Source organism: Bacillus sp. WC2507, from assembly GCF_052656125.1.
Window position 1 is genome coordinate 1,479,780 of record NZ_JBQXPN010000001.1, and the last position, 56,670, is coordinate 1,536,449.

A 56,670-nucleotide genomic window follows, 5' to 3' on the forward strand; every position below is an offset into this window, starting at 1 on the left:
AGGATGGTGTGTATATACTGTATATATAAAGTATGTACAGTATATACACACACTGGAGGAAAACATGAATATTATTATTTCGAATTCTTCCCAAGACCCTATTTATGTGCAAATAAGAAAACAATTAAGCCAGCTTATTTTAAATGGTGGTTTAAAGGGTGGAGATCAATTACCGTCTATTCGTAGCTTAGCGAAGGAATTACAAATTAGTGTAATTACAACGAAGCGTGCGTACGAGGAGCTTGAAAAAGAAGGATATATAGAAACTGTTGCTGGGAAGGGGACTTATGTTTCACGTAAAAATAATGAACTACTAAAAGAACAAAGGCTGCGTCTATTGGAAAGTAAAGCAGAAGAGGTTGTAAATGAAAGTAAAGCGTTGCAGCTTTCACTTGAAGATTTACAGCAGATGATTGCGTGTTTATATGAGGGGGAATAAGAGATGTTAGAGCTAAAAAACGTTTGTAAGAGTTATCAAGATTTTGCAGTGAAAAATATAAGTTTTACGTTACCACGCGGATATATTATGGGATTTGTCGGACCGAATGGAGCAGGGAAAAGTACGACGATCAAAATGATTATGAATTTAATTAGAAAAGATAGTGGTGATATAAAAATTTTTGGCAAGGACAATAAAAAAGCCGAGAAGGAAATAAAACAAAATATTGGTTTTGTATATGATGAAAATCATTACTACGAAGATTTAACGTGTGAACAAATGAAACGTATTATTGCACCGCTATATAAAAAGTGGGACGAAGAGCAGTATCAATCGTATATGCATAGATTGCAAGTTCCGAAGTATAAAAAAATTAAAGAATTATCAAAAGGGATGAAAATGAAATTTGCGATTGCTATCGCACTTTCGCACCACGCGGAGTTCATCATTATGGACGAACCGACAGCAGGATTAGATCCGGTTGTTCGAAGTGAATTACTTGATATGCTGCAAGAGATTGTAATGGAGGATGAAGTATCTGTATTATTCTCAACTCATATTACAACAGACTTAGAGCTCATTGCAGATTATATTACGTTCATCAACGATGGAGAAATTATATTTACTGGTGAGAAAGATGAACTAATGGAGAACTACGTAATCGTAAAGGGAAGTAATGATTTATTAGACCGAGAAGGAAAAGAGCTATTTGTTGGATTACGAAAAAATAAATTTGGTTTTGAAGGTTTAGCGAAGGATAAACAAGCAATTGTCGATTGGTTTGGAAATGAGGTTGTAATAGAAAAGCCTACATTAGATGATATTATCGTTTACACTGCGAAAGGGAGAGGTGCCTATGCTTCAGCTCATATATAAAGATTTGTTCTTTTTTCGGGGGATATGGGTAGTGTATCTTATTATACCTTTTGTATTCTTTTTATTTGAAAACGGTGATGAAATGCTGTTTCCTATGAGTTGTTTATTTATAACTCTTTCCTCAGTTACGATACTAGTCGTAATAGATGAACGAAATACAAGCGACATTATTATGAATAGTTTACCGTTAAGTAGAAAGAAAATCATAATTGCTAGATATATTTCCAGTGCAATATTTATTGTAGGTGGCATGTTCTCTACGATGTTGGTTGCTTTTCTTATAAGAGGTATCGCTGTTATTGGTGATATAGGTGCATATCATCCTAATTTATACATTGAAATTCCATGGTATGGAGTAGTAAATGGGCTTATTTACGCCGTGTTTTTAGTTGTCACCTTTTACCCTAGTTATTATGGTACAAAATCGAAGATAGTAAGAAGTATAATATCAGCAGCCTCAATAGGAGTGGGTGGGATACTTTGGATATTTATTAGTGATGGACTGAATAAAACAGCACCTTCGTTCATTGAGTGGATTATGAATCCTATGCATGTTGGTATGTTTATAGTTGGAATTATTACATTAGTTAGTATTTACATTGCTTCTATGTTTCTTACAATTAAAATTTATGAAACACGTGATTTATAGAGAGGAGAATTCAGATGCAACAGTTGATTTTGAAGGAGTTTTTCTTACAGAAGAAGATATTTCCTTTCTATTTTTTAATACCTATGTTATCTATTTTTAAGGATTCCGTTCAACCAATGGGGATTGCAATAGGATTATTTATAACATGTAGTACAATTATTTATATTTCTTTTTATCATGAGGAGAAAAGTAAAGCAGAAAAAGTATTAGTGAGTTTGCCTATAACGAGACAAGAGATAGTTATAGCTAAATATATTTCAAGCACAGTATTTATTATGGTTGGTTTGAGTGCAACTTTTATAGTCATAATATTAAAAAATATTTTGTTGGACGGGGATATAGTTATGCCTGGATATGCAGTGTTTTCAGGAATAGTAGCAACTTTGATTTATTGTGTAGTAACGATACCTACTAATTACATTGGAGGATATAAAGCTATTACTGTCTTGAATGTGATTATGATTTTTCCTTTAATGGGTATGATTGGCTTTATGTGTAATATTTTTGGTGATAAAACAATTATGTTAAAAGTACTTCACTCTCAAGAGGCTACACAAGCAATGGGTGTTCTTGGTATTGGAGTATTAGTGAGTATATTCATATCAATGTTCCTCTCAATGAAAATGTTTCAGGAGGCAGAGTTATAGAAGGGACATTTTCATATTAGGAGGTGTAATACATGATCAAGCAATTAGTTTTAAAAGATATGATGATGCAAAGAAAGTTAGGGTTTGTTTATCTTATATGTTTCTTGTTTCTGCTCATTGTTGATTTTCGTAGTGATAGTTTTTTGATGACGTTTAGCATGTTTGTACCTGCTCTTGGCATGATACTGTCAATGAGTTATGAGGGGAAAAATAAAAGTGAACTGATAGTAAATAGTTTACCGTTTGACCGTAAAGATATTGTCATAGGAAAATACATATTTGTAAGTATTTTAGTTGCTCTAGGTGGATGTTTTTCACTAGTGGTTGGTTTAATACAGCTACAAGATGGGCATATGACTGGATTTATGCTGTGGGGAGAAATTCTCGGAGGTATAACAGGTGGGTTTGTTTGTAGCATAATTGTACTTCCGATTGAATTCTCAGTAGGATATAGCAGTGCAAAACAAATTGCTCCGTTCGCCGGACTTGCGTTGGGGTATTTAAGTGGACTGATTGTAAGTAACGTCTGGTTAGATGTAGAAAATGTTTGGAGCACGAGTCTAGTTGTAAATGTTTGTTTTATAGCAGGACTTATTCTTTTGTATATTATGTCCATGTTGCTTTCAGTTAGCTTGTATAATGAACGTGATTTATGAGGGGAGGAGTAATCGTGAGGCAACTCATAATAAAAGATTTTATTATGCAATGGAAGCATTTAATATGGTGCTTAATATACCCTCTTTTTTTGTATATGACATTAACAGATATTAAAAGCTTTTACGTAATTATGTCAGCTATAATTCCAGTTATAGCAATTTTAAAAACATTTAATGACGATAAAAAATATAATAGTGAAGTAATATTAAATAGTTTACCGCTAGCGAGAAAGCAAATTGTGTTAGCTAAATACATAATGGCACTTATTATTTTTATTATAAGTATGATAGTGTCTAGTCCTGTAGTAATCAATCGATTTGAAGATGGAACTTTTGAATTTATAACGACAACAGTAATTACGATTTCTGGCTTTGTTTTTATATATTTTAGCATTGTTTTACCGATATTGTTTTGGTTTGGCTATAAAAAAGCTTCTTTTATTACGTTTTTCATACTAATAGCACCGACAGCAATTGGTACTATGTTCTTTGAAATCAGCATGGAACAAATTCAACTATACAACAGCGTGTTATTCGTTAGTTCAATATGCATATTCATAGCATCTGTCTTCGTTTCAGTGAAATTGTATGAGAAGAGAGAATTTTAAAAGGTGCCCTATAAAAGGCACCTTCTTCAATAACGACAATAGGAAAGTAAGAGTTTATAAACAGAGAGGCTGTTTGGTACAACATCTTTTGGAGTATGTAATATAAAGCTGAAAACGATAACGAGAATGAGAAAGAGGAAAAATAAAAATAGGATCTGCTTATGTATAGAATTTTGCATATTATCCACTCCTTTTTTAGGTAGTATGTCCAAAAGAAAGGAGTGTATGAAAAATGTTAGGGGGGAGAATGATGAATAAAAGAAAATGGTTCTATAGAATAGGGGTACTTTTCGTTTCAATCGGTCTCATATTATCAAATTTTTATTCAGATATACCATCACCGTTTCCTAATTTACATAAAGGGGTCTGTATAAGTGTTGTCATAGTTGGTCTTCTTTGTCTTATCGCATCAAACTTCTATAGAAAGTCTGAATGAATATAAAAAAGGACAGTTACTCTTTTTCAGAAGTACTGTCCTTTTTAAATAACTTATTCCATAGCTTGGCGATACTCCATATAATGACGATTGCAATGGAGGCAATAATGGACCAAACGATTGATATCATTTCAAGTGTCATGTTAGGAAGGAATGTGAGAATGGATATTACTTTATGAAACAACCATTCTATTATATGAAAACTTATTTGTAATAGAATGACGATACCGAGTGTAATCCATGCTAACATTTGCTTTCCTTTTTCTTTCCACATGACAGTCACCTCGCGTTAGCTTAATAGTTTTAAGCCAACAGCGCCGCATAGAATGCAGCTTAAGAAGGCAAGGCGACGCCAATCCGCTGATTCGCGGAAAATTAGAATGCCTAGAAGTGCACTTCCGGCAGTTCCAATTCCAGTCCAAATCGCGTAAGCAGTTCCCATCGGTAATGTGTTCATCGCAAGAGATAAGAAGAAGAAGCTTACGCCGAAGTTAGCGATTAAAATAACTTTTGGTGCCCAGCCTTTCTTTTCAGTGGCTACTTTCATAAAGAGTACACCAATAATTTCACAAATACCAGCTAGAATTAAAAATACCCAAGCCATTTTATGCGGCCTCCTTTGCTTCTTTTTCTTCTGTTACTCGTTTTAAACCAATTACGCCAAAGAAGATTAAACCAATTAATAATACTTTTACAATAGAGAAAGGTTCTCCGAAGACGAAAATCTCTGTAAGAACGATTCCGCCGGCTCCAATTCCTGTGAAGACTGCGTATACAGTGCCGACAGGTAAATCTTTATAAGCTCTAAATAATAAGACGAAACTAATTGTAATTAATAGCGCAACACCAGCCCATTCAAGTGGTGCCTCCGCTTTTTTTAGTCCAATCACCCAAAAGATTTCAATAATACCAGCTATGATTACATAAATCCAAGCCATATGTCATTTCTCCTTCCTACCAGTCGTTAGGTAAAGGGCTTAAAAACGACGCATTGCAAAGGAGCAATCCGTCAGTTTGAAAGTCCGCGCCAAAATACTTTCCAAGAAGCGTCTAAACGTGTCTCAAAACGATTTAAACCTGCGTACAGTAGTTCAACCATAAGACCGTCAAGTAAGCATAGAAAAGCCTCTAAGGCATCTTTTACTTCAATGTTATGCAGCTCATCTTGTTCGCTTGCTCTTTTAAATACAGGGAATAAAAGTTTTCCGACGTTTTCAATGTGCACATTCGCTTTATTAATAATTTGTTCGCGAAATGCATCAGGCGGAAAATAAGAAGTTCGTAACCAAAACATTGATTCTTCACTTTCACCAAATCGTTTTGCATAGCCCTTTAGTAACTGTAAGAGCAATTCTTCGGTAGACGAATTTGAAAATTTTTCGATATCGCCTGTGAAGCTCTGCAAATCTTTTTGAAGAGCGGATTCTAAGCATATAAAATATAGCTCTTCTTTTCCTTTAAAGTGTGCGTAAATTGATGGTTTTTTAATCCCAACTTCTTGAGCAATATTTGCTAATGAAGTTCCTTCGTAGCCGTAGCGTGCGAAATGAGAAAGTGCTACAGCTTTAATGCGGTTTGCTGTCATTTTCATCCCCTACCTACCGTTCGTTAGGTTAATTATATGCGAGTAAAAATATAAAGTCAATAGGTGAAGAGCTGAAAAAGAGCGCTATAGATAACGCTCTTTTTAGACAGTATCTCGCTCGATTAAATGGAATGAAAGTTCTTTTGCGTTCCCAATAATTTGCTCACTTTGGATTTGTTTATGGAATAAAGAAAACGCATGTGAGCCCATTGCGAGACCGGGATGCTCAATTGTGGAAATTTCTAAAGCCTTTGAAATTTCATGATTATCAAATCCTAGGATAGCAAGGTCTTCGGGTACTCGAATGCCATGTTTTCGAGCCTCTGTTAATAAACCAGCTGCAACTTGATCGTTCGCTGTAAAAATAGCGGTTGGACGATTTTTCATGTTTAAAATACGATGGAGTATTTGTGCACCGTCCTGCATTGTATAGCATTGATGAAAAATCCATTCGGGATGTAATGTTTTGCCCTCGTTACGGAGTGTATCAGCAAACGCTTTTTCACGTTCCATGGAATTTGCACTTGTTTTTCTTGCTAAACAAATCCCGATTTTTTCATGACCTTTACTGAGTAAATAGGCAGTACCAAGACGGAAGCCTTCATAATGATCTACGTAGACAGACGAAATGAGGGGGTGGTTCATTTTTTCGCATGAAATAATAGGAGCAAATTTTGCGAAAGGTTCAATTTGTTGCCATGAACTCGTTCGGGAACAAATAATCATCCCGTCGAATTGTTTCATTTTCATCATTTCAAGAACGCGTATTTCTTCAATACTATCGTAATTCGTTTGACATAAATTAATGTGATATCCAGCTGCTAACGCCTCGTTTCCGATTCCTTCAATAATGGTACTGAAGTATGGAAGGTTAATGAAAGGGAGCATGACACCGATCGTATATGTTTTTCCCTTTATTAAATGAATAGCATTTATATTTTTTGCATAGTTCAATTCTTCAACAGCATCTAGAACACGCTTACGTTTTTCATCTTTTACGTAAGGGTGATTATTAAGGACGCGGGAAACAGTTGATATGGATACACCAGCGGTTTTTGCAATTTGTTTTATATTAGCCATATGTATCACCTCTTTCCCTTATTATAAAGGGAAAATAATAAGAATGAAAAAATCTTGACCTGAAAAGCTTTTCACAAACTATGTTATAAACATGACTTCTGTTATTCGCGTAACCTTTTTATTTGGGCGTGAGAATGATGGGGGTCTTTTTTGCGTCTATAAAAGAGGTTTTGTCAAAATGTGTGAGAATAACGTGGAAAGTTTTCAAAGGTGGAGTTTCATAACGAAGCGAATATGAAGAGCATATAAACGCTTCATTCGTAAAGAAAGCGGTATGAAGAAAGGGCGGAAACAAATTGAAAAAAGGAATCATTTGTTTCGTGTTTTCTAGTCTAGTGCTAAGTTCATGTTCGTTTCAGCAAACGATGCAGGAGGAAAAAAACTTTGTGGGAACAACAGGGGGAGCTATGGATCGTGTTACGGATCCAATTCCGCTGAAGGAGCTTCCAAAATATTTTCCAGTGAAATTTAAAGTTCCAGCGTTTTTACCGTACGACATTACGAGTGATGTGAAGGGGGAAGTCAGAACGATTGGAAAAAAGAACGCTGTCTTAATGATTAAATATAAACAGCGGGAGCCGGGTAGAAATGAGTATATTGAGTTAAATGTTGCGAACTTTCCTTATAGTTTTCCGGATCTTGTGGAAGAGAAGCAATTTCAAGAACAAATGAAATTGAATAATGGAGCATTCGCTTATTTTAAAAATAAGGATGATTCCAAGCGAGGGGATGAATTTGCTACGCTTATATGGAAAGAGAAAGCACTTGAATATCAGCTCTTGTATCGTAATGCACAAGAGAATGATAAAGATGTGATTAAGCAAAATTTATTATACATTGCAAATAATATGGAATGAAAAAACTAGCTGAATCATTCAGCTAGTTTTTGTATGTTATTATTTCTTTTTAATTTTTCCAGTCCACGTTTTGAATCCACCTTGTAATTGGTAGAAATCTTTGTAGCCTTGTTTCTTTAAGTATTGAGCTGCACGACCAGTACGGAATCCACTTTGGCAGTATAAGTAAACTGGTTGATCTTTGCGAAGTTCTTTATGACGAAGGCGAATTTGTGATAACGGAATGTTACGTGCGCCTAAAATATGCCCTGCAGTATATTCGTCTGCTTCGCGAATATCGATAAGCTGGGCTTTACGGTAGCCAGCGCGAAACTCTTCTTCTGAAAGTGTTTTAATTAATTTTCTCTGATAGAAATACATCCATACAGTGTAGCCGATGAACGCTACGATTACGGCTAATAAAATAATCCAAGTTGTTGACACGATTCTATCGCTCCCTTTTTTCTTATCCTACTTTCAATATTATAATGCCCGTATGTATTTATGCAACAGATTCATTTGCATATAAGAAGAAATTTCGTATTCTTTCACAAATTTTGTCGAATTTGGTAGACTAGAGAATGTGAAAAATAATTGGTTATATGAGGTGCAGGATGGGAAAAGAAAAATGGTGTTATATTAACTCTGGTCAATGTTCACCGGCATTTAATATGGCGTTAGATGAATGTTTATTAAATTGGCAAAGTGAAAAGAAAATGCCACCAACCATTCGTTTTTATGAATGGGAAGTACCAACATTAACAGTGGGATATTTCCAGCGTGTTGAAAAAGATATTAATATGGATGTAGTTAACGAAAAGAAATATGGATTCGTTCGTCGTCAAACAGGCGGCAGGGGTGTACTACATGATAAAGAATTAACGTACAGTGTTATTGTGTCTGAAGATCATCCAAATATGCCAAAAACAGTTACAGAAGCGTATCGTATTATTTCGCAAGGTTTACTAGACGGTTTTAAGGCATTAGGATTAGAAGCGTATTATGCAGTTCCAAAAACAGAAGCAGACCGTGAAAATTTAAAAAATCCACGTTCAGGCGTATGCTTTGATGCACCGTCTTGGTATGAAATTGTAGTAGAAGGAAGAAAAATCGCAGGTAGTGCGCAAACACGTCAAAAAGGTGTGATTTTACAGCACGGGTCGATTCCATTAGAAATAGATTTAGATGAATTATACGATCTGTTTTTATTCCCGAATGAACGTGTAAAAGAACGTATGAAGAGTATGTTCTCTTCTAAAGCGGTAGCAATTAATGAACTAACAGACCGTACGTTTACAATCCAGCAGTTAATTAAAGCGTTTGAGGTTGGGTTTGAAAAAGGATTAGATGTAGAGCTTGTTCCGTATGAATTAACAGAAGAACAGTTACATGAAGTGCAAACGTTAGCAAAAGAGAAGTATGAAAGTAAGGAATGGAATTATAAAAAATAAGAGGTGGCAATTGCCATCTCTTATTTTTTTTATAGTAAATTAAGTACTTTTTCTACTTTGATTCCTTTATCTTGTAAAGAACGAAGGCGATTTACAACGTCCATAATTTCTTTGTCAAATGTAACGCTAATACCTTGGCTTTGTAGTTCTCCTTTTAAGCTTTCAATAGAATCATCTATGTCGATGCCAAGCTCGTAATCTTGACAAACTTCAATTGTCTTTTTCACAAGTTTAACATAATTTTCTTGTAGTTTTGTATTTGTTTCAGTCAAAGCAGGTTGCTTCGGTTTTGCAGGAGCAACCGGTGCTGTCACTTGCTTTGTAACTGGAGTTGGTACTTCTTTTTTCACAGGTGTTGGAGTAGATAGTTCCACAGCTGCTTCTACACTTACTGGCTTCGGCGTCGGTACCGGAGTAGGCTTAGGTGTTATAGCAGGTGTTTCCACACGTGTAACAGGCTTTGGAACAGGTGTAACTGCTTTTGGCGCTTCTACAACTACTTCTTTTTTCGGCGCTGCTTCTACAGATGTTTCTTCTTGTTCAGCAGCTTCTTTATTTTCTTTACTCCACATAACGCGTTCTATTTCTAGAGAAACATTATTTTTGTTCATCGCTGTTAATGTAACTTTACCAACTTCAGCGTTTCCAGTGAAATCAACAATTTTATAAATAACACTCTTGTTCCAATCCACGTTTCCGCTCAAAAATAATTCTTCGTTACATTTCGGCGTTAAGCCCTCGATTTTAATTTCTGCGTTTACACCGTTTTCACTATATACCATAATTAGCGAAGCATTTACATCTTCGTCTGCTAACATTAGTTCACGTACCATTTTGCCGGTGCGTACTTGCGTTTTCTTCTTAACTGACATCTAATTTCTCCTCTCAAAAATTCAGTAATAATAAAAAAATCGTATAACGAAAAATAATTGCTCACGAAGATTTATGATACCGATAATAAAAGCATCACGTCAACAATTAACTTTAATTATTTTGCATTTTTCTTATTTTCTTTATGAAATTTTTCAATTTGTAAAATTAGACAGAAGAAAAACAGCCTTTTGAAAGGCTGTTAAAACGTGGAAAACTTTAATGCGTGTTAATTTTTCATCGTTTCCCATACTAACGAGAGGAGGGAAGCCTATGAAACCATTTATGCCAAAACTCGTTTACTTTGAACCGAAGGCACTCGAATATCCGCTTGGAAAAGAGCTGTATGAGAAGTTTACGAAGATGGGATTGGAAATTCGTGAAACGACATCCCATAATCAAATTAGAAATTTGCCAGGTGAAAATGATTTGCAAAAGTATCGTAATGCAAAAGCAACGCTTGTTGTTGGAGTGAGGAAGACATTAAAGTTTGATACGTCAAAACCGTCAGCTGAATATGCAATTCCGCTCGCAACGGGGTGCATGGGACATTGTCATTATTGCTATTTGCAAACGACACTTGGGAGTAAGCCTTACGTTCGCGTGTATGTGAATCTTGATGAAATATTTGAGAAGGCAAGGCAATATATGGATGAAAGAGCACCTGAAATAACAAGGTTTGAAGCGGCTTGTACATCAGATATCGTCGGAATTGATCATTTAACACATGCATTAAAGCGGGCGATTGAATTCATTGGAGAAAGTGAGCATGGGCGTTTACGTTTCGTTACGAAATATTCGCACGTTGATCATTTATTAGATGCAAAACATAATGGGAAAACTCGTTTCCGGTTTAGTATTAATTCTCGTTATGTGATTAAAAATTTTGAGCCGGGGACATCACCGTTTGAAGATCGAATTGGGGCTGCTCGCAAAGTAGCGGGGGCTAACTATCCGCTCGGATTTATAGTAGCACCAATTTATATGCATGAAGGATGGGAAGAAGGATACCGTGAGTTATTTGAAAGATTGTACAATGCATTGAAAGATATGACGATACCAAATTTATCATTTGAATTAATTCAACATCGCTTTACAAAGCCGGCAAAAAAAGTGATTCAAGAGCGTTATCCGAATACGAAGCTTGAAATGGATGAAGAGAAGCGAAAGTATAAATGGGGACGATATGGTATTGGGAAATACGTATATAAAAAAGATGACGCAGAAGTATTGGAAGAAACGATAAGAGGTTATATACATGAGTTTTTTCCTGATGCAGAAATTCAATATTTTACATAAGGGAGTCTGTATGGGAATACAGATTCTTTTTTGTTTTATATATTTAGGCTCGTTTCTACCTTGTCACGTTATTCTTTCTGGTGTATCATTTTATTGATTGCTTCGTACGGAATGAGCAAAATGAAATTGGATGGAGGAAACCGATGCCTACCCCTAGTATGGAAGATTATATTGAACAAATTTATTTGTTGATTGATGAAAAGGGTTATGCCCGTGTATCTGATATTGCTGAAGCACTTAGTGTACATCCATCCTCTGTAACAAAAATGGTACAAAAATTAGACAAAGACGAATATCTAATTTATGAAAAATATAGAGGGCTTGTATTAACATCAAAAGGTAAAAAAATCGGAGAACGTCTCGTATATCGTCATGAATTGTTAGAGCAGTTTATGCGTATTATTGGTGTGGATGAAAGTAAAATTTATAATGATGTAGAAGGAATTGAACATCATTTAAGTTGGGAATCAATTGACCGTATCGGTGATTTAGTGCAATACTTTGAACAAGATGAAGTTAGAGTGGAAACACTTCGCGGTGTTCAAAAAGCAAATGAAGAGAAAAGTAATTAAGGGGAACGTATGGCGTTTCCTTTTTTATTACAATCGAAAAGGATGGGAGAATTATGAAAGCAATTATTTTTGATTTTGATGGATTAATTGTGGACACAGAAACAATATGGTTTCACTCTTTCAGAGATGCTGTTCGTGAGTACGGCGGGGAGTTACCTTTAGAGGAATTTGCAAAATGTATTGGAACGACAGACGATGTACTGTATACATATTTAAATGGGCAATTAAAAGAGAAGTTTAACAAGCACGCATTACAAGAAAAAGTGAAAACTTTACATAAAGAGAAAATGAAAATACCAGAAGCGCGTGATGGGGTAAAAGAATATTTAGAGGAAGCGAAAGAAATGGGATTAAAAATCGCATTAGCTTCCAGTTCATCTAGAGAATGGGTTATTCATTTTTTAGAAGAGCTACAAATTCGAGATTATTTTGAAGTCATTAAAACGAGAGAAGATGTTGAGAAGGTAAAACCAGATCCAGCACTTTATCGAATTGCAATAGAGGATTTAGAAATTGAGCCATCTGAAGCTGTTGTGTTTGAAGATTCGTTAAATGGATTGAAAGCAGCGATTGCAGCAGGGTTAACGTGCGTTGTTGTGCCTAATGATGTGACACGAAATTTACCATTTGAAAATCATCACCTTCGAATTGAGAGTATGAAAGATAAAAGTCTGAAAGAAGTGCTTCAAAATATAAAAAAAGACCGTATTTCCTAAAAGGAAGCACGGTCTTTCTTTTTGTTTTTTTTACCTTCAATGACAGTTAAATGAGATTGTTTTCTTTTTCGCTTCAAAGTGGAAGGAGTGCCTTTTTTCCCTTTGTCATTAGAAGCGTTTGATTTAAAGAAAGAATTGCTTAGGGGTGCTACATTTTGTTTCCCATGTTTGCGGTTCGATTGTTTTGCAGCACGCTTATAAGAGCTTTGCGAATTTGCAGAACCACTAGAGTTTGTAAACATTTTGTAGAGTAAATAAAAGATACCAACGACAGCCAACATGATACCAATATTTCTTAACACTCCCATTGGATCTGTAATGACAGATGAAACAAGGCCGAATATTGCTAATCCGATAATAAGCACAAATATAGCGAAAGTAAACGAACGACCGTTCATAAGGGACACCTCCTAAAAACATATATTAAAATTAGTATATTAACGATGAGGAAAGGAGTTGAACACCAATTTTAAATAATTATTGTTTGTTTTCTAAACGTAATAATTCTTCAAACGATGCAATGGCTACTTCCACTTGATCGTCTGTTGGTTCTTTCGTTGTTAATAGTTGCAGCCATAATCCGGGATATCCAAGTATGCGTAATACGGGAATATCGCGTAATCGATTCGTAAATTGTAACACTTCAAAAGAAATGCCGAGAACGACTGGAATTAATAAAATACGGTTTACGACTCTGGCCCAAAGTGGATCTGTAGGGACAAGGAAATAAACAAACATTCCAATAATGACTGTAAATATAATAAAGCTACTGCCACAGCGATAATGGAGGCGAGTTTGTTTTTGAACATTTTCTACAGTCATTGGAAGATTATTCTCATAGGCATTAATTACTTTATGCTCCGCACCGTGGTACTGAAATACCCGCTTAATAAGTGGGGTTAAAGAAATAAAGTATATATAGCTCAATAATAGCATGAGCTTAATGACACTTTCGACAATGATTTGCCCTGTATGAGATGGGAAAATCGGTCTCGTTAATTCAGCTAGTAGTGCAGGAACTGCTGTGAAAATGACTTTACCGAATATGAAAGATAAAACGCCAACTGCTGCAACTCCTAATACCATCGTTAATTTCGATTGTTCTTCTTTTTTATTTGCAATTTGTTCGTCTTCTTCTGGATGGATATCAAATCGTTCTGAAGCAAAGTTTAAATGTTTTGCACCGTTCGCACTTGCATCCACAATAGCGGCAATCCCTCGTAAAAATGGAATTTTTTTTAGGATAGATAATGCTTTATTACGAACGCGTGGTAATCGATAAAATTCAATCGATTTATCTTTACGACGAACCGCTGTAACAGTATATTCTCTACCGCCAAACATAACTCCTTCTATGACTGCTTGCCCGCCATATATTTGTTTTGACTCTTCTGCCATGTTAACACCAACCTGTATTTGTTTCTCTCTTATGTAGAAAAAGAGGCAATTGTCATACTGGGTTCTGTCATTTCGAAATAAGACAATCACCGAGTTTCCTTTATTTTATCGACAAATACAAGTAGATGACAAGGGGAAATGTTACGAGAGTCGGACATTTCTTATTCTTTTTATAGACAAATTTCGCAGTATTTAAACATGGTTCAAAATAGTTTCGGGCATACTATTGAGCGGAGGTGTCGATGTGAGTCAAGAACAATTAGGAACAAGGAATTTTGTGCAAATTGGTTTATTTGGTGGACTCTTTTGGGGAGGAATATGGTATTTCCTTCATATATTTTCATTTACGGAAGCGGGACCGAATTATTTACTATTACCATTTGCCTTTGGAAGCTGGAAAGAAGGGGTATGGGGCAATGTGTCAGGAATTGTTTGTATGGCACTACTTTCGATTTTAATTGCCTTTTTGTATAAAGCGTTTTTGGCAAAGTTTGAAGGAATTCTTCCAGGAATGATTTACGGTCTATTTTGGTGGGCGTTACTATTTTTCGGAATGGGGTTACTAGCACCCGCTATTAAAAGTGCACTCCATTTACCAAAAGAAACAATTGTGACGACAATATGTATTTTTATATTGTATGGTGTGTTTATAGCATACTCTGTTTCCTACGCAGTAAATACCAATAAAGCTGAGCGAGAAGGAGAGGAGAAGACAAACTATTCAAACAAGTAACTCCTATGTTAAAATGTTGTATAGACATTTAATATTAAGGAGTTTTAAGCATATGAAAAAGGTACTCCTCGTAAACGGTCCTAACCTAAATCGCCTCGGTGTTCGTGAGGTAAATGTATATGGCAAGGGCACGCTAGCGACACTTGAAGCAGATATGAAGCAAGAAGCAGAAACAATGGGAGTGGAGTTAGAATGTTTCCAATCGAATCATGAAGGTGCGATTATCGATCGTATTCATGAGGCGGAAGATATATATGAAGGGATCATTTTAAATCCTGGAGCATTTACGCATTATAGCTATGCGATTCGAGATGCAATTGCGAGCGTTTCGATTCCTGTTATTGAAGTACATATTTCTAACATTCACCAGCGTGAATCATTCCGTCATGAATCTGTGACGGCGGCTGTTTGTGCGGGACAAATTGTTGGATTTGGTTTTTATGGCTATAAGTTAGCGTTATTTGCATTAATGGAGAAACTGAGGGAGGCATAAAGTAATGGAGAAGATTGAAAAATTAAGAAGTGCATTTGATGAGACTGGTATTGACGGTATTTTGTTAACAAATGAACATAGTCGTAGATATATGGCTAACTTCACAGGAACAGCTGGTGTTGTACTGATTTCGAAAAACCGTGCTCAATTTATTACAGATTTCCGTTACGTAGAGCAGGCTAGTAAACAAGCGGTTGGATACGAGATTGTACAGCATGCAGGATTAATCATTGATGAAGTTGCAAATCAAGTGAAGGAACTAGGAATTCAAAAGCTTGGCTTTGAGCAAGATACTCTTACATATAGTTCTTATTCAGCGCATAAAGAAGCGATCGATGCTGAATTTATCCCAACTTCTGGGCTTGTAGAAAAGTTACGCTTGATAAAGACTGATTCAGAGATTAAGATATTAAAGGAAGCTGCACAGATTGCAGATGCTGCCTTTGAACATATTCTATCATTCATTTGCCCGGGAGTATCTGAAATTGAAGTGTCAAATGAACTTGAATTTTTCATGAGAAAACAAGGAGCAACATCTTCTTCGTTTGATATTATCGTTGCTTCAGGTCTTCGTTCGGCATTACCGCACGGCGTGGCATCTGAAAAAGTGATAGAAACAGGAGATTTCGTTACATTAGACTTCGGCGCTTATTACAAAGGATATTGCTCTGATATTACTCGTACGATTGCAGTTGGTGAACCATCTGATAAATTGAAAGAAATTTATAATATCGTTTTAGAAGCACAACTACGTGGTGTGAACGGTATTAAAGCTGGTTTAAGTGGCCGCGAGGCGGATGCGTTAACGCGCGATTACATAACGGAAAAAGGATACGGTGAATACTTCGGACACTCTACTGGTCATGGAATCGGTCTTGAAATCCATGAAGCACCAGGTTTAGCGTTCCGTTCTGATACAGTACTTGAACCAGGTATGGCTGTAACAGTAGAACCAGGTATTTATATTCCAGGTATTGGCGGCGTACGTATTGAAGATGATATCATTGTAACAAGTGAAGGTAATGAAGTAATTACGAAATCACCAAAAGAACTTATTATTTTGTAATACACAGGAGGATTTTTTTACATGATTTCAGTAAACGATTTTCGTACAGGTTTAACAATTTCAGTGGACAATGCCCTTTGGCAAGTACTTGATTTCCAACACGTAAAGCCAGGTAAAGGTGCTGCATTCGTTCGTTCTAAACTACGTAACATTCGCACAGGTTCTGTTCAAGAGAAAACATTCCGTGCAGGTGAGAAAGTAGAAAAAGCACACATCGAAAACCGTCGTATGCAATACTTATACGCAAGCGGTGAGGCTCACGTATTTATGGATAACGGAACTTATGAGCAAATCGAACTTGGTGAAAACCAAATCGAGCGCGAGCTTAAATTCCTAAAAGAAAACATGGAAGTATCTATTATGACTTACCAAGGCGAAGTACTTGGTGTTGAACTTCCGAACACAGTTGAATTAAAAGTGTCAGAAACAGAGCCTGGTATTAAAGGGGATACAGCTTCTAACGTAACAAAACCAGCTACATTAGAAACTGGTCTTGTTGTACAAGTACCAATCTTCATTAACGAAGGCGAAATGCTTATCATCAACACTGGTGAAGGTAAATACGTTTCTCGTGCATAGTAGAAAAGCACTCGTGATCATCACGAGTGCTTTTTTTTATAGAAAATAGGGCAAATAATAAATCGCTGTTATAACAAAACTAACTAAGACAAGTGAAAGGGTACCCATAATATATGGAGTCAAAACAATTTGAAATGGTTTTATCTCGCCAGTCTCAACGCCAGTTAATGTTTTACTTATTGCGTGATCTGTAATGTTGTTTCTATGATTACTCATAATAATGAACCACGTAATTGCAAATATCGCTAAACTACCAAGGAAAAAGGCCTCCATAAATGACCAACCGACCAATAATGAAAAAAGATAAATAAGAGCTAATTCTACTACAATAGTTAAACTAATTTTCAATACCTTCATATTTTCCCCCCTCAATTTCTAATTCCAGCCAATTTAAAAAATTTTCGCGTGATACGACATGCAGTACGCAAGGTGATTTTACTTCTCTCTCTAATGCAGCATGTTCGTCTGGAAATTTATCTTCCACATGCAATGAAATATAAGGTAGTTTCTCTTGTGCTTTTAACGAGCGGATATTAGTCGTTTTAGCACCAGCAAATACGTATGTAAGTTGTAAGTCTAAAAAAGCGATTTTTAAAATTTCTTTTTTGGCAGCCTCATTATAGCCTTTTCCCCAGTATGGATAACCAAGCCAACTGCCAATGTGAGATTGCTTTTTCTCATAATTAATATGTTTAAGCGTGGTGAGACCAATTATTTCATTCGCTTCATTTACAATCACTCTCGATAACGATTTTTTCTACCTGTATTCCTAATGCATTTTTTATGTGTGGATCACTTGATAGCTCAAAAATCACATTTGCATAGCGTAAATCGAGTGGTACTAAAGTAACGTGCTGCATCGTCTATACCCCTTTTAAATTAAATATACCATAAATTAATGAGAATATTCAGATTTAACAAAGGCGTTAGAGAAAAAATATGTTTTTACTTCTGAAATAGACAACCTCTGCATATGGTTGTACAAATATATTCTTTTTTGGAGTGCAGCACTAGTAACCGTTATGGGAGAAGGTGGGAGAATGAAACAGTGGCTAGCGGCAATGGAAACATCCGTGCTTGTGATGGGGTTACTTCGGTTGTTTTCAGGTAGCGCGGAAATATTCGCCGCTTTGCTTATGCTTTATGTGAATGATGCGAAGAAAGCATTGTTTATAAATGGTATGTTGGCGTTTGTTGGACCGACCGTATTAATTTTAACAATGACAATAGGCATAGCGAGTGTGGCAAGTGAGATTTCCTTCTTGAAACTCTTTTTTCTAGCGCTTGGAATTGGCTGCATTTTTATCGCGCTGTTGAAATAGTAAGTCGAGTATAGTGGGGAGAAGCTGATGAAAGAAGTATTAGAAGTTTTACCGAAAACGATGAAGCAGCTAGTGGAAAGTTGTAAGTGGTGCGATGCTCTAGAGGAAATTCGTGTTCGAATTGGAAGACCGCTAGAGTGTATTGCGCATGGAGAAGTGTTTTTTTATGACTATATCGTTACAGCAGAGGATGCAATCTATTTACTAAATAAGTTAAGTCAATTCTCAATTTATACGATGGAAGAGGAGTTAAAACGTGGGTATGTGACACTTCGAGGAGGACATAGAATCGGCTTAGCGGGAAAAGTCATTACAGAAAAAAGCGCAGTGAAAATGATTCGGGATGTCTCTTCCTTTAATATTCGTATTGCTCGTCAAAAAATAGGAATTGCTGAACCACTTTTGCCGTACTTGTATAAATCACGCTGGTTAAACACGATGGTAATTGGCCCACCGCAAACGGGGAAAACAACACTTTTAAGAGATGTAGCACGTTGCATGAGTCAAGGTGTAAGTGCTTCAAAAATTCCTTCTTGTAAAGTGGGGATTGTTGATGAACGGTCAGAAATTGCAGGTTGTGTGAAAGGCATCCCGCAATATGATTTTGGCACACGAGTAGATGTGTTAGACGCATGTCCAAAAGCTGAAGGAATGATGATGATGATTCGTTCTATGAGCCCAGATATATTAATTGTGGATGAAATTGGTCGTAAAGAAGATAGTGAAGCAATTATGGAGGCAGTACATGCGGGGGTTCAGCTTTTTATAAGCGCACATGGATTTTCTTATGATGATGTGGTGAAGCGCCCATCACTAAAGGCAGTGCTAGAGCTCGGCGTATTTGATAGGTTTGTGGAATTGTCAAAAGCAAGAGGGCCAGGAACAGTAATGCAAGTGAAAGATAAAGATGGAAAATCGGTATTACCTCATAGAAAGGTGCAAGGCGTATGGTGAAAATATTTGGTGCAGTGTTAATCGTTGCCGTCAGTACCTTTTTCGGGTTTTCATACGCTAAAAGGTACAGTGAGAGACCGAGGCAACTTAGATTATTGAAAGCGGCACTTCAATCACTAGAAGCAGAAATTATGTACGGGCATACACCTTTATCAGAAGCCGCTGAGCGATTAGTGAAACAAATGCCGAAGCCACTAAATTGGATATTTCAAAGTTTCGCTAGAAGGTTAGAAAGTGGAGAACAAACAGTTAGAGAGGCTTGGATAGATAGTTTGAAAGAAAATTGGAAGCTAACAGCGTTTCAACAAACTGAGTATGAGATTTTGCAACAATTCGGTGAAACGCTTGGACAACATGATCGTGAATCACAACAAAAACATATTCGCTTATGTATTACGCATTTAGAGAGAGAAGAAGAAGAAGCGAAAGCATTACAACTACAATACGAAAAAATGATTAAGAGCTTAGGGGTACTAGCGGGGCTACTTATCGTAATTTTACTGCTATAGGAGGGAGAAAGGCGATGTCCATTGATGTTGGATTAATATTTCAAATCGCCGGAATCGGCATTGTTTTAGCTTTCATTCATACCGTACTAAAAGAATTAAAGAGAGAGGATATTGCAAATTGGGTTATCCTTGTCGGTTTTGTCGTTATTTTATTTCATGTCGCATTTTTAATTAATACTTTATTCGACAAGATTAAAAGTGTCTTTCTCTTCCAGTAAAGGAGGCGGTTCGCATCGAAATTATACAAATTGTCGGATTAGGCCTCGTTGCTACGTTTTTAGCAGCTGTACTGAATCAGCATAAATCTAGCATTACGTCGTTATTTATTGTGTTCGTAGGTAGCGTGATGTTCCTTCTTTTAATCGATCAAATTCACGCTATTTTACAAATGATTGAGAGAGTAGCGAGTGAAGCAAAAGTTAGCAACGTGTATGTAGAAACGTTGCTAAAAATTATAGGGATTGCTTATATTGCTGAGTTTGGAGCACAAATTACAAAAGATGCAGGGCAAGGTGCAATCGCTTCGAAAATTGAATTAGCTGGAAAGATTCTAATTCTCGTTATGGCGATTCCTATTTTGACGGTTGTAATTGAAACTATTCTCGGATTTTTACCGACGGGATAAGGGGGAGTGAATGTTGAGGGGCTTTGGAGCTAAGCTGCTATTTGCTTGCTTCCTTTTCTTTTCTTTACCGGTTGTTGTACAAGCTTCTCCTGTAGAAACAAACGTCGTTGATCAACAATTGGATAAGCTCGGAATTGAAGATGTGAAGCAATTTTGGGACGGGCTTGTTACAAAATATGGAGGTTATTTACCAGAAAGTCAAAAAGGTAGCTTTATGGAGTTTGTAAAGGGAGAAAAAGAAGTTTCTATAAAAGAGTGGATGCTTGGTTTATTAAAGTATTTATTTCACGAGCTTGTTGCAAATGGGAAGCTACTGGGAACGCTCATTATGCTTACAATTTTCAGTGCATTGTTGCAATCACTGCAATCTGCATTTTCAAAGAGTAGTGTAAGTAAAATTGCCGATGCGGTTGTATATATGGTACTTATTATTTTCGCTTTAAATAGTTTTTATGTCGTTATGACATATGCCAGAGAAACGATACAAACAATGGTGGATTTCATATTAGCGCTATTGCCAATTTTGCTTGCACTCATAGCAACGGGAGGCGGTGTTGTATCTGTAGCGTTTTTTCATCCGATTATCATCTTCTTAATGAACACGAGTGGGCTTTTGATGAATTATATCGTTCTACCACTTTTATTACTTGCAACGATATTAAGTATTGTAAGTACGATGAGTGATCAATATAAAGTTACGAAATTGTCCAAGCTTCTGCAAAACGTTAGTGTTGGGATTATCGGTATTTTTTTAACGATTTTTTTAGGGGTATTATCTGTACAAGGAACAGCGACAGCTGTTGCTGATGGAATCGCTGTGAAAACTGCTAAATTTGTAACAGGGAACTTTATTCCTGTAGTAGGAAGAATGTTTACAGAGGCGGCGGATACTGTTATTAGTGCGTCGGGATTATTAAAAAACACCGTCGGAATTATTGGGCTCGTCATCCTATGTCTAATTGTCGCTTTTCCAGCGATTCAAATCTTTTGTATCGCGTTTATTTATAAATTCGCAGCAGCAGTATTACAGCCAGTTGGCGGCGGAGCAATTATTCAATGTTTAGATATCATTGGACGGAGCATCATTTATGTATTTGCTTGCTTAGCTATCGTATCGTTTATGTTCTTTTTAAGTATCACAATTATTATTGCTGCGGGGAACATTACACTTATGATGCGGTAGGAGGTGAAGGGTATGCAATTTGTTACAGAGTGGATTAGAAATATTATCGTTTTTTTACTCTTAGCGACAATGCTTCATCTTATTCTTCCAAATTCAAATTTGCAAAAGTACGTTAAATTCGTTGTAAGTCTATTATTAGTTGTATTAATCTTAACGCCTCTTTTTAAACTATTGCAAACAGATGTAAATGAAGTAATCGCAAATTTTAATGAAGAGAAGTATGTAGCAGAAGGATCTGTAAAAAATTCAATAGATTCGAAGAAAAAAGAAATACAAGCTCTAACACGTGCATATAGTTTAGAAGAGATGGCTACCAAAATGAAAAAAGAAGTAGGAAAAGAGTTCGAGAAAAAGTATGGTATGACAGTCTCTGAAATACAAATAGTCGCAGCGGAAAGTACAACGGAAGTAAAGTCAGCGAAAGATATTCAATCTGTTGTTGTGACGTTGAAAGAAAAAGAACGTAGTAAAAATGATGCAATCGAAACAGTAAAGCCAGTTGAAATTAACATGAAAGAACCGCCGAAAAAAGTAGAAGAAACGAATGTAGAAATGCAAGACTTCTTTTCAAGCAGGTGGCAACTAGAGAATAAACAAATCCAAGTTCAAATGGAAGGGAGGACAGGTGGAGTAAATGGACAATAAAGATAAAAATTCGAAATTCTCATTTTTTCGAAACTTATTGAATGGGGATGAAAAGGAAAGCAATGAGAAGGGAAAAAAGGTAACACCTAAGTTTTTACTTGTCCTACTCATACTTGGGATTTTGCTTATGTTTTCTAGTAGTTTATTTTCAAGTAAAAAAGAAGAAGTACCTGTATTTAAAGAACAAAAAACGCAAAACCAAGAAAAAGATGTACCAACTTTCGGACAAAAAAGTAACGATAGTATGTCAAATGTAGAAAAGTATGAAAAAGCGTATGAACAAGAATTAAAAGCAGCTTTAGAAGAAATAGCAGGAGTAAAAGATGTAACGATTAAAGTGAATTTGGATTCATCAGAAGAAAAAATATTAGAAAAAAATACAGTGAAACGTTCACAAACAACAGGTGAAACAGATAAAACAGGCGGTAAGAGGGAAGTAGAAGATGAGTCTCTTGATGAAAAGACCGTCATTATACGTGAAGGGGATAAAGAAACTCCCGTTGTTTTACGAACAGAGAAACCGAAAGTACGAGGTGTTCTTGTCGTAGCAAAAGGAGTGGATAATATACAAGTTAAAGCGATGGTAAAAGAAGCTGTAATACGGCTATTAGATGTACCAGCCCATCGCGTTTCAGTTTCACCGAAAAATTGATAGGGAGGAAATAAAGTGTTAAAAAAACAAACGGTTTGGCTATTAACGATGTTAAGTTTAGTTGTTGTACTATCTGTGTATTACGTAACAACTCCTGACAAAATGAATACAGCATCGCCGGCGACAGGTGAAAAGATTGGACAAGAAAAACAAGGTACTGATAAAGCAGTAACAAACGAAGCACCTAAAGAAACGCCAAAAAAAGAAAATACAAGCAAGGAAACATCAAATAAAGAAACAAATAAAGAAACAGACAAAAAAGAGAGTGCTAACAAAGAAACAAGTAAAAAAGATGCTAACGTAACAGTTCAATCAAGTGATGAAAATTTCACAGCGTTACGTATGCAAATGGAAGATCAGCTAAGTGAACAAAAATCAAGATTACAAGAAGTGATGAATTCAGCAAAATCTTCAGCAACAGAAAAGAGTAAAGCGAAAGATAATTTTGATGCAATTACTACAATGGAAACGAAGCAAGAATTACTTGAGACAGTGATTAAGTCTCAAGGAGGATATAAAGATGCCCTTGTAAGAGCTGATGGAACTGATATTAGAGTAACTGTAAAAGCAGCAAAGCATTCACAAAAAGAAGCGAATAAAATTATACAACTTGTAAGAAGTGAAGGCGGATCAAAAGATGTAGGTGTGAAATTTGATCCACCAACAAAATAAAAACTAATAATCCGCGGGGAAATTCCCCGCGGATTATTAGTTTTTACGAATCGGATTGTTTGAAAATAGTTAATTGATGAAAATAATAATAGAAAAAAGCTATCATTTTCGATAGCTTTTTTCTATTTCGTCTTTGTAGTTGTTTTTACTATGCTCAACTCGGAACGGAGAGATACGTTGTGAGTAAAAGATTAGCGGTTCATGGTAGCGATGGTTACTTTTTCCGGATTTGACGTGGATGAAGAGAACGAATGCCCAGACCATTACGGCAGGTAAGAAGAGAATGAGCCATATCATATGTCCACACCTCGATACGATATATTTTCTACACTTTGAACATACTATTCTTATATGAAGGAATGATGAACGGTGTGTAAACAAAAAAATAATATTTGGTAAAAATATGTTATTGACTATAGATGAGGTGAAGAGTGGAGCGGTAATTATCTGTTTATTGTGTAGCCTTTTGAAAAAGTAAGGAATGTTTTTGAGGAAGTGGTCTTGCCAATTTCATGTGAAACTTGGTATTATTACTAGGTAATAAATTTTTATTGGAATAATATTTTTACAGGAGTTTCGATTTATTATAAAGAAATATAAATTGGAATGTTTAAAAAATTTATCGTAAGATGGAAATAGTAACTATTTCTATTAGGAAATGAAATGCATTTTCTAATAGAGTACATCGTATTTTTACAGTCAATCTAGTTTTAGTGACGAGAATCTGTAAAAACGGGACAAACAAGAGTATGGGAGTGGATTTTACATGTTTAAAATTCAAGAAGTTCGTGAATTAATTAAATTAATTGATAGCTCTAATATTGATGAATTTGAATACAAAAAAGATGGTACGACAATCAAAATGAAAAAGCGTGGTAATGAAGTTGTTGCGGTGCAAGCACCTGTAGCAAAACAAGCCGTGCAACCAGTAGCACCTGTTGAAGTTGAAACAACAGTAGCGGCAGCACAAGTGGAAGTACCAAATCAAGAAGAGAAAAAATCTGTTCAAAATGAGAACCTACATAAAATTACATCACCGATGGTAGGTACATTCTATTCTTCTTCTTCGCCTGATACACCTGCATATGTAAGTGTAGGGGATAGAGTATCGAAAGATTCTATTGTATGTATTGTCGAGGCTATGAAGTTATTTAACGAAATCGATGCTGATGTAGATGGCGAAATTGTTGAGATTCTTGTTAATAATGGACAGCTTGTGGAGTATGGACAACCGCTATTTCTTGTAAAAGCGTAATAAGGGAGTCTTTGTGATGATAAAAAAAGTATTAATAGCCAATCGTGGGGAAATTGCTGTACGAATTATTCGTGCTTGTAAAGAAATGGATATTGAAACAGTCGCAATTTATTCAGAAGCAGATAAAGAGTCACTTCACGTACAAATTGCTGATGAGGCGTATTGTGTAGGACCAACGATTTCGAAAGAAAGTTATTTAAATTTGACGAACATTATTAGTGTTGCGAAGTTAACAGGCTGCGATGCTATTCATCCGGGATACGGATTTTTAGCAGAGAATGCAGATTTTGCAGAGTTATGCCGTGAATGTAACTTAATTTTTATCGGTCCAAGTCCAGAAGCTATTTCAAAGATGGGCACAAAAGACGTTGCTCGTGATACAATGAAAGAAGCAGGGGTTCCGATTGTACCAGGTTCACAAGGGATTATTAAAAATACCGAAGAAGCGATCGAGCTTGCTAATCAAATTGGATATCCAGTTATTATTAAAGCGACAGCAGGTGGCGGCGGAAAAGGTATTCGTGTCGCACGTCATGAAGAAGAGCTTGTAAAAGGAATTCAAATTACACAGCAAGAAGCTAGTACCGCTTTTGGGAACCCTGGTGTATACTTAGAAAAGTACGTTGAAGATTTCCGCCATGTTGAGATTCAAATAATGGCAGATACACATGGGAATGCCATTCATTTAGGAGAGCGTGATTGTACAATTCAGCGCCGCTTGCAAAAACTATTAGAAGAAAGTCCATCACCTGCACTTGATGAAAATGTGCGCAAGCAGATGGGTGAGGCGGCAGTTAAAGCAGCGGTAGCAGTTGATTATACAGGTGCTGGTACGGTTGAGTTTATTTATGAATATAAAACGAAAACCTTTTATTTCATGGAGATGAATACGAGAATTCAAGTTGAGCATCCAGTTACTGAAATGGTAACAGGGATGGATTTAATTAAAGAACAAATTCGTGTTGCTTCTGGAGAAAAGTTATCGTTACAGCAAGAAGAAGTACAATTTAATGGTTGGGCAATGGAATGTCGAATTAATGCGGAAAACCCTGCCAAAAAATTTATGCCATCTCCAGGTAAAGTAGAAATGTACTTGCCACCAGGCGGATTTGGTATTCGCGTCGATTCAGCTGTATATCCGGGATATTCAATCCCACCTTTCTATGATTCGATGGTTGCTAAATTAATTGTTCACGGGAAAACACGTGAAGAGGCAATTGCAAAAATGAAGCGAGCGCTTAGTGAATTTGTCATCGAAGGCGTACATACAACAATCCCGTTCCATTTGCAATTGCTAGATCATCCTGATTTTGTAAAAGGTGAGTTTAATACGAAATTTTTGGAAGAGCATGAACTTGTGACGCAGTGATACATTAAAGGAGGTTTTTTTCATGGCTGAACATATGTTAGATATGGGTCAAGATACAACTCTTGGTAAAGTAGAAATTGCACCAGAAGTAATTGAAGTAATCGCAGGTATTGCAGCTGCTGAGGTAGAAGGTGTAGCGGCAATGCGTGGGAATTTTGCTACAGATGTTGTTGAGAAGTTAGGTAAGAAAAATCATGGTAAAGGTGTAAAGGTTGAATTAGCAAACGAAGATATTATCGTTGACCTTTATGTTGTGATGTATTTTGGCGTAGCGATTCCGGTTGTTGCACAAAAGATTCAAGACAACATTCGCCAAGCACTCTTTACAATGACAGGGCTTGAGCCAAAAGAAGTGAATGTTCACATCGTTGGCGTAACATTCGAAACACAAAAAACAGAAATCGAACCAGTGTAAGAATGAAAAAGGTGCCTAGTAACATAGGCATCTTTTTTATCGTTTCATTTCTTCACAAATAAAAACCCTCTAATTATTATACTATTTCAAAAAATAAGAAATCAAAAAGAAAATGTTTCGTTTTTCCAAAAAACGTACATTGTGATAAGATATGGAACTTGAAGTTAATCTTTTTATTATTTTTCAGCCTTGTAACCCGTGTGTGAAACGATAAATTGTGTTATTATCATTGTATTATAAGGTTGGAAAATCAATGAAAACTGTAAGAGTAAGTGAATTGACGGCTTATAAATTATAATAATATAACAAAGCATAAGGAAAGACTTGAAGCATAAAGGAGAGTTACAATGAAACGTAGGACGGCTAGAGAAAGAGCTATGCAAGCATTATATCAAATGGATATTACAGGTGAATTAGAACCGAAAGTAGCGGTGGAAAACACGCTAGATGAAGGTGAAGAAACAAATGAGTTTCTAGAATCACTTGTAGTAGGTTTTGTAGAAAATAAAGAAGTAATTGATGAAGCGATTCGTCAAAACTTAAAAAAATGGAAGCTTGAGCGTATTAGTATTGTTGATCGCAGTATTTTACGTGTAGCTGTGTATGAAATGAAATACATGGAAGAAATTCCACACAACGTAACAATTAACGAGGCAATTGAAATTGCTAAAACATTTGGGGATGAGGAATCTCGTCGTTTTATTAACGGCGTTTTATCTAATATAAAAGATACACTGTAATTTCTTTAAGGGGGAATCTTAAAATGGTAGCAGTAATCATCAAAGGAAATGAAGTTGCGGAGAAAAAACGAGCACAATTAACAGAAGAAGTTGTGAAGTTGAAAGCGCAAGGGATTGTACCAGGATTAGCAGTTATTCTAGTTGGAGAAGATCCAGCATCTCGTTCTTATGTAAAAGGAAAAGAAAAGGGCTGTGAACAAGTAGGAATCTATTCAGAGCTAATTGAACTTCCTGAAACAATTACTGAGGAGCGTTTGCTTGCTGAAATCGATCGCTTAAATGGCGATGACCGTATTAATGGCATATTAGTGCAATTACCTTTACCAAAACATATTGAAGAAAAAGCTATCATTGAAAGAATTTCACCAGAAAAAGATGTAGATGGATTTCACCCAATCAGCGTGGGACGTATGATGACGGGACAAGATACATTCCTTCCATGTACACCGCACGGTATTGTAGAATTAGTAAAAGAAACAAATCTTGATATCTCGGGAAAACATGTTGTAGTAATTGGAAGAAGTAATATTGTCGGCAAGCCAGTGGGGCAATTGTTCTTAAATGAAAATGCAACTGTCACATATTGTCATTCTAAAACGCAAAATATGAAAGAGTTAACGAAGTTAGCTGATATTTTAATCGTAGCTGTTGGACGACCTAAAATGGTAACAGCTGATTATATTAAAGAAGGAGCGGTTGTAATCGACGTTGGTGTAAACCGTTTAGAAACAGGTAAACTTTGTGGTGATGTTGACTTTGACAACGTGTTAGATGTTGCAGGTTACATTACACCTGTACCAAAGGGTGTTGGTCCAATGACGATCACAATGCTTCTTCATAATACTGTTGAATCTGCTAAACGTGCAGGTGTCGTTTGTAAATAATTTGAGTCGGCTATGAGGAGAGAGAAATGGAGAAACAATATTTAACCGTTACAGCGTTAACACGCTATATAAAAACAAAAATAGAATATGATCCGCATTTACAGTCTGTTTGGTTAAAAGGTGAAATTTCCAACTTTAAAAATCATAGTCGTGGCCACATGTACTTTACATTGAAAGATGAAAATGCAAGAATCGCAACGGTTATGTTTGCGGGTCATAATCGTAATATTAAATTCAGACCTGAAAATGGGATGAAGGTACTTGTGAAGGGGAAAATTTCCGTTTACGAGGCGAGTGGTTCTTATCAAATTTATATTCAAGATATGCAGCCTGACGGAGTCGGAAACCTGCATTTAGCTTACGAACAATTAAAGGTTCGTTTAGAGGAAGAAGGTTTGTTTTCTCAAGTTTATAAAAAAACAATTCCTCCTTATGCTAAAACAATAGGTGTGATTACGTCGCCAACAGGGGCAGCGATTCGTGATGTTATAACAACGATTAAACGTCGTTATCCAATTGGAAATGTTATTGTGTTTCCGGTACTTGTACAGGGGGAGTCAGCAGCTCCCTCAATTGTACAAGCGATTCGTACAGCGAATGCAATGGGAGAGATAGATGTCCTAATCGTTGGGCGCGGGGGAGGCTCTATTGAAGAATTATGGGCTTTCAATGAAGAAATGGTAGCAAGGGCAATCTTTAAGAGTGATATCCCTATTATTTCGGCAGTAGGACATGAAACGGACTTTACAATTGCGGATTTTGTTGCCGATTTACGTGCGCCAACACCGACTGCAGCAGCTGAGCTGGCAGCGCCTAACATTATAGAGTTACAAGAAAAGGTATTACAAAGAACTCTAAGATTGCAAAGAGCAATGAGAGAGTTAGTACATAAAAAAGAAGAAAAACTACAAGTATTGCAAAAATCTTATGCGTTCCGTTATCCAAGACAAGTATATGAGCAAAAAGAAGAGCAATTAGATAGAGCGTTAGAACAGCTTGTGTTAGCGAAAGAGCGCTATATTGATAAAAAGGTAAATCAGTTAAAACAGCTTTCATTCTATTTAGAGAAGCACCACCCATCTCAAAAAATTATGCAAACGAAGGTAGCAGTTGAAACATTGCAAAAGCAATTGCAACGTGAAATGCAAACATTACTTCAAACGAAAGAATTTGCCTTTGTAAGAGCTGCTCAAAAACTTGAAGCGTTAAGTCCGCTTAAAGTAATGATGAGAGGGTACGGGCTTGTATATGATGAAGAGAAGCAAGTGTTAAAAAGTGTGAAAGATGTCAGCCTTGGAGATGCTGTTTCAGTTCAATTACAAGATGGAATACTAGATTGTAGCGTATCAGGCATAGAGGAGCGTGAATTGAATAATGGAAAATAAATTAAGTTTTGAAGAGGCAATTTCGCAACTTGAGCATCTCGTTTCTAAGCTAGAACAAGGTGACGTACCTTTAGAAGAAGCAATCTCTTATTTTAAAGAGGGTATGGAATTATCTAAGCTTTGTGATGAGAAGTTGAAGAACGTACAAGAACAAATGGCAGTTATTCTTGGGGAAGATGGAGAGCTTGAACCGTTTACTGCTTTAGGAGATGAAGCATAGTGACTGTTGCTTTTGATACTTTTTTGAAAGAAAGTAAAACTTTCGTAGAAGAGAAGCTTGTAAGCTATGCAAATGAATTACAATGTCCAAATGTACTTCGTGAAGCGATGGCATATTCTTTGGAAGCGGGTGGGAAGCGTCTCCGCCCGTTACTTTTATTTGCAACATTACAAGCGTTTGGTAAAGAAAAAAATCTTGGAGTAGGTGCAGCTTGTGCTCTTGAAATGATACATACATACTCGTTAGTTCATGATGATTTACCTTGTATGGATGATGATGATTTAAGAAGAGGGAAGCCCACAAATCATAAAGTATTTGGTGAAGCGATGGCAGTTTTAGCAGGCGATGGTTTGTTGACGTATGCTTTTCAAGTTATTATGGCATATGAACAAAAGGAAATTACTGCTGAGAAAAAAGTAAGACTTGTACTTGAGCTTGCAAAAGCGGCAGGGCCAGAAGGAATGGTTGGCGGACAAGTGGCGGATATGGAAGCTGAAGGAAAACAGCTTACGATTGATGAGTTGGAGTATATTCATAAGCATAAGACTGGGAAACTACTTGAATTCGCTGTACTTGCAGGATCGATACTTTCAGATGCCACAGAAGAACAAGAAGAAAAGTTACTTGCGTTTGCAAAATATATCGGTCTAGCGTTCCAAATTCGAGATGATATTTTAGATGTGGAAGGAACCGAAGAAGAGATCGGAAAACCGATTGGTAGTGATGTTTCCAACGAAAAGAGCACATATACGACGTTATTTACTGTAGATAGAGCAAAGGATATTTTAGAAGAAACAATTGCAAAGGCAAAAGATGCTATTGGTTCCTTGCAATTACAAGATGAATATTTACTATCTATTTGCGATTTGATTGCAAAACGTAATAACTAATATAACAGCGTTTCCATTTGTTGAGTCATTCATCATTTTATGATATAAATGTAGGAAAAGGTTTTTCTTTTCTTGTTATTGGCAAAAATATATGTAGATTACATTGCCGTTATCACTTCGTGTTAGCGGCTATTTTTTTCATCGCCTAAAGAAATATGGTTTATAATAGGATTAGGGCGCAATAGACTGGTTAATAGCAGGACAAGGCGAAAAATAAAAAAGAGAATTTCTTGTTTTGTGTAAATGTTTTTTATAATATTTGACATGTTGACAGATTATGAAATGAAAGTGAGTGATCCATGTGGATCTAACGCAAATTCAAAACCCTAGTTTTTTGAAAGATATGTCTATCAGTGAACTAGAGGGATTGAGTGAGGATATTCGTAAGTTTTTAATTGAAGAGCTCTCTCAAACAGGTGGACATATTGCACCTAATTTAGGTGTAGTAGAACTCACAATTGCTCTGCATAAATTATTTGATAGCCCGAATGATAAATTTTTATGGGACGTAGGACATCAATCCTATGTACATAAAATTTTAACAGGACGTGCAAAAGAATTCGGTACATTAAGGCAATATCAAGGTTTATGTGGTTTCCCAAAACGTTGCGAGAGTGAGCACGATGTATGGGAAACTGGCCATAGCTCGACATCATTATCTGCTGCAATGGGAATGGCTCTAGCACGTGATTTAAAGAAAACGAAAGAATATGTTATACCAATCATTGGAGATGGTGCTTTAACAGGCGGAATGGCTTTAGAGGCATTGAACCATATTGGACATGAAAAAACAGACATGATTGTTATTTTGAATGATAATGAAATGTCAATTGCGCCAAACGTTGGCGCGCTTCATAATGTGCTTGGACGTCTACGTACCGCAGGAAAATACCATTGGGTAAAAGACGAACTAGAGTATATATTGAAGAAAATCCCAGCAGTCGGTGGGAAAGTTGCTGCAACAGCAGAGAAAATAAAAGATAGTCTTAAATATTTACTAGTATCCGGTGTCTTTTTCGAAGAGTTAGGCTTTACATATTTGGGTCCAGTTGATGGGCACGATTATGAAAAGTTATTCGAAACGTTGCAATATGCAAAGAAAACAAAAGGCCCAGTGCTTGTTCATGTTATTACGAAAAAAGGAAAAGGTTATAAACCAGCTGAGAGTGATGTTATTGGAACTTGGCATGGAACAGGACCTTATAAAATTGAATCAGGTGACTTCGTTAAACCGAAAGAAGTTGCACCAGCGTGGAGTGCTGTTGTTAGTGATACAGTACTTAAGCTAGCGAGAACGGATGAGCGTATCGTTGCAATTACACCTGCAATGCCTGTTGGATCGAAACTTGAGAAATTCCAAAAAGAATTCCCGGATCGTATGATTGATGTAGGTATTGCAGAACAGCATGCTACAACAATGGCAGCGGGTATGGCAACACAAGGTATGAAGCCATTCCTTGCAATTTATTCAACATTTTTACAAAGAGCATATGACCAAGTTGTTCATGATATATGCCGCCAAAATTTAAATGTCTTCATCGGAATCGATCGCTCCGGATTAGTAGGAGCAGATGGTGAAACGCATCAAGGTGTATTTGACATCTCATTCTTACGCCACTTGCCGAATATGGTAATTATGATGCCAAAAGATGAAAATGAAGGGCAACATTTAGTATATACGGCGATGCAATATGAAGATGGACCAATCGCATTACGTTATGCGCGCGGTAATGGACTTGGTGTTCCTATGGATGAGGAATTAAAGGCGATTCCAATCGGTTCATGGGAAACGTTAAAAGAAGGTACACAAGCGGCTATTTTAACATTTGGTACGACAATACCAATGGCAATGGAAGCAGCTGACCGTCTTGAAAAGGCTGGAGTTTCAGTGAAAGTAGTCAATGCTCGCTTTATTAAACCGATGGATGAAGCATATTTACATGATCTCTTAGGGAAAAATATACCGATTTTAACGATTGAAGAAGCGTGCTTGATCGGTGGTTTTGGAACGGGAGTAGTTGAATTTGCGTCTGAGAACGGGTACCATAGTGCGTTAATTGAACGAATGGGTATTCCAGATCGTTTCATAGAGCACGGTAGTGTAACAAAATTATTAGAAGAAATCGGTTTAACGACAGATGCTGTTGTAGACCGTATTCATACAATGATTCCATCAAAACAAAAAAGGGCGTAACAAATGAGTGCAAAAAAAGAAAGAGTAGATGTACTATTAGTAGAGCGAGGAATTATAGAAACACGTGAGAAAGCAAAACGCGCCATTATGGCCGGACTTGTATATGCGAATGAGATGAGACTTGATAAGCCAGGAGAGAAAATCCCACAAGATACAGAGATTACGGTGAAGGGACAAGTTATGCCGTATGTAAGCCGTGGTGGTTATAAACTCGAAAAGGCACTAGAGACATTTCATCTTGATTTACAAGATAAAGTTATGATAGATATTGGTTCATCAACTGGTGGCTTTACAGATTGTGCGCTTCAAAATGGAGCGAAATTATCTTATGCATTAGATGTAGGGTACAATCAACTTGCATGGAAATTGCGTCAAGATGAGCGTGTTGTTGTAATGGAACGAACAAACTTCCGTTACGTGACACCAGCAGACTTAGAGCGTGGTTTACCGCAATTTGCGAGTATCGATGTTTCATTTATATCATTAAAGCTTATATTGCCAGTTTTAAAAACAATGCTTATGCCGAATGGGGATGTAGCAGCGTTAATTAAACCTCAGTTTGAAGCTGGAAGAGAGCAAGTTGGGAAAAAAGGTATCGTTCGTGATCGAAAAGTACATGAAGCTGTCGTGGAAATGATTGTCGATTTTGCTGTAAAAGAAGGATACGATGTAGAAGGTTTAACATTCTCACCAATTACGGGCGGGGATGGTAATATTGAATTTTTAATTCATCTGAAATGGCATGGTGAACGTGAGAATGGCGAAAATCATTCTCCAGTTTCTGTTGAGCAAGTAGTTACAGAGGCGCATGATGTCCTAAAACAAAAAGGTAAAGGGGAATAACATATGTTGTTCCTCTTTTTGTTGTAATTGTATAATGATTGTAAAAACAATTGTGTACAAGTAACGAATTATAAGTTAACATAAATAAGTGAAGTATACCAATGTTTAAACTATGGTAAGAGATAGTGTGAGGTGCAAATGTATGAATAAAGGTCAGCGCCATATTAAAATCAGGGAAATTATTGCGAACAAAGAAATTGAAACACAAGATGAATTAGTTGATATTTTACGTAATGAGGGATTTAATGTAACGCAAGCAACAGTATCGCGCGATATTAAAGAATTGCACTTAGTGAAAGTGCCATTACATGATGGTCGCTATAAATATAGCTTGCCAGCAGATCAACGATTTAACCCGTTACAAAAATTAAAACGAAATCTAGTGGATTCATTTGTAAAATTAGACACGGCAGGACATATGCTTGTGCTAAAAACATTGCCTGGTAACGCTCATTCACTTGGAGCACTTATTGATCATTTAGAGTGGGATGAGATCATCGGAACCATCTGTGGTGATGACACTTGCTTAATTATTTGCCGTACACCTGAAGATACAGGTGTTGTCTCTGATCGTTTCTTAAATATGTTGTAACAAAAAAATCTTGTTTGCTTTCCTCTGTAAAGTGGAAAGTGAACAGGATATTTTTATTGGTTAAAAATGTGGATTTTTAATTGTAATATAATATTTTCTTTGAATAAAATTAGAAAATAGGTGGATTGACCCGTAAAACAAATGTTTGGTACAATGGAGCGGTTAGAAAAGTAATTTATACATACAAACATATAGTATAACTATTTGAATAAAGAACTGAAAAAAGCCCTTAATAGGGGATTAGTTTATAACGAGGTGAATGGAGCATTGTTATCGGAATTATCGATTAGAAACTTTGCTATTATTGAGGCATTAAATATTTCTTTTCAAAAAGGATTAACGGTTTTAAGTGGTGAAACAGGGGCCGGAAAATCGATTATTATTGATGCGATTAGTTTGCTTGTAGGTGGCCGTGGTTCAGCAGAATTTGTTCGATATGGAACAGAAAAAGCTGAGATCGAGGGGCTATTTTATGTAGAAGATGATAAGCATCCATGTATTGAAAAGGCAGAAGAGTTGGATATAGAAATAGAAGACGGCATGATTATTTTGAAGCGTGATATCGCTGCAAACGGAAAGAGTGTATGTCGTGTAAATGGGAAACTGGTTACCCTTAGTATATTAAAAGAAATTGGAAAAACACTTGTTGATATTCATGGGCAGCACGAAACACAAGATTTAATGAATGAAGAGCGTCATCTATTTATGCTCGATCATTTTGATGGAGAGCGTATTGTTAAACAATTGGATAGATACCAAAACGTATACGCTGACTATGAGAAGTTAAAAAAACAGTTAAAATCGTTAAGTGAAAATGAACAACAAATGGCGCATCGCTTAGATTTAATTCAATTCCAGCATGAAGAAATCCGTAAGGCGGATTTAAAGATGGATGAAGAAAATGAATTAACTGAAGAACGATTGCAAATTTCTAATTTCGAAAAAATTTACAAAGCATTAGGTGATGCATATCGCTCGTTAAGCGCTGACGGACAAGGATTAGATAATGTACGAAGCGCAATGGGACAAATGGAGAGTATTACACATTTAGATGAAGTGTATCAAGAGAATCATGATTCAATTGCAAATAGTTATTACTTATTAGAAGAAGTTGCGTATCAACTGAGAGAAAAGCTCGATATGATGGAATATGATCCGAATCGTTTAGACGAGATTGAAACGCGTTTAAATGAAATTCGTATGCTAAAGAGAAAATATGGAAATACTGTAGAAGAGATTTTAGCGTATGCTGATAAAATTGAACAAGAAATTTTTACGATTGAAAATAAAGACGTTCATATTGAAACGACGAAGAAGCAGTTAAAGGAATTAGAAAGTGTCATTCTGAAAGAAGCAACGTTGTTAAGTAATATGCGTCATGAGCTTGCAGAACATCTTACAAATGCTATTCATCAGGAATTAAAAGAATTATATATGGAAAAAACAAAATTTGAAGTGAGAATCATGAAGAGAGAAGGAAATGCTGAAGAGCCTCTTGTGGAGGGGGCCCCGGTAAGACTTACGTCGGATGGCTACGATCATGTGGAATTTTATATTTCAACAAATCCAGGTGAGCCGCTAAAACCACTTTCAAAGGTCGCTTCTGGCGGAGAGTTATCTCGTATTATTTTAGCTTTAAAAAGCATTTTTTCTAAGCATCAAGGTGTTGCATCTGTTATTTTTGATGAGGTGGATACAGGTGTAAGTGGTCGAGTTGCACAGGCTATTGCAGAAAAAATTTATCGAGTATCGGTAAACTCGCAAGTACTTTGTATTACGCACTTACCTCAAGTAGCTTCAATGGCGGATTCACATTTATTTATTCGAAAACAGGTAGCGAATGATCGAACAATTACGTCAGTTACCGTTTTAACTATGGAGGATAAAGTAACAGAAATAGCTCGAATGATTTCTGGTGTGGAAATTACAGATTTAACGACAGAACATGCGAAAGAATTACTTACGCAAGCGCATCATTTTAAACAGACAGCAGAGGCTATCCAGTAATGGATAGCTTTTTTTCTCAAATAATGATTACTTAATTCTTCCGGTTATAAATAAAGCACTGCAAGGAGAGATTAAAAAGTGAGGCCAAGAGGCTGAATGTGGGGTAGGAGCGAGGAGAGTGAACAAATTGAAATTAGAAAGATTTCGCAAAATAATAGGTATTTGTCTCCTTGTTTCTTTAGTTTTTATTGGATGTTTTAAACCGCTTCGGACGTTTATTTCATCCCCGAAGCAGATTGTTGTCTTTGAAGGACAACAATCAGAAATAGCTTCATTATCAGTATTTAAAGCTTCATCTACAGATCGTCATGTGTTTACAGTGAGTTCAAATGAACAAAAACAAGGACTTATGGTAAATTCTCATCAAAATGGTGAAGCGGATATGGTGTTTCAACTTGCTGGTTTTCCAGTAAAAAAAGTAAATGTGAAAGTATTGAAAGATTTCAAAGTTATTCCAGGTGGGCAATCAATTGGTGTGAAGTTAAACACAAAAGGGGTACTTGTTGTAGGCCATCATTTAATTCAAACTGAAAAAGGGAAAGTATCTCCTGGTGAAACAGCTGGTGTGCAAATTGGAGATATGATTACTGAAATTAATGGTAAAACAATTGAAAAAATGAGTGATGTAGCACCATTTATTCATAGTAGTGGTGAAACAGGTGAACCGCTTAATCTTGTTTTGTTAAGAGATGGAAAATACATCCGCACTAAGTTAACACCACAAAAAGACAGTGGTGAATCGTCTTATCGTATCGGTTTATATATTCGTGATTCGGCAGCTGGAATCGGAACAATGACATTTGTTCATCCTGATTCCATGAAATATGGGGCACTTGGTCATGTCATTTCTGATAACGATACGAAAAAGCCGATTCAAGTCGAAGATGGACAAATTATGCGTTCAACGGTTACATCAATTGAAAGAGGTAGTCATGGGAATCCAGGAGAGAAATTAGCAAGGTTCTCACCAGATCGTGAAGTGATTGGTAATATTACAATAAATAGTCCATTTGGTATTTTTGGGAAATTGAATACAAATATGACAAATGGCGTAATGGATAAAGCAATGCCTATTGCATTATCTCATCAAGTAAAAGAGGGACCGGCAAAAATATTAACAGTTATTGATCAAGATAAAGTGGAAGCGTTTGATATTGAAGTTGTTAGTACAGTACCGCAAAAGTTTCCGGCTACAAAAGGTATGGTAATAAAAGTAACAGACAAACGTTTATTAGCGAAGACGGGTGGTATCGTACAAGGAATGAGCGGAAGTCCAATTGTACAAAACGGGAAAGTAATTGGTGCTGTTACACATGTATTCGTAAATGATCCGACATCAGGATATGGTGTTCATATTGAATGGATGTTACATGAGGCTGGAATTAACATTTATGATCAAGAAAGAAAAGCGAGCTAATTATTTAATTAGCTCGCTTTTCTGTTGAAAAATTCGTTGAAATTTTGTAAAAGCTCCGCAAGAGGTGTTTTTTGTTGTAAAATAAAAGAAAAGGGTTGAACGTTTCGTTGTATTTCTATGATGGAATGTGTTGCGAAAGGGAATAAATGGACGATAAACATATTTTTTTGTGATTTTATCGGAAAGTAACAAACTTTAAAAGGGAATTTTCACACAATTGTCGAACAATTCATGTAGCCTAGAAGGATACACATGTCGGAGAATCGATTCGGTAAGGGAGGAAAAGCTGTGGAGAAAATTAAAGTATGTCTTGTGGATGATAATAAAGAATTAGTATCAATGCTAGAGAGTTATGTAGCTGCTCAAGATGATATGGAAGTAATCGGTACTGCTTATAATGGTCAAGAGTGTTTAAATTTATTAACAGATAAGCAGCCGGATGTACTTGTTTTAGACATTATTATGCCACATTTAGATGGGTTAGCTGTATTAGAGAAAATGCGACATATTGAAAGGCTAAGACAGCCTAGCGTAATTATGTTGACAGCATTTGGACAAGAAGATGTGACGAAAAAAGCAGTTGACTTAGGTGCTTCTTATTTCATATTAAAACCATTTGATATGGAGAATTTAACGAGTCATATTCGTCAAGTGAGCGGTAAGGCGAACGCTACCATTAAACGTCCACTTCCATCTTTCCGTTCAGCAACGACAATAGATGGAAAACCGAAAAACTTAGATGCGAGCATTACGAGTATCATTCATGAAATTGGTGTGCCTGCTCATATTAAAGGGTATATGTACTTAAGAGAAGCAATCTCTATGGTGTACAACGATATCGAATTACTTGGATCTATTACGAAAGTATTGTATCCAGATATTGCAAAGAAATATAATACAACAGCAAGCCGTGTCGAGCGTGCAATCCGTCACGCAATTGAAGTAGCATGGAGTCGTGGGAATATTGATTCTATTTCGTCCTTATTTGGTTATACAGTATCCATGTCAAAAGCAAAACCTACGAATTCCGAGTTTATCGCAATGGTTGCAGATAAGCTGAGACTTGAACATAAAGCTTCGTAAACGCTGTAGTATCAAGGTGTTAAGCGTATTTTATAACAAAATTTAATAACCAACGAATTACGTATGTAGGCAATAAAGTACATAGGTAATTGGCGGTTAATTTAAAAACCTTCTATTTATTGGATTGAAATTTTGATTCCAATAGCTAGGAGGTTTTTTTGTTGTATGAATAACTTTCAGATGAACGTTGAAAACTTTTTGCTTCATTGTGATGCAAAGCATCTAAGTAGGAAAACAATTCGGTCGTATGACCAAACGTTGAAGTTATTTGCTTCATATTTAGAAAGGGAATTAAAGATTACGGATGTTGATAAGGTAAAACCTCTTCATATTCGGACGTATATTAAATATGTAAGGGAACGTGGTAAATATACATTTACATCTAATACAGCTAGTGAACAAATTAATTATCCAACACGTAGAACTGATTACGGAAAGACCATTAGCGAAACAACAATTGCTAATTACCTTCGTAATATTAAGGTGTTTTTCAACTTTTTAGAAGCCGAAGAGGATATTGCTAAGAATCCAATATCTAATATTGAATCAATAAAGCCGCAACGGAAACAAAAGATATTGTTATCAGTAGATGAAATAAAGAAAGTGTTGTATTCAATTGATATAAGTACATTCCATGGGTTTAGAAGTTACGTCATGATTAAACTTATTTTAGATACAGGCATACGTGCAGGAGAATGTTGTAGTATGCAAGCCGAAGACCTAGATATAAAAAATAAAAGTATCTTAATTACGAATCCGAAAAATAAGAAACAACGATATGTTTATTTTTCTAATATCATGGCTAACGATTTAAAACGTTGGTTGAAGTATAGGGATAGATTTAGTGATGCAGAGTATTTGTTTCCTACGATAAGAGGGACAATGTTGAACGTCAATAATTTTGAGGCAAGTATTAGAAGTATTGGTAAAAAGGTAGGTGTACATTTCACACCTCACCAATTAAGAAATAACTTTGCAAAGTATTACATTCTTAATGGTGGTGATTGGTTTAGCTTGTCTAGGGTATTAGGTCATTCATCGGTAGAAGTAACTCAAAGGGCATATTTAGACTTTACTGATGATGAGATTAAAAATAAATATCAACGTCATTCACCATTAGCAAGTATGAAATTTTAAGTGAAAGAAACAAGCCACCTATTGCAGTAGGTGACTCAAAATTAAAAGTTATGTTTTAAAACTAAATATCGGATATTCCGTACATTTAGCACTTGTATTATACCATTTTTGAAAAATGGATAGCAAGGGGCTTAGTTAGTTATTGCCTTTTTACAAGTGTAAGTACAGGGATTTCCGAACGTGGGAATGACCTAACACCACGATAAACACTTGAACAGGTGAGAACCAGCCAACGTCAGAAAATGGGGTTCGTAGGCACGTTAGAAGCTTTCCTCGTTTGCTTGTGTCTAGTCTATGTGGAGAACGCACATAATCAGTTTGGTGGTTGCTTGGTGTACTACGGGTACAGGTAGCAACGAATAAGAAAGGTAACATTAGGTTACGAGTAATTAAGGATATGTCAGCAGTACAATTCCTTTCCTAAATTTTTCAGCATGTTGGACAAGCATGACATGTTAAAAGTTCGTTGTAGGTGAAAATCTAGTGTTCAAACGAGGTGTTACTATACGGATTCCTTAACCCGATAGACCATGAGAAGTGACAATGAACGTCTGCTTTATATCGCATTAACTTTCTTATTTTTGCGATATAAGGTAGTCATTCTCTGCCCTAGCCGTTGTCCTGTACCCTCATCCCATGATGAAGGACAGACCGCCGATGTCAATACGTTCAATTACGGTTTTATTGTAACTTTAAATAACGGTGAGTAATGATAAATTAAAAATCAATAGGGGGATGAAGTAATAAAAGAATATGATAGAATTGGAAGAGGATAAAGAAATTTTATCCAATTTATATAAAAGAGAGTAGGGAAGAAATGATTACATTTAACGAAATCTTAGAAATTCCACAAGGGGAGTATGGGCATATATATCCAATTACAGTAAGAACAAGTGATAGAGAAGAATATACTTATACAATTGAGGCTAAGAATAAAATAGATGATAGTGTATTATTAGAAAAATTAACTACTTATTTTGAAAAAGTGGAAAATAAAGAGAAGTTTATTGAGGTAGAAAAGGGAAAAGCGGTCAAAATAGCTTATATTATGGCGATTGATGTTCAATATAATCCTTTACCATTTTAAGTATATAAAATAACTATACAGAGGCGTTAGAGGGCTTTATATAGATTTGAGGAGATTAATTGAATGAATACCGCAATTGAAAAATTAAAAACAATGGCTAAAATAGAAAGAGAACTTCGGCTACTCGGAGAAGTTGCAATAAAGCATTATGGAGACGAGTGTGGGAGAACTACCGACGCAATTTCGATGGCACAAGATTTAATCAAAGCAACAGAACAAGTTGAAAAGTATGTTGACTTAGTTTTTATGAATGAGGAAGAGTATTTATTGTTCCCAGTATATACATACGGATACATGAGTGTTTTTGGAGATAGAAAAGGCGTTGAAGTTAGAGGATTTTTAATAGATAAGTTAGAAGAGGAGTTATTCCATGCGATATTACTAAGCGTAGACAGTGGGAATTTAGAACGTTTTGTATATGTTTGCATGAATGTAGGTGAAGTATTAAAAGAAGAATATTTGGAACGAGTAGAAAGTTTGAATAAGCAAAAAGAATTAGTATCAAAACGTTTCGAACAATTAAATAAATGAATAAAGTAGACATTGTAACAGAGAGGAATTATCAGCGTCTTTATTATTCTCCGGATTTATGGTTTATACATGAGATAAACTGGCAAACGAATATAATGACCTAGCGACAGAACTAGATGAATTAAAACCGACAGAGGGCGGAACGTCTGAAAAGAAGTAGAAAAGAAAACCGATTGATGATGTATTGTATCATGCAAAAGATATTTTAAAAGAAGCGTAAAACATTTAGATGGATAAGTAAAAAGACCGGTTTTCCATCGGTCTTTTTATTTTTTGTAAATGGGCTACGGTAGTATAGTTGTAATTGTACAAGACAAATAATTCTAAATTATTATTAATTAATGTGACAAACTAACGAAAAATATTGTATCTATTACTGTATAAGACAGGAAAGAAGTTAATACTACGCAACAATATATTATGAAACCTTGCGTAATACTAACTAGTAGTATTTAGTATCTTCCCGAACGAATAAACCAATAAGCCTTGTATAAAGAAAGCCTACGGGACGTAAGCACTAATAACGATGATAACCAAGAAATTAATGGCAAAGAGTGGGGGCGAAATAAGACATGGTTGTACGACTGGAGTTAATCAGTTACTCGTAAGCGGCGATATGCGGGTTATATAGCGAATCACCCGAAAGGGAACGGTGTTTGTTGGGCGTGAGAAACGCACCGTACGGCGTAATACGAAGCCGATAAGCTATAACCGTTTGTCGTCAATGCAACCAATCTCAATTCGAGACCTCGGCATCTAATCTAAGCCAGTACGAATGGGTGGGCATTTTAACCTCGTAAAATTTCAACAGGGGTTACTATGCCCAAAACTACATTCGGATTCCTAACAAACTCGCCAGTATAAAAGCGTCAAAATCAAAAAACAATAGATTTTTATAAGATTTAAAAGAAATTACTACCACTAACCACGTCTAGAGGAAAACAGGGCTTAAACGATATATAGAGTAAGAACTATATGGGGAAAACGAAAAAGGACGTCTAATCTAAGAGATTAAACGCCAAAAGAGAATAGATAAAGATAAAGTCCATAGAGGGGGAGTGAATCCCCTCGTCTATTGTAAGTATATCATAGAATCAGGTTATAAAGAATAAAGAATAAAGAAAACAAAACGATAGTGAACGCGACTAGGTTTGTTAATCGTTGGGGGAGGAAAGCCCGTAGGGACAACAAACGATAGTGCGTTAGAAAAGGATTAGTAATGTAATGATACGTAAATCAAAAGATAATTGTGTCAGAATGCGTTTCTCGGTGTTATAAAAAAAGGAATTTAATAAGATATCGGTAAGCTTAGTATATTGGGGGAAGAATAGACTAAGGGTATGGGGTTTTCTGTATAAAATGGTGCACTACTACTAAGAAGTTTTTATGTTTATTACTTGAAAACAAGGAAGTATTGAACGTATAATGAATGTAGAAATTATCAATGTATATTGAATGCACATTGAATATACATTACTTAATAAAGTAAAAAGCACCTCAAGTGCTACCAACACTGAGATGCTTTAAATAAAGATATAAAACTATTTCTTGGTGAGGGCTACTACAAGATTTAAAACGCCGAAAAGCACATTAAATACTAGTGTCAAGATAACACCCAACGCCATTACTGTTGGTAAATGCATAAACTCACCTACTTTCTATGAATCCTTCCGTACGCCAATACGAAAGGATTTTTTCATGTTTTTCTTAGATTATATTACGTTTCAAATTAAGACACACGATGTATGTATAAATTCTTTCTTTTTGGACATGGTGCGTTTTGTTATACATGCTTGTCTATCGTGCTACAAATACTATGAAACCATATTGTGAAAATCCTGGCAATAAAGTACATTTCGAAAAAAAATTCAACTAATAACGGCTGTTTCGTTACAGAATTTTATTTCTATATTTTTGCAAAAATATATGGTTTTATTTTTTTGATACTAACCGTAGGTTTTGAGTGAAGGGACTTTATTTTGTTTGGTATGATAGTAGGTTTGACTTTATGAATCATAGTCCTTTGTGATTGTGATTATTAATGAAGTCAGTCGTACCAACATTTAGTATTATATTTAAACATTCCGCTTTTGCTATACAACTTGTAAAAGTATCACATAGTTTGTGGTATAGGTAGAAAAGAAAATAAACCGTTATTAAAAAACTTAATGCTTTAGCTTATAATCTTTTCTTTAATGAATAAGTTTGTCTATCTTACGATAAACCGTTATTAAAGATGAAAGATACAATTCGACCTTGCTTGTTTTTAAAACATAAAGAATAATTCTTAGTTCTAACAAACTAGGAAAAGAAATATTAGGGTATGACTTACGTATTTGTTGCTGTTAATTAAATAGTTTCCCTCCTTTGCCCGCGGTGCTTTGCCGTGGGTTTCTTTTTTGAAAATAAATATCCCAATTTGTCCAATTCTACTGGTAAAGCAAGGCGATAGAAGGTTATAAGGTTAGGGAAAGTTTTCTAGCTTCCCTTCCAATGCCAATCCTTTCAGATACAACTATTGGGTTGTATTCCTACCTAAAACGGGGCGTCGATATTCGGCGTCCTTTTTCTATTTCAAACAACAATCAAATCAAATTTCACATACATTATGGAGGTTATTTCATGGAAAACAATAAAGCGTTAGACATCATGTTACACGGCAAATCAATTAAGTTCTTTCGTTCTTTAAAAGGTGTGTCTTGCCGCGAACTAGCGGAGATTAGCGGCGTCAAACAATCATTACTTCACAAGTTCGAAACGGGTCGTCGCAACATTACTAAATTATCGAATTTCCGTATCATACGGGCATTACAAAGTATGGGGTTCGATTTAGATGAACTATTAGTCATTAACTTATATGTAATTCAAAAACATGGGGGTATCGTAACCAATGAGTAAGAAGTTAACGCAGCAACAACGCGACTTTGTAGAAGAAGCCTTTTATAGAAAAAGAAATTCTGAGAGTTACACCAATATTTCCAAATCACTGGGCATTAACAGACGTACGTTGTTCGGATACAGAGATTGTGAAGAAGGTCGTCAAATTGAAAAGGAATTGCGTCAGAAACTCATTGACCACGCGTTTGAAGAGATAATGGAGACCGTGATTGATAAAGCAAACAAAGGGTCGTTCCAACACGCAAAATTGTTTATGCAGGTTACTGGAAAATTGAAGAATGAAGAAGTTAACATGAAACAAGAATTGAACGTTACGAAAGAAATAACGCCCGATATCTACGCACAAATAGACGCGGCACTAAATTTATAGGGGGACATGGAATTATGGGAATTAAAACAACATTAGAACAAGCAAATGAGATTATTGAGAAGTACGAAGGTAAACGATTGGAGTTACAAAACCAACTGGTGAAATTGGATGAGGATATCCGTTACATGCAGGGCGAAGTAGAAGCCGATTTTCAGAACGCTGTAATGAATGGTGGCAGCGTTAACACACGATTAAAGAACGACCTTGATGCTTTGTTAGTTACACGCAGCCAAGTGGTGACCATGCTTCGTGATTTTGATGGGTTATTACAAAATGCGTTAACTGGACTTCGTGAAGAAGTGCAAAAGGAAACACAATCTATTGTAGATGGTATCCGTAATAGAGAAGCGGAACTTGAAAAGGAACTTAAAGATATTAAACTAACATATTTACAAAAGGTAGTTCAGTATCATGATGAATTTGGTGAAGGTGCATCTATATTATTGAAATACCGTCAGCTTAACGAACGTTTAGGGCTTCGTGAGGTCGATATCCGTGGGAATCATATTATTGATTTAGATAGTAGTGTTCAGCGTGGGAATCACTTTAAAGCACTTTTTGACCCTACCGTTAATGAAGTAGGGGACGCATTGTATATGGGGACACTTTCTCATGCAGCACAACAATATGCAAAACAAAAATAAAGAGAACATAGAAAAGGGCAAGCTTCGTGCTTGCCTTGTTTTTTATTAATCAAGAGTAATTTATTCTTTATTTTCCTTCTTCTTTTCTCCTTCTTCTATATTCCATTCATCGCCCCAGTAAATTTGAACTTCATCTTCTTCTCGCATGTTGTCATAGGCGGGAATTGTAACTTGAACACCTTCTCTTGCATCTTCTATATTAATTAATTCATCCGTGTCTGTGATTCTTGGAGGTGCTAATTCTGCTTTTGAATCATTTGATTTATCATTAGTCATTTTCATCTCTCCTCTTTTAAATAATTACTACATATCATCATATTATTTCTGTCTTATGTAAGTTTATACCTGTTTTATTGCCCAGTAGAAGTTAAGGCGTCGTTATCCAAGAAACCGCCCAAATACGCACTAAATATAGTTACAAAGAATGAGAATGAATCCCACAATAACCCGCGTCACTATTAGGTTTATGCGTTGTTCAGCTATTAATGAACAAAGGGTTCTGGGAATATATTCTAATAGATTATGATGTCGTAAAGCCATTACAAATTGGACATAAAAAAAGAATCCTGTTTTTACAGAATCCCTCTTTCCTTTGCAATTGCGTATAGCGATGACCGTGTTACATTATTTTCTTCGCATATCTGTTTAACCGTCTTCCCATTTGTTTTGCGGTTTGCTAGTTTCTCCAATGCTTCATTTAATCCTGGATTGTTATCATGGTATTTCTTCGGCTTCGTCTTGTACTTGCCGTTTGCCTTTGCAATTGCAATGCCCTCACGTTGACGTTCTAGCATTATCTCACGTTCGAATTCAGCAACGGATAGTAAAACATTCATAATTAGTTTAGATGTAGGAGAACCGTCGAATAAGCCCATATTAAGAATGTGTAATTTGATTCCTTTCGAAGTTAATTCTTCGATTAATTCAATGCCACCTTTAATTGTTCTAGCGATTCTATCAATCTTTGTAATGACCAAAGTGTCCCCCACTTTTAACGTAGAAAGCATTTCTTGTAATCCTTCACGGTGCATATCTTTTCCTGACTTCTTATCTTGGTATATTTTTGTAGCCCCTGCTTCTTCCAATGCTTTTAATTGTGCGTCTAAATTCTGTTCTACCGTACTAACTCTTGCGTATCCAATAATCATATGTAATGTCCTCCGGATGTCCTTTATTCTGTCCTAATTGTACAATTAGAAAATGGACATGTCAAACGGACTCTGAAAACCGCATGAAATCAACAAAGGACAGAGTGTCCGAAATCTCCTGCCCTAATGGACGTTCGGTAAATTAAAAGGGGCGGTGTTTTATATCCTTCTATGTTCTTGCAAGTTTGTGCGGCTACCTTTATTTTGAAGACGGGCTATTTTAAACAAGGGGCTACCGTTTCGAAGGGCGGTACTTATTTAATAGGGGGCATTTCTTTTAAGTGGACATAGAGGATAACGCCACACATCCATGACACGCACGTTATTGTTAAACGACAGGTATTGTATTAGGTAACATGAACACGTACGGCACAGACACACTTCACACATTCCTATTCACTGTTGTATACAATCCTTGTAGTACCAATATGAATGGATATGTATGTTGGTAGGTTACACGGCACAGCACCACCATACGATGCAATCACACGCATCTAACGTATGTATCGTTACCTCTATTACTTAACATGATTAGCACAATGAATCTTACGAACTGATAATGAATGTATGTTCATTGCTAGAAATGTTTTCAATTTGTATTAAGAATTTATCTTCATTCAAACCTTTCATCATTTCATCTATTTGAATTACTTTGTTTTGAATATTAATTTTCAATTTCTTCTTTCATTTTTCTTGATTCACGAATCTTCCTCAATCAATCAATCAATTAATTCAACAAAATATATTTGTAAATTTATAAGAAAACGAAAAGTCGATGGGGTATACGGGAGACGGGAGGTATATAGTGGGGGATACTAGCTGTCGAAAATACACAAAATAAAATAAGCCCAAGATAGGAAGCCGATAGCTGGTAAAAAAATTTACAACAAAAAATTATGCCGAAATGAGAATCTGTATCTTCATAGTTTCTTCCTATATTTTTGGGAGTGTTTTTGTTTTTTTTTGTATATAACGAATAAAGGAAAGCCTGTTGGAATCGTTTTTTTCTACTTTTTACGAATCACGATATGCATTACAAAAATGAACCGAAAGAAATTTCTTTGGATTGAAAAAAAGTAACACCACCAACACAAGCTTATCGAGTTATCATTGACGATTTTAACAGTGAAGTGTGTTTAAATGAAACGTTGACAAAGGCAAAAGAAAACTTCCCGAATTATGGTGCTTGGGTTAAAAAGTTTAATGAATAGGTAACACCCACCGTCACTAGTTGAAATTTAATAGGTAACGCCCTCCTTCCCTTGCCTAAATAGATATAGGTAACAGGTGGGGTGACTTGGATACCTTGAAATAGGTAACGGGCGGGGTGCTACTAAAAGAACTTAATAATTTAAAAGAATTTAAAGTAATAAAAGAATTAATTAAAAGAGGAAACATACCCATGATTGAATTAGGAGTTATTGCGGCTTTAATTGTCGGCGTCAATGAAATGATGAAACGCTTTTTACCGATATCTTCTGTTTTACTTGGTATTTTAGTAATGCTATTAATACACTGGTACCCTATTTCAGATTGTATTTTCATTCCGAAACTCTTAAAACGAACACTAGACATCTTAAAATAAAAATCTAAAATAATTACAATTTATGTGTCACGAAATGGATAATAAAAGACCAATAGAAAGTGTAAGGACAAAATCAAACACTTTCGGAGGAATTTTATTATGACAAATTTAATCAAAAATGAAGAAACATTTATTATCAACTCTAATGTTCGTGAATCTTATATGAATCGTGTGGACGTATTAGAAAAAGTGGAAGGATTATTACTTTTACCTAATATAGAAATGGCAACAACAAAGCAGGTTGCGGAGTTCTATGAGATAGAGGATAGTGTTATACGACATGTAATAAAAGAAAATAAAGAGGAACTATTACAAGATGGTTATAAAATAAATGTAGGTAAGGATTTAGCCCGTGAACTTATTTCACACGCTAAAGTTGAAAGGAAAAGAGGGCATATACTAATTAACGGTGAAATGAGACTTCCATATACCGAGGTGGCACTTTTCCCTAAACGTGCAATTTTGCGTGTCGGAATGCTATTACGAGACAGCCTTGTTGCAAAAGAAGTTCGTACTCAATTATTGAACATCGAAGAGAAAACGTCAGATGAGATTAAAGTCGCCGATATTAGCGAAGAACAAGCGTTACAAATTGCTGTGGGAAAAGCCCTAATGACGGGGGATATAAACGAATTGGCACATGCTTCTGAAAAGTTAATGGAGTTTAAAAATCGTCATATTACTGAAATGGAGAACAAGCTACAAGAACAACAAATGGTAATTAAAGTATTAGTGAAGGAGGAAGTTCAATATAAAACCCCTACAACACTTCTTCGTAAACTTGTTAATCATTACTCTGGAGTGGTTTACGGTACAATCAGTACCAATAAGGGTTGGATAGACCTTCGCCGTCATCTTGTAAATAAGTTGGAGAAAGGGATTAATTTGAAGTCTCGAAGAACTAACGCAAGAAGAAGCAATCCTAGGGCTTCATATATAAGTGTTATTAAAAAGGAAGAATTTAAAATTATTATTCCTACAATGGTAGGGATATGTGTGGGTAGTGGCGTGGACGTTTCTGATATTATGAAAGATGCTTAGAAATAAGAAAAAAGTCGCGATTTAATTCGTGGCTTTTATTACTTTAGGATGTTACTCTTCAAAAGTTTTTTGTTTTACCTTTTATATTTTGATATTTTCAATGGGTGAATTCAAGTGAAAATATACATGTAAACTTTATTAGAAGTGAAATTTTAAGGATAGGGTAGAATGGAGTAAATATTTAAGCTTAATATAGAGATGTATATACTATAAAAATATTAAAAATTGGTGGAGGCTAATTATGGAGAAAGTAATATATTGTAAGGTGGATTTTGAAGGATTAGGGGTAACACAAAAGGATTTTTATGAATGTATGATTAAAGAAGGATTAGGGACAGAACGTGAAACAATTGTACACATAATAAAAGATGATAATCCTAAAAGTGTAGAAAAATATATTCTAAGTGAAAATAATGCTTATATGATGAAGTTCTTGATAGATGAGGATTTAGCGGGTATGTTAGCGGGATATAGCTTGGAAGGGGTAGAAAAAGGGTTTACAACAATTGATGCATTTTCAAATAAGCTAAGAGAATTTATAAAATGTTGGTTAGAAGTAGAAGAACAGAATAGAGGAAGGTAAAAAGACGAGGACATTGTTCCTTGTCTTTTTTTATTTCAGTGCCGTCCGTCCATATAAATAATGATTTTTTAAGGTTTAGTGTCACGTTTTATGTGTGTAGAGACCAATAGAAAGGGAAGAGGTAGTTCCTTTCTCCTCTTAGACATTCATAAATACAACATTTTTTATGGTTTTGTCACAGTAAACTTTTAAAATTATAAAAATCAGTGAGGGACGGCAACATGGGATTGTACACAAGAGAAAAGAAAACACACATTCAAATACAGCAGGAAGATAAGCTAGAACGAATAAAGCGAATTTATGATGATAAAAAAGTAAAGCAGGTGCTTGCAGTAGAAAAGACATGGAATAAGTATGCTTTACTTCGATTGGAAGAAGGAGAGGATGCCTTCCATATCATTTTTAATGATTATTTAATAGGATGGTTCATTCAAACAACTCTCAATAAATTTGAAAATGCATGGAAAAATAAGCGGATTTATCGAGATGATTTTGGAAGTGTATTTTGGGAGAAGTTATGGCATGTATGTCGAGAACATTCATGGAACGATGAGTATTACTTATATGAAAAAGTCAGAAAATCGTTGGAGTGTACGGGCTACAACTTAGTAAAATCAAATTTAAGGACAGATAAAAGGAAAGTAAATCATCAAAACATTGACCTTGTTGAAGACTTAGAAAAAATTGATTCGCCGTTTCGAATTGAGGACGATGTAGAAATTAAACTATTAATCGAACGGTATTGTAATGATGTTGAAGTGAGTTTAATAACAACGTATATAGATAGTCCTCATTTATCATATAGAGACTTAGGGCGTTTACATGGTATAAATCATCCTGAAAGAGTGAGACGGATACTTGATTCTGCAAAGGGGAAGTTAAGAGAGGTTATTGGCTGGTGAAATTAGGTGTTTTTTAATAGGGATAAATCGATGATTTTTTGTTTACATGCTATATTAAGTTTAGGAATATTTTTACATAGAGGGGAGTAAAGGTAATCGTGTCAGTTAGTAAACATCAATTTTTTGAAATGTATGGAATAGGAAGAGAAGATGACCGATGGGATTTTAAAGAGGATTTACATGTAAAATCAAAGGAAAATTTTTATTCGTTTGTAAAAGATGTACTAGCTTTTTCTAATAGTGGTGGTGGGTATTTACTTTTGGGGGTAAAGGATAGGTCACTTGAATTGGTGGGCGTAAAAGAAGAGATAGATGAAGCAAATCTAGGCGAAAAAATTGAATCGACATTAGGTTATTCAATAAGGTTTAGTCTATTCTATTTTGAGTATGAACAAAAAGACAAAGTAATGCCACTTGGAATTATGTATATTCATGAGGGCGAAAAAATAAATGTATCACCAAGAACTTTAAATGGACCAAAAAAAGCAATTGTACAAGAAAATACAATATATGTGAGGAGAAATACGAGAAGTGTAAATGCTAACAGAGAAGACCTTGAAAAGATTGGGCATCGAATAAACAATGCTGGCGAATATAAATTTAAAGAATTGGATTTAATGATATTGAAACGTAATAAGGAACGTTCGGATTCGCTGGCAACAAGACTTGAAAAATATATTAAAGGCGAGTTTATTTTTACATCAAATGAATTTGCTTATAAGTTAAATGAACTTTATAGACATCAAGTCAAATATAATAAGTTAGAATTTGCAAGACTTTTAGGATTTGAAAATCATCGGATAGATGATTATTTTGAAGGGAAGCTATTTCCTACTTTAGAACATATTTTGAGGGCGACAACAATATTTAATTTACCATCAGATTATTTCTTTACGCCTACATTACATATGGAATATCCAATATGGCAAGAACCGCTTGTTAGCTATTGTATTATTGAGAAAATGAAGTATAAGGATGATTTGTTTCATTGTGAAAAAAATAAGTTTTTTAGTAGTGTCTTATGGCAATTAGCAGGGGGGATGAGAACATTTAGTGAATGGCTACATTCGGAAAGAATCCCTATACAGAGTATTGCTAATAACAAGCCGAAATATAAATATATAGATAATCGTTATCTGTATTCGTGCGTAAATTATATGAACGATATAGAGTTATACAACTTTAAAGTACATTTAGAAACTCAATATTATAAAGTACTGGAATACGCCCCTGATAGCAATAGAATAAATGGGGATTTAACCGTTGAGGAACAAATATTGAATACTTTAATTCAAATGAATACAGAACTCCTTTGCCGAATTATTACCGAAAGTATTAAAGAAATACAGGTGAATAACGGTGAAATTGAGGTTAAATTACATTTCTTTGAAGACATCATAAATGGAAAAGTTGTAGGGCGTAATTATTTACCAGATACTTTTACTTTGGAGTTTATATAAATAGTAAAGTTCATGTGTAAGTATATAGATTTTTAAATGTAATGCTTTTAAAAATAATATCTTCCTTATAATATAGGTTTTAGATATTATATATGGGGGATGAAGGATTTGAGTAACAGAAAAAAACCAAAGAATCGCCGAACAATTTGGACGTTTATGCCAAGAAATCAAGTAGGTCAAGTGATGATATCTGTTATGGCATTGATAGTTTCTATTAGTGCAGTAATAATAACAAGTAATACAAATAAACTTATGGAACAACAGATGGAAGTTACAAAAGCTGAAAAAAGACCTTTTATTAAATTTAAACAGAATTACGAATACGGTGAGAATGATTTTGAAAATAAAGAGATTTTAGCTATCCATAATGAAGGTGGACTAATGGAAGAGTTTCATTCCGATGTGCTTACTTTTTTTGATATTAGTATAAGGGATTATAGTAAAGATGAGGTAGAAAAGCATATTTTATTTCCGATACAAGGTTATTACAATGGATTTGCAACAGGGGCTTTGCAAAAGGAACTAGTTACGTATGAACATCAACATGTTAAAGGGAGGAAGGGCCAGAAGGTAGAGGAGGTAAGGAGAGAATTTTCGAAACTGAAGGAATCTCTTGAACAAAAACAAACAGCAAAAAGTAATACCAAGTTCGTGATAGGTGAAGCTGAATTTAAAACGTATTTTAAAGTGGAATATAAAGATATTTATGGTGAGAAGCAAGAACTTTATTATGAGATTATGAGTTCTGGTGCTTACAGGATGAGTGAAGAACAAGGTAAGGGTGCTTTTCAGAACATTGAATTACTTAGGACAGGGTTTTATATTGGAGATTTAAGTACAAGTAAACTATTAGATTATGTGGAAAAGAAAATGAAGGAATAACTATACAAAAAATAACATTTGTTAGGAAGGTTGATTCTTGGTTTAGTATTGAAGGTATTTTGGATAGATGATACAATTAAATTGAGATAAGCTATAAATTCCACACTTCTAACCAATAAATAGGAGTTTTTAATAATTGTTATGAAATATACAATGCCTTGATATAGCGTTGGTTATACAGTATCCATGTCAAAAGCAAAACCTACGAACTCTGAGTTCATCGCAATGGTTGCGGATAAGCTAAGACTTGAACATAAGGCTAGCTGAGAGTAAAAGTAGTAAGGGATTTAAGTTTTAGTAAAGCTTAATCATTCTTTAAATTTATACTCCATATTAAATTTAAAACTAATGAACTTTTTATTTAATGACCAATGAATGTTAGAATTCGTTGGTCTTTTTATTTTGTTGAAAAAAAGAGGGGAAGTAATATCAATTTTATTGAAATTATTTTGGTAGATGAAAATGGCTTGTTTGATATTATGGAAAATAAATCCTGTTTTTAGTAATGTTACATATAAGTGAGTTTTTTATAAGACCATTAAATAGGTATACATAGGGAGACGGAAAATAAAATATTAACTTGGCTAGGAATAGTAGCAGCTATGGGAGTTCTTGCTGTTGCGGTTACATTTGGAATGTTAGAACTTGCCGATAATCCAGTAGATAAAGAAGTGAGTGCTCAAATAGATAAAAAAGAAGATCTGACGATAGTAGGTAGAGAGGTAGATGGAGTCTTTGTTGATGTGTATGTTACTGAAAATTCTACTGAAAGCGAAGTTATTACAGCGATGCATCACATGACTCATCAAAAAGTAGTGGCAGAACGAAAATCGGGATTTATCCCAATGGTTCAAAATAATGCTGAAAAATTAAAAAAATCATAAATAAGAGTAGCTTTGCGAAGAGAAATGAGCTTTTAGCAATTGCTGATAGATGGGCGAAAAAAGACGTTAGTCAAATTGTAGAAGATCACAATTATTTCTCGGATGCTCAAGAAGGTAACACTTGTAAAGCTACTAGAGAAATGGATGCGATAGAAGAGCAATATTATATTTTAACTACATTCGGGGAGGAAAAAGCGAAAGAACTATACAATTCAGGAGACGCGCCACATGTGCAATAAAATGAGCCTTTAATTAGTAGAGGCCCATCCTGCACTTAACGTCCTTGCCAAATTGTGAGCCGGGATTTTTAATGTCTGTAAATAGTGAGATAAATTATAGAGTATTTAGAAGCTTTCTTTTAGGGAGCTCTTTTTATTTACTTCGATACATATTTATATAGAAAAATGCAGTGGAAATAAGGATATGTACAAGAAATACGTGGGTTGGACATCATCATCTCTATAACGTATTATTGATTGGGAAAAGTTAAAGATATAGGAGAATGGATGAATGACTTTTAAAAAAATAGTGAATCGAGCTTACCCAATCATTGTTATGACGGTGTTTTTAGCTATATTTTCAATGATAGTAAGTAAATTTTTTATCCCGAAAACAATATTGATGAGTGGTGAATTTCCTTATCCCACTGAGGAGTATACTCCAAAAAAAGTCGGTGCTGTTATAGCGGCGACGTTGCTTTTATTTGCACTCTTCTTTATGTATTATAAATGGGTTATTAATAAAATGAAAAGAACGTACACAAATATTATGATTGCTTTAGGTATCATAATCATTTTGATGATGGAAATAATTATTACTTCCATAGCATTTAACCCTGTTGTAGGGGATTATGCCATCCTTAAACAAGGGATTGTCTCTGTGTTTAATGGAGATAATCAATTTTTAGAAATGGGGCAGCTTCTATTTTATCCATATAATACACATATTGTATTATTAGGAGGATATTTTGCTAAATTGGTAGGAAGCGTAGATTTAGCGATAAAAATATTACCAATAGTGTGTATAACAGGTAGTATTATTTTCAATGTATTGATTGTAAGAAAAATTACAAATTTTAAAGTTGCTCACATATCGATCGTGTTATCTGTGCTAAATATTTTTATATATTGGCAGGCGCCAGTTTTCTATACACATACATTAGTAATATTTTTTATTTCAGCAACGATGTATACATATTTGTGCTTGAAAACGGCGGAAACCAAAAGAATGAAGATTATTTTATGGATTTTATTAGGGGTTTTTGCAGCTTGTACTTATATTATAAGACCGACAGCATTAGCCGTAGCGTTAGCGATTTTAATTGAAAATATTTTTAAGTTTCGTAAGGAATATTCTGTAAAGGTGTTAAGTAGTGTTTTATTTTGTTTAATTCTTATTATAAGTTTTAAAGGTATAACGACAAAGCTAAATCTCAGTACCGATAATGAAATTGAAAAAATTCCATTCACTCATTGGGTGAAAATGGGTCTGAACAAAGATACGTATGGTGTGTGGAATCAGGCAGATGCAGATTATATTGATGATGAAAATATAAAGAATACGAAGGATTTGAATGAACACAATAAAGAAGTTATAGTGCAGCGTTTCAGTGAACTTGGTGTAACGGGTTATGTACAACATTTAAATGAAAAAATAACTAGAGAATGGGTATCGAGCCAGTTCTCTATGTACCGTATTGGACAATGGTTTGAGCAGAAGAACGACACTGTAACTAATTACGTATCGAACTATAGTACAACGAATTATAAAATCGTTACTGTATATTCGTATATTATCAAATTATTCGTTTATGTAGCTGTTCTGGCAGCTATTATTCTTTATAAAAAGAAAGATGAAAATGAATCGGAAGTTATACGAATTGCGATGATTAGTACGTTAGGGGTATTTACTTTCTTGTTACTATGGGAAACAGCTCCTCATTATACTTATGAGGCATTTGCATTTATGAATATTCCAGCTTCTTTAGGATTGTATAAATTGTTTATGATTTTTAACAAAGAAAAGAAAAATGCATAATTTGAGTAACTGAAACGAGTAGTAAGAAACCCCCTCTTTTATTAAAAGAGGGGGTTTCATTTAATTGACTATAAATATTTGAAAAAAGATTAAATGGAATCATAGTATATCCGTTAAAGGATTTTAGCGGGGAAGTCATACGTGATATAATAGAGAATAATAAAAAGTCCTGCAAAACAGGACTGTATTATTCTTCGTCTTTATTTTGTTTTTCTAATTCAACTAACTTTTGAATTAAAATGTGCTGCGGCATATGCATAAGTTGTTCAAGTGGAACACCTAATGCTTTTGATAGGCGGACTGCAGTGTCTGGAGAAATTTGTAATGGTCTCATAGAAGTACCTCCTTTTTCGTATAGTATAGCATAAGATTGGGGGAGTGAGGATGACTCTTATATTTGCACATCGTGGTGCAGCGGGAACATACCCAGAAAATACAATGATTTCATTTGAAGCAGCTGAATCTTTTAGAGCAGATGGAATTGAACTTGATGTTCAATTAACGAAAGACGGAAAGGTTGTCGTCATTCATGATGAAACAGTGAACAGGACAACAAATGGAAAAGGTGCGGTTCGAAATTATTTATATGAGGATTTATGTAAATTAGATGCGAGCTATAAATTTGGTGATAAAGTA

Annotated in this window: 67 protein-coding genes and 3 pseudogenes (1 of these 70 cut by a window edge); 55 read left to right on the plus strand and 15 right to left on the minus strand. The window is 35.4% G+C overall.

Translation table 11 applies throughout. From position 1 onward, the window contains the following. Positions 1–64 precede the first annotated feature (64 nt). The 7 genes from ACUN28_RS07940 to ACUN28_RS07970 all read left to right on the plus strand — a co-directional run bounded on the left by ACUN28_RS07940 (position 65) and on the right by ACUN28_RS07970 (position 4,311). Positions 65–439, plus strand: coding sequence for a GntR family transcriptional regulator (locus ACUN28_RS07940; RefSeq protein ID WP_001021358.1), 375 nt, complete (start codon positions 65–67; stop codon positions 437–439). Positions 440–442: 3 nt separating this feature from the next. After that, on the plus strand, positions 443–1,315 hold the full coding sequence (locus ACUN28_RS07945; protein ID WP_016086299.1) for an ABC transporter ATP-binding protein: 873 nt from the start codon (positions 443–445) through the stop codon (positions 1,313–1,315). Continuing rightward, entirely contained in the window at positions 1,296–1,964 is a 669-nt protein-coding gene (locus ACUN28_RS07950; RefSeq protein ID WP_016086300.1) for an ABC-2 transporter permease, read from the plus strand. Before ACUN28_RS07945 ends, ACUN28_RS07950 begins: the two co-directional genes overlap by 20 nt. Positions 1,965–1,978: 14 nt before the next feature. Next, positions 1,979–2,611 (plus strand): ABC-2 transporter permease, encoded by a 633-nt coding sequence (locus tag ACUN28_RS07955; protein WP_016086301.1) that lies wholly within the window; start codon positions 1,979–1,981, stop codon positions 2,609–2,611. A gap of 32 nt (positions 2,612–2,643) precedes the next feature. After that, positions 2,644–3,267 (plus strand): ABC-2 transporter permease, encoded by a 624-nt coding sequence (locus ACUN28_RS07960; RefSeq protein WP_000595378.1) that lies wholly within the window; start codon positions 2,644–2,646, stop codon positions 3,265–3,267. Between the two features lie 14 nt (positions 3,268–3,281). Next, positions 3,282–3,875, plus strand: coding sequence for an ABC-2 transporter permease (locus ACUN28_RS07965; RefSeq protein ID WP_001249397.1), 594 nt, complete (start codon positions 3,282–3,284; stop codon positions 3,873–3,875). A gap of 250 nt (positions 3,876–4,125) precedes the next feature. Further along, positions 4,126–4,311, plus strand: coding sequence for a hypothetical protein (locus tag ACUN28_RS07970; RefSeq protein WP_033659768.1), 186 nt, complete (start codon positions 4,126–4,128; stop codon positions 4,309–4,311). A gap of 16 nt (positions 4,312–4,327) precedes the next feature. On the opposite strand, the gene ACUN28_RS07975 is transcribed toward ACUN28_RS07970, so the two are convergent. The 5 genes from ACUN28_RS07975 to ACUN28_RS07995 form a co-directional block, all read right to left on the minus strand. Then, the gene (locus tag ACUN28_RS07975; protein ID WP_016086303.1) at positions 4,328–4,585 is read right to left on the minus strand and encodes a DUF3975 family protein; all 258 of its coding nucleotides are present in this window, start codon (positions 4,583–4,585) and stop codon (positions 4,328–4,330) included. Positions 4,586–4,600: 15 nt separating this feature from the next. Then, on the minus strand, positions 4,601–4,915 hold the full coding sequence (locus tag ACUN28_RS07980; protein ID WP_000312623.1) for a DMT family transporter: 315 nt from the start codon (positions 4,913–4,915) through the stop codon (positions 4,601–4,603). A 1-nt stretch (position 4,916) separates the two neighbouring features. Beyond that, positions 4,917–5,249 (minus strand): DMT family transporter, encoded by a 333-nt coding sequence (locus ACUN28_RS07985; protein ID WP_000312344.1) that lies wholly within the window; start codon positions 5,247–5,249, stop codon positions 4,917–4,919. A 71-nt stretch (positions 5,250–5,320) separates the two neighbouring features. After that, entirely contained in the window at positions 5,321–5,902 is a 582-nt protein-coding gene (locus ACUN28_RS07990) for a TetR/AcrR family transcriptional regulator (protein ID WP_003267456.1), read from the minus strand. Between the two features lie 96 nt (positions 5,903–5,998). Further along, entirely contained in the window at positions 5,999–6,976 is a 978-nt protein-coding gene (locus ACUN28_RS07995) for a LacI family DNA-binding transcriptional regulator (RefSeq protein ID WP_016086304.1), read from the minus strand. 320 nt (positions 6,977–7,296) lie between these two features. Between ACUN28_RS07995 and ACUN28_RS08000 the strand changes: the two genes are divergently transcribed. Then, complete coding sequence (locus ACUN28_RS08000; RefSeq protein ID WP_033660189.1) at positions 7,297–7,833, plus strand: hypothetical protein; 537 nt, start codon at positions 7,297–7,299, stop codon at positions 7,831–7,833. Between the two features lie 39 nt (positions 7,834–7,872). On the opposite strand, the gene ACUN28_RS08005 is transcribed toward ACUN28_RS08000, so the two are convergent. Then, entirely contained in the window at positions 7,873–8,256 is a 384-nt protein-coding gene (locus ACUN28_RS08005) for a rhodanese-like domain-containing protein (RefSeq protein WP_000108656.1), read from the minus strand. A 170-nt stretch (positions 8,257–8,426) separates the two neighbouring features. Between ACUN28_RS08005 and ACUN28_RS08010 the strand changes: the two genes are divergently transcribed. Continuing rightward, positions 8,427–9,263 (plus strand): lipoate--protein ligase family protein, encoded by an 837-nt coding sequence (locus ACUN28_RS08010; protein ID WP_016086306.1) that lies wholly within the window; start codon positions 8,427–8,429, stop codon positions 9,261–9,263. 29 nt (positions 9,264–9,292) lie between these two features. On the opposite strand, the gene ACUN28_RS08015 is transcribed toward ACUN28_RS08010, so the two are convergent. After that, entirely contained in the window at positions 9,293–10,135 is an 843-nt protein-coding gene (locus tag ACUN28_RS08015) for a hypothetical protein (protein WP_016086307.1), read from the minus strand. A 271-nt stretch (positions 10,136–10,406) separates the two neighbouring features. Here ACUN28_RS08015 and splB point away from each other — a divergent pair, with 271 nt between their 5' ends. From splB to ACUN28_RS08030, 3 genes are all read left to right on the plus strand, one after another. Continuing rightward, on the plus strand, positions 10,407–11,432 hold the full coding sequence (splB, locus tag ACUN28_RS08020; protein WP_016135329.1) for a spore photoproduct lyase: 1,026 nt from the start codon (positions 10,407–10,409) through the stop codon (positions 11,430–11,432). Positions 11,433–11,575: 143 nt separating this feature from the next. Then, the gene (gene mntR / locus ACUN28_RS08025; protein WP_001143080.1) at positions 11,576–12,004 is read left to right on the plus strand and encodes a transcriptional regulator MntR; all 429 of its coding nucleotides are present in this window, start codon (positions 11,576–11,578) and stop codon (positions 12,002–12,004) included. 53 nt (positions 12,005–12,057) lie between these two features. After that, the gene (locus ACUN28_RS08030) at positions 12,058–12,720 is read left to right on the plus strand and encodes an HAD family hydrolase (protein WP_016086309.1); all 663 of its coding nucleotides are present in this window, start codon (positions 12,058–12,060) and stop codon (positions 12,718–12,720) included. On the opposite strand, the gene ACUN28_RS08035 is transcribed toward ACUN28_RS08030, so the two are convergent. Next, positions 12,717–13,118, minus strand: coding sequence for an SA1362 family protein (locus tag ACUN28_RS08035; RefSeq protein WP_001978909.1), 402 nt, complete (start codon positions 13,116–13,118; stop codon positions 12,717–12,719). The genes ACUN28_RS08030 and ACUN28_RS08035 overlap by 4 nt on opposite strands. 79 nt (positions 13,119–13,197) lie before the next feature. Then, positions 13,198–14,118: a DUF1385 domain-containing protein gene (locus ACUN28_RS08040; RefSeq protein ID WP_016086310.1), complete on the minus strand. Its 921-nt coding sequence runs from the start codon at positions 14,116–14,118 to the stop codon at positions 13,198–13,200. A 244-nt stretch (positions 14,119–14,362) separates the two neighbouring features. Here ACUN28_RS08040 and ACUN28_RS08045 point away from each other — a divergent pair, with 244 nt between their 5' ends. The 4 genes from ACUN28_RS08045 to efp are packed head-to-tail and all read left to right on the plus strand — an operon-like array spanning position 14,363 to position 16,989. Beyond that, positions 14,363–14,851, plus strand: a complete 489-nt coding sequence (locus ACUN28_RS08045) for a YqhR family membrane protein (RefSeq protein ID WP_016086311.1) — start codon at positions 14,363–14,365, stop codon at positions 14,849–14,851. A 52-nt stretch (positions 14,852–14,903) separates the two neighbouring features. Beyond that, positions 14,904–15,344, plus strand: a complete 441-nt coding sequence (gene aroQ / locus ACUN28_RS08050) for a type II 3-dehydroquinate dehydratase (protein WP_016086312.1) — start codon at positions 14,904–14,906, stop codon at positions 15,342–15,344. A gap of 4 nt (positions 15,345–15,348) precedes the next feature. Then, positions 15,349–16,410 carry a Xaa-Pro dipeptidase gene (gene pepQ / locus ACUN28_RS08055; protein WP_016086313.1) on the plus strand — a complete coding sequence of 354 codons (1,062 nt, stop codon included), beginning with the start codon at positions 15,349–15,351 and terminating at the stop codon, positions 16,408–16,410. 21 nt (positions 16,411–16,431) lie between these two features. After that, complete coding sequence (efp, locus tag ACUN28_RS08060; protein WP_016086314.1) at positions 16,432–16,989, plus strand: elongation factor P; 558 nt, start codon at positions 16,432–16,434, stop codon at positions 16,987–16,989. A gap of 36 nt (positions 16,990–17,025) precedes the next feature. Here efp and ACUN28_RS08065 read toward each other — a convergent pair whose 3' ends face one another. Then, on the minus strand, positions 17,026–17,346 hold the full coding sequence (locus ACUN28_RS08065; protein WP_016086315.1) for a hypothetical protein: 321 nt from the start codon (positions 17,344–17,346) through the stop codon (positions 17,026–17,028). Beyond that, a pseudogene (locus tag ACUN28_RS08070) lies at positions 17,327–17,849 on the minus strand (GNAT family N-acetyltransferase). The gene ACUN28_RS08065 and the pseudogene ACUN28_RS08070 overlap by 20 nt, the downstream one beginning before the upstream one ends. A 180-nt stretch (positions 17,850–18,029) precedes the next feature. Here ACUN28_RS08070 and ACUN28_RS08075 point away from each other — a divergent pair. The 9 genes from ACUN28_RS08075 to ACUN28_RS08115 are packed head-to-tail and all read left to right on the plus strand — an operon-like array spanning position 18,030 to position 23,551. Then, positions 18,030–18,311 carry a YqhV family protein gene (locus tag ACUN28_RS08075; protein ID WP_000816054.1) on the plus strand — a complete coding sequence of 94 codons (282 nt, stop codon included), beginning with the start codon at positions 18,030–18,032 and terminating at the stop codon, positions 18,309–18,311. A 27-nt stretch (positions 18,312–18,338) separates the two neighbouring features. After that, a complete protein-coding gene (spoIIIAA, locus tag ACUN28_RS08080; protein WP_016086318.1) occupies positions 18,339–19,265 on the plus strand; it encodes a stage III sporulation protein AA in 927 nt (308 codons plus the stop codon). Then, entirely contained in the window at positions 19,259–19,774 is a 516-nt protein-coding gene (gene spoIIIAB, locus ACUN28_RS08085; protein WP_016086319.1) for a stage III sporulation protein SpoIIIAB, read from the plus strand. Before spoIIIAA ends, spoIIIAB begins: the two co-directional genes overlap by 7 nt. Positions 19,775–19,788: 14 nt before the next feature. Beyond that, entirely contained in the window at positions 19,789–19,992 is a 204-nt protein-coding gene (gene spoIIIAC / locus ACUN28_RS08090) for a stage III sporulation protein AC (RefSeq protein ID WP_000020914.1), read from the plus strand. A gap of 23 nt (positions 19,993–20,015) precedes the next feature. Further along, positions 20,016–20,399 carry a stage III sporulation protein AD gene (gene spoIIIAD / locus ACUN28_RS08095; RefSeq protein ID WP_077317075.1) on the plus strand — a complete coding sequence of 128 codons (384 nt, stop codon included), beginning with the start codon at positions 20,016–20,018 and terminating at the stop codon, positions 20,397–20,399. A gap of 10 nt (positions 20,400–20,409) precedes the next feature. Continuing rightward, on the plus strand, positions 20,410–21,582 hold the full coding sequence (spoIIIAE, locus tag ACUN28_RS08100; protein WP_016086320.1) for a stage III sporulation protein AE: 1,173 nt from the start codon (positions 20,410–20,412) through the stop codon (positions 21,580–21,582). Between the two features lie 12 nt (positions 21,583–21,594). Further along, entirely contained in the window at positions 21,595–22,227 is a 633-nt protein-coding gene (gene spoIIIAF, locus ACUN28_RS08105; RefSeq protein ID WP_016086321.1) for a stage III sporulation protein AF, read from the plus strand. Then, on the plus strand, positions 22,217–22,879 hold the full coding sequence (gene spoIIIAG / locus ACUN28_RS08110) for a stage III sporulation protein AG (RefSeq protein ID WP_016086322.1): 663 nt from the start codon (positions 22,217–22,219) through the stop codon (positions 22,877–22,879). The genes spoIIIAF and spoIIIAG overlap by 11 nt, the downstream gene beginning before the upstream one ends. A gap of 15 nt (positions 22,880–22,894) precedes the next feature. Continuing rightward, positions 22,895–23,551: a SpoIIIAH-like family protein gene (locus ACUN28_RS08115; protein ID WP_016086323.1), complete on the plus strand. Its 657-nt coding sequence runs from the start codon at positions 22,895–22,897 to the stop codon at positions 23,549–23,551. Positions 23,552–23,653: 102 nt separating this feature from the next. Here ACUN28_RS08115 and ACUN28_RS08120 read toward each other — a convergent pair whose 3' ends face one another. Then, on the minus strand, positions 23,654–23,848 hold the full coding sequence (locus tag ACUN28_RS08120) for a hypothetical protein (RefSeq protein ID WP_061658350.1): 195 nt from the start codon (positions 23,846–23,848) through the stop codon (positions 23,654–23,656). A gap of 469 nt (positions 23,849–24,317) precedes the next feature. On the opposite strand from ACUN28_RS08120, the gene accB reads away from it, so the two are divergent. The 20 genes from accB to ACUN28_RS08220 all read left to right on the plus strand — a co-directional run bounded on the left by accB (position 24,318) and on the right by ACUN28_RS08220 (position 45,512). After that, positions 24,318–24,806 carry an acetyl-CoA carboxylase biotin carboxyl carrier protein gene (gene accB, locus ACUN28_RS08125; RefSeq protein ID WP_016086324.1) on the plus strand — a complete coding sequence of 163 codons (489 nt, stop codon included), beginning with the start codon at positions 24,318–24,320 and terminating at the stop codon, positions 24,804–24,806. A 16-nt stretch (positions 24,807–24,822) separates the two neighbouring features. Further along, complete coding sequence (gene accC, locus ACUN28_RS08130; protein WP_016086325.1) at positions 24,823–26,175, plus strand: acetyl-CoA carboxylase biotin carboxylase subunit; 1,353 nt, start codon at positions 24,823–24,825, stop codon at positions 26,173–26,175. A 22-nt stretch (positions 26,176–26,197) separates the two neighbouring features. Further along, the gene (locus tag ACUN28_RS08135) at positions 26,198–26,590 is read left to right on the plus strand and encodes an Asp23/Gls24 family envelope stress response protein (protein ID WP_000807630.1); all 393 of its coding nucleotides are present in this window, start codon (positions 26,198–26,200) and stop codon (positions 26,588–26,590) included. 347 nt (positions 26,591–26,937) lie between these two features. Further along, complete coding sequence (gene nusB / locus ACUN28_RS08140) at positions 26,938–27,330, plus strand: N utilization substance protein NusB (protein ID WP_000830249.1); 393 nt, start codon at positions 26,938–26,940, stop codon at positions 27,328–27,330. Between the two features lie 23 nt (positions 27,331–27,353). After that, positions 27,354–28,214 carry a bifunctional methylenetetrahydrofolate dehydrogenase/methenyltetrahydrofolate cyclohydrolase FolD gene (gene folD, locus ACUN28_RS08145; protein ID WP_016086326.1) on the plus strand — a complete coding sequence of 287 codons (861 nt, stop codon included), beginning with the start codon at positions 27,354–27,356 and terminating at the stop codon, positions 28,212–28,214. Between the two features lie 26 nt (positions 28,215–28,240). Beyond that, complete coding sequence (xseA, locus tag ACUN28_RS08150) at positions 28,241–29,599, plus strand: exodeoxyribonuclease VII large subunit (protein WP_016086327.1); 1,359 nt, start codon at positions 28,241–28,243, stop codon at positions 29,597–29,599. Next, positions 29,589–29,819 carry an exodeoxyribonuclease VII small subunit gene (gene xseB / locus ACUN28_RS08155; protein ID WP_000428423.1) on the plus strand — a complete coding sequence of 77 codons (231 nt, stop codon included), beginning with the start codon at positions 29,589–29,591 and terminating at the stop codon, positions 29,817–29,819. The genes xseA and xseB overlap by 11 nt, the downstream gene beginning before the upstream one ends. After that, on the plus strand, positions 29,819–30,709 hold the full coding sequence (gene ispA, locus ACUN28_RS08160) for a (2E,6E)-farnesyl diphosphate synthase (RefSeq protein ID WP_016086328.1): 891 nt from the start codon (positions 29,819–29,821) through the stop codon (positions 30,707–30,709). The genes xseB and ispA overlap by 1 nt, the downstream gene beginning before the upstream one ends. 301 nt (positions 30,710–31,010) lie before the next feature. Then, complete coding sequence (dxs, locus tag ACUN28_RS08165) at positions 31,011–32,903, plus strand: 1-deoxy-D-xylulose-5-phosphate synthase (RefSeq protein WP_016086329.1); 1,893 nt, start codon at positions 31,011–31,013, stop codon at positions 32,901–32,903. A gap of 3 nt (positions 32,904–32,906) precedes the next feature. Beyond that, positions 32,907–33,746, plus strand: a complete 840-nt coding sequence (locus ACUN28_RS08170; protein ID WP_016086330.1) for a TlyA family RNA methyltransferase — start codon at positions 32,907–32,909, stop codon at positions 33,744–33,746. Between the two features lie 142 nt (positions 33,747–33,888). Beyond that, a complete protein-coding gene (argR, locus tag ACUN28_RS08175; RefSeq protein ID WP_001032581.1) occupies positions 33,889–34,338 on the plus strand; it encodes an arginine repressor ArgR in 450 nt (149 codons plus the stop codon). Between the two features lie 267 nt (positions 34,339–34,605). Continuing rightward, positions 34,606–36,345, plus strand: a complete 1,740-nt coding sequence (gene recN / locus ACUN28_RS08180) for a DNA repair protein RecN (protein ID WP_016086331.1) — start codon at positions 34,606–34,608, stop codon at positions 36,343–36,345. A 118-nt stretch (positions 36,346–36,463) separates the two neighbouring features. Further along, the gene (spoIVB, locus tag ACUN28_RS08185; protein WP_016086332.1) at positions 36,464–37,762 is read left to right on the plus strand and encodes a SpoIVB peptidase; all 1,299 of its coding nucleotides are present in this window, start codon (positions 36,464–36,466) and stop codon (positions 37,760–37,762) included. 288 nt (positions 37,763–38,050) lie between these two features. Continuing rightward, complete coding sequence (gene spo0A, locus ACUN28_RS08190) at positions 38,051–38,845, plus strand: sporulation transcription factor Spo0A (RefSeq protein ID WP_000411416.1); 795 nt, start codon at positions 38,051–38,053, stop codon at positions 38,843–38,845. 165 nt (positions 38,846–39,010) lie between these two features. Continuing rightward, positions 39,011–39,982: a tyrosine-type recombinase/integrase gene (locus tag ACUN28_RS08195; RefSeq protein WP_445423362.1), complete on the plus strand. Its 972-nt coding sequence runs from the start codon at positions 39,011–39,013 to the stop codon at positions 39,980–39,982. Between the two features lie 817 nt (positions 39,983–40,799). Further along, positions 40,800–41,069, plus strand: a complete 270-nt coding sequence (locus ACUN28_RS08200; protein WP_098271185.1) for a hypothetical protein — start codon at positions 40,800–40,802, stop codon at positions 41,067–41,069. A gap of 63 nt (positions 41,070–41,132) precedes the next feature. Further along, positions 41,133–41,600 carry a hypothetical protein gene (locus ACUN28_RS08205; RefSeq protein WP_098271184.1) on the plus strand — a complete coding sequence of 156 codons (468 nt, stop codon included), beginning with the start codon at positions 41,133–41,135 and terminating at the stop codon, positions 41,598–41,600. Positions 41,601–44,222: 2,622 nt separating this feature from the next. Beyond that, entirely contained in the window at positions 44,223–44,498 is a 276-nt protein-coding gene (locus tag ACUN28_RS08210; protein WP_439874948.1) for a helix-turn-helix domain-containing protein, read from the plus strand. Then, the gene (locus ACUN28_RS08215; protein WP_445423363.1) at positions 44,491–44,868 is read left to right on the plus strand and encodes a phBC6A51 family helix-turn-helix protein; all 378 of its coding nucleotides are present in this window, start codon (positions 44,491–44,493) and stop codon (positions 44,866–44,868) included. The genes ACUN28_RS08210 and ACUN28_RS08215 overlap by 8 nt, the downstream gene beginning before the upstream one ends. A 14-nt stretch (positions 44,869–44,882) precedes the next feature. Then, positions 44,883–45,512, plus strand: coding sequence for a hypothetical protein (locus ACUN28_RS08220; RefSeq protein ID WP_445423364.1), 630 nt, complete (start codon positions 44,883–44,885; stop codon positions 45,510–45,512). A 60-nt stretch (positions 45,513–45,572) separates the two neighbouring features. Here ACUN28_RS08220 and ACUN28_RS08225 read toward each other — a convergent pair whose 3' ends face one another. Then, positions 45,573–45,788 carry a hypothetical protein gene (locus ACUN28_RS08225; RefSeq protein WP_445423365.1) on the minus strand — a complete coding sequence of 72 codons (216 nt, stop codon included), beginning with the start codon at positions 45,786–45,788 and terminating at the stop codon, positions 45,573–45,575. A gap of 296 nt (positions 45,789–46,084) precedes the next feature. After that, complete coding sequence (locus tag ACUN28_RS08230) at positions 46,085–46,660, minus strand: recombinase family protein (RefSeq protein ID WP_445423366.1); 576 nt, start codon at positions 46,658–46,660, stop codon at positions 46,085–46,087. 1,402 nt (positions 46,661–48,062) lie between these two features. Between ACUN28_RS08230 and ACUN28_RS08235 the strand changes: the two genes are divergently transcribed. The 9 genes and pseudogenes from ACUN28_RS08235 to ACUN28_RS08275 all read left to right on the plus strand — a co-directional run bounded on the left by ACUN28_RS08235 (position 48,063) and on the right by ACUN28_RS08275 (position 56,034). Continuing rightward, positions 48,063–48,245 carry a hypothetical protein gene (locus ACUN28_RS08235; protein WP_265996304.1) on the plus strand — a complete coding sequence of 61 codons (183 nt, stop codon included), beginning with the start codon at positions 48,063–48,065 and terminating at the stop codon, positions 48,243–48,245. A gap of 99 nt (positions 48,246–48,344) precedes the next feature. Continuing rightward, positions 48,345–49,286, plus strand: a complete 942-nt coding sequence (locus tag ACUN28_RS08240) for a hypothetical protein (protein ID WP_445423367.1) — start codon at positions 48,345–48,347, stop codon at positions 49,284–49,286. A gap of 241 nt (positions 49,287–49,527) precedes the next feature. After that, on the plus strand, positions 49,528–49,869 hold the full coding sequence (locus ACUN28_RS08245) for a hypothetical protein (protein ID WP_309422223.1): 342 nt from the start codon (positions 49,528–49,530) through the stop codon (positions 49,867–49,869). Between the two features lie 221 nt (positions 49,870–50,090). Beyond that, positions 50,091–50,771: a sigma-70 family RNA polymerase sigma factor gene (locus ACUN28_RS08250; protein WP_445423368.1), complete on the plus strand. Its 681-nt coding sequence runs from the start codon at positions 50,091–50,093 to the stop codon at positions 50,769–50,771. Between the two features lie 98 nt (positions 50,772–50,869). Continuing rightward, positions 50,870–52,231 carry an ATP-binding protein gene (locus ACUN28_RS08255; RefSeq protein WP_445423369.1) on the plus strand — a complete coding sequence of 454 codons (1,362 nt, stop codon included), beginning with the start codon at positions 50,870–50,872 and terminating at the stop codon, positions 52,229–52,231. Positions 52,232–52,330: 99 nt separating this feature from the next. Beyond that, the gene (locus ACUN28_RS08260) at positions 52,331–53,113 is read left to right on the plus strand and encodes a hypothetical protein (RefSeq protein WP_445423370.1); all 783 of its coding nucleotides are present in this window, start codon (positions 52,331–52,333) and stop codon (positions 53,111–53,113) included. A gap of 171 nt (positions 53,114–53,284) precedes the next feature. Next, positions 53,285–53,380: pseudogene (locus tag ACUN28_RS08265) on the plus strand (sporulation initiation factor Spo0A C-terminal domain-containing protein); the annotation flags it as partial. Positions 53,381–53,715: 335 nt separating this feature from the next. Beyond that, a pseudogene (locus ACUN28_RS08270) lies at positions 53,716–54,236 on the plus strand (PRK06770 family protein). Positions 54,237–54,507: 271 nt separating this feature from the next. Beyond that, positions 54,508–56,034, plus strand: coding sequence for a glycosyltransferase family 39 protein (locus ACUN28_RS08275; RefSeq protein WP_016086349.1), 1,527 nt, complete (start codon positions 54,508–54,510; stop codon positions 56,032–56,034). Between the two features lie 187 nt (positions 56,035–56,221). Here ACUN28_RS08275 and ACUN28_RS08280 read toward each other — a convergent pair whose 3' ends face one another. Then, positions 56,222–56,368 carry a YycC family protein gene (locus ACUN28_RS08280; RefSeq protein WP_001247671.1) on the minus strand — a complete coding sequence of 49 codons (147 nt, stop codon included), beginning with the start codon at positions 56,366–56,368 and terminating at the stop codon, positions 56,222–56,224. A 50-nt stretch (positions 56,369–56,418) separates the two neighbouring features. On the opposite strand from ACUN28_RS08280, the gene ACUN28_RS08285 reads away from it, so the two are divergent. After that, on the plus strand, positions 56,419–56,670 hold the start of the coding sequence (locus ACUN28_RS08285) for a glycerophosphodiester phosphodiesterase (RefSeq protein ID WP_445423371.1). 477 nt of this gene lie beyond the right edge of the window; the window shows 252 of its 729 coding nt (coding positions 1–252); it begins with the start codon at positions 56,419–56,421; its stop codon lies off the right edge, out of view.

Bases quoted from the DNA above. Each gene is read 5' to 3' on its own strand.
- ACUN28_RS07940 (WP_001021358.1), top strand. From the start codon at position 65: ATGAATATTATTATTTCGAATTCTTCCCAAGACCCTATTTATGTGCAA.
- ACUN28_RS07945 (WP_016086299.1), top strand. From the start codon at position 443: ATGTTAGAGCTAAAAAACGTTTGTAAGAGTTATCAAGATTTTGCAGTG.
- ACUN28_RS07950 (WP_016086300.1), top strand. From the start codon at position 1,296: ATGCTTCAGCTCATATATAAAGATTTGTTCTTTTTTCGGGGGATATGG.
- ACUN28_RS07955 (WP_016086301.1), top strand. From the start codon at position 1,979: ATGCAACAGTTGATTTTGAAGGAGTTTTTCTTACAGAAGAAGATATTT.
- ACUN28_RS07960 (WP_000595378.1), top strand. From the start codon at position 2,644: ATGATCAAGCAATTAGTTTTAAAAGATATGATGATGCAAAGAAAGTTA.
- ACUN28_RS07970 (WP_033659768.1), top strand. From the start codon at position 4,126: ATGAATAAAAGAAAATGGTTCTATAGAATAGGGGTACTTTTCGTTTCA.
- ACUN28_RS07975 (WP_016086303.1), bottom strand. From the start codon at position 4,585: ATGTGGAAAGAAAAAGGAAAGCAAATGTTAGCATGGATTACACTCGGT.
- ACUN28_RS07980 (WP_000312623.1), bottom strand. From the start codon at position 4,915: ATGGCTTGGGTATTTTTAATTCTAGCTGGTATTTGTGAAATTATTGGT.
- ACUN28_RS07985 (WP_000312344.1), bottom strand. From the start codon at position 5,249: ATGGCTTGGATTTATGTAATCATAGCTGGTATTATTGAAATCTTTTGG.
- ACUN28_RS07990 (WP_003267456.1), bottom strand. From the start codon at position 5,902: ATGAAAATGACAGCAAACCGCATTAAAGCTGTAGCACTTTCTCATTTC.
- ACUN28_RS07995 (WP_016086304.1), bottom strand. From the start codon at position 6,976: ATGGCTAATATAAAACAAATTGCAAAAACCGCTGGTGTATCCATATCA.
- ACUN28_RS08010 (WP_016086306.1), top strand. From the start codon at position 8,427: ATGGGAAAAGAAAAATGGTGTTATATTAACTCTGGTCAATGTTCACCG.
- ACUN28_RS08015 (WP_016086307.1), bottom strand. From the start codon at position 10,135: ATGTCAGTTAAGAAGAAAACGCAAGTACGCACCGGCAAAATGGTACGT.
- splB (WP_016135329.1), top strand. From the start codon at position 10,407: ATGAAACCATTTATGCCAAAACTCGTTTACTTTGAACCGAAGGCACTC.
- mntR (WP_001143080.1), top strand. From the start codon at position 11,576: ATGCCTACCCCTAGTATGGAAGATTATATTGAACAAATTTATTTGTTG.
- ACUN28_RS08030 (WP_016086309.1), top strand. From the start codon at position 12,058: ATGAAAGCAATTATTTTTGATTTTGATGGATTAATTGTGGACACAGAA.
- ACUN28_RS08035 (WP_001978909.1), bottom strand. From the start codon at position 13,118: ATGAACGGTCGTTCGTTTACTTTCGCTATATTTGTGCTTATTATCGGA.
- ACUN28_RS08040 (WP_016086310.1), bottom strand. From the start codon at position 14,118: ATGGCAGAAGAGTCAAAACAAATATATGGCGGGCAAGCAGTCATAGAA.
- aroQ (WP_016086312.1), top strand. From the start codon at position 14,904: ATGAAAAAGGTACTCCTCGTAAACGGTCCTAACCTAAATCGCCTCGGT.
- pepQ (WP_016086313.1), top strand. From the start codon at position 15,349: ATGGAGAAGATTGAAAAATTAAGAAGTGCATTTGATGAGACTGGTATT.
- efp (WP_016086314.1), top strand. From the start codon at position 16,432: ATGATTTCAGTAAACGATTTTCGTACAGGTTTAACAATTTCAGTGGAC.
- ACUN28_RS08065 (WP_016086315.1), bottom strand. From the start codon at position 17,346: ATGAAGGTATTGAAAATTAGTTTAACTATTGTAGTAGAATTAGCTCTT.
- ACUN28_RS08075 (WP_000816054.1), top strand. From the start codon at position 18,030: ATGAAACAGTGGCTAGCGGCAATGGAAACATCCGTGCTTGTGATGGGG.
- spoIIIAA (WP_016086318.1), top strand. From the start codon at position 18,339: ATGAAAGAAGTATTAGAAGTTTTACCGAAAACGATGAAGCAGCTAGTG.
- spoIIIAB (WP_016086319.1), top strand. From the start codon at position 19,259: ATGGTGAAAATATTTGGTGCAGTGTTAATCGTTGCCGTCAGTACCTTT.
- spoIIIAC (WP_000020914.1), top strand. From the start codon at position 19,789: ATGTCCATTGATGTTGGATTAATATTTCAAATCGCCGGAATCGGCATT.
- spoIIIAE (WP_016086320.1), top strand. From the start codon at position 20,410: ATGTTGAGGGGCTTTGGAGCTAAGCTGCTATTTGCTTGCTTCCTTTTC.
- spoIIIAF (WP_016086321.1), top strand. From the start codon at position 21,595: ATGCAATTTGTTACAGAGTGGATTAGAAATATTATCGTTTTTTTACTC.
- spoIIIAG (WP_016086322.1), top strand. From the start codon at position 22,217: ATGGACAATAAAGATAAAAATTCGAAATTCTCATTTTTTCGAAACTTA.
- ACUN28_RS08120 (WP_061658350.1), bottom strand. From the start codon at position 23,848: ATGATATGGCTCATTCTCTTCTTACCTGCCGTAATGGTCTGGGCATTC.
- accB (WP_016086324.1), top strand. From the start codon at position 24,318: ATGTTTAAAATTCAAGAAGTTCGTGAATTAATTAAATTAATTGATAGC.
- accC (WP_016086325.1), top strand. From the start codon at position 24,823: ATGATAAAAAAAGTATTAATAGCCAATCGTGGGGAAATTGCTGTACGA.
- ACUN28_RS08135 (WP_000807630.1), top strand. From the start codon at position 26,198: ATGGCTGAACATATGTTAGATATGGGTCAAGATACAACTCTTGGTAAA.
- nusB (WP_000830249.1), top strand. From the start codon at position 26,938: ATGAAACGTAGGACGGCTAGAGAAAGAGCTATGCAAGCATTATATCAA.
- folD (WP_016086326.1), top strand. From the start codon at position 27,354: ATGGTAGCAGTAATCATCAAAGGAAATGAAGTTGCGGAGAAAAAACGA.
- xseA (WP_016086327.1), top strand. From the start codon at position 28,241: ATGGAGAAACAATATTTAACCGTTACAGCGTTAACACGCTATATAAAA.
- xseB (WP_000428423.1), top strand. From the start codon at position 29,589: ATGGAAAATAAATTAAGTTTTGAAGAGGCAATTTCGCAACTTGAGCAT.
- ACUN28_RS08170 (WP_016086330.1), top strand. From the start codon at position 32,907: ATGAGTGCAAAAAAAGAAAGAGTAGATGTACTATTAGTAGAGCGAGGA.
- argR (WP_001032581.1), top strand. From the start codon at position 33,889: ATGAATAAAGGTCAGCGCCATATTAAAATCAGGGAAATTATTGCGAAC.
- ACUN28_RS08195 (WP_445423362.1), top strand. From the start codon at position 39,011: ATGAATAACTTTCAGATGAACGTTGAAAACTTTTTGCTTCATTGTGAT.
- ACUN28_RS08200 (WP_098271185.1), top strand. From the start codon at position 40,800: ATGATTACATTTAACGAAATCTTAGAAATTCCACAAGGGGAGTATGGG.
- ACUN28_RS08205 (WP_098271184.1), top strand. From the start codon at position 41,133: ATGAATACCGCAATTGAAAAATTAAAAACAATGGCTAAAATAGAAAGA.
- ACUN28_RS08210 (WP_439874948.1), top strand. From the start codon at position 44,223: ATGGAAAACAATAAAGCGTTAGACATCATGTTACACGGCAAATCAATT.
- ACUN28_RS08215 (WP_445423363.1), top strand. From the start codon at position 44,491: ATGAGTAAGAAGTTAACGCAGCAACAACGCGACTTTGTAGAAGAAGCC.
- ACUN28_RS08220 (WP_445423364.1), top strand. From the start codon at position 44,883: ATGGGAATTAAAACAACATTAGAACAAGCAAATGAGATTATTGAGAAG.
- ACUN28_RS08225 (WP_445423365.1), bottom strand. From the start codon at position 45,788: ATGACTAATGATAAATCAAATGATTCAAAAGCAGAATTAGCACCTCCA.
- ACUN28_RS08230 (WP_445423366.1), bottom strand. From the start codon at position 46,660: ATGATTATTGGATACGCAAGAGTTAGTACGGTAGAACAGAATTTAGAC.
- ACUN28_RS08235 (WP_265996304.1), top strand. From the start codon at position 48,063: ATGATTGAATTAGGAGTTATTGCGGCTTTAATTGTCGGCGTCAATGAA.
- ACUN28_RS08240 (WP_445423367.1), top strand. From the start codon at position 48,345: ATGACAAATTTAATCAAAAATGAAGAAACATTTATTATCAACTCTAAT.
- ACUN28_RS08245 (WP_309422223.1), top strand. From the start codon at position 49,528: ATGGAGAAAGTAATATATTGTAAGGTGGATTTTGAAGGATTAGGGGTA.
- ACUN28_RS08250 (WP_445423368.1), top strand. From the start codon at position 50,091: ATGGGATTGTACACAAGAGAAAAGAAAACACACATTCAAATACAGCAG.
- ACUN28_RS08260 (WP_445423370.1), top strand. From the start codon at position 52,331: ATGAAGGATTTGAGTAACAGAAAAAAACCAAAGAATCGCCGAACAATT.
- ACUN28_RS08275 (WP_016086349.1), top strand. From the start codon at position 54,508: ATGACTTTTAAAAAAATAGTGAATCGAGCTTACCCAATCATTGTTATG.
- ACUN28_RS08280 (WP_001247671.1), bottom strand. From the start codon at position 56,368: ATGAGACCATTACAAATTTCTCCAGACACTGCAGTCCGCCTATCAAAA.